The sequence below is a fragment of the Lysinibacillus xylanilyticus genome (assembly GCF_001183605.1).
GTDB classification, from domain to species: Bacteria; Bacillota; Bacilli; order Bacillales_A; family Planococcaceae; genus Lysinibacillus; species Lysinibacillus xylanilyticus.
The window spans coordinates 230,687-288,357 of sequence record NZ_LFXJ01000008.1 but is presented as its reverse complement, the minus strand read 5'-3'; the positions used below and the strand labels follow the sequence as shown (position 1 = coordinate 288,357).

The window sequence follows — 57,671 nt, the reverse complement described above, 5'->3', positions numbered from 1 at the left end:
AAGAAGTTTTCCATCCAATGAAAGAACCGATGATTTTAGCAGCAGCTATTAGTATCGTAGTTGGAGCAGTGGTTATCTTTGCTGGCCTTACGTATTTCAAAAAGTGGGGCTATTTCTATAAAAACTGGCTATCAACTGTTGACCATAAAAAAATCGGTATTATGTATATCGCTGTAGCGCTTTTAATGTTATTCCGCGGTGGTATCGATGCACTATTAATGCGTGCACAAACGGCAGTTCCTGATAATGGACTTCTTGATGCACAACACTATAATGAGATTTTCACAACACATGGTTTAATCATGATTTTATTCATGGCCATGCCATTCGTAATTGGTTTAATGAACGTTGTTATCCCACTACAAATTGGTGCACGCGACGTTGCCTTCCCACGTCTAAATGCAGTCAGCTTCTGGTTATTTGCAGCTGGTTGTGGTTTACTAAACCTATCATTTATCATTGGTGGTTCACCTGACGCTGGCTGGACAGCCTATTTCCCACTGGCTGGGACAGAGTTTAGTCCATCTGTTGGGAACAACTACTATTCTTTAGCTTTACAATTATCAGGGATTGGTACGTTAATGACTGGTGTTAACTTCATCGCAACAATCATTAAAATGCGTGCACCTGGTATGACATTAATGAAAATGCCAATGTTCACTTGGTCAATTTTAATTACAAACATTATTATCGTATTTGCATTCCCAGTGTTAACTGTAGCACTTGCATTAATGATGTTAGACCGCCAATTCGGTACACAATTCTTTGCAATGCAAAATGGTGGTATGGATATGCTTTGGGCCAACCTATTCTGGGTTTGGGGACATCCTGAGGTTTATATCGTTATCCTACCTGCTTTCGGTATTTTCTCTGAAATCATTGCGACATTTGCACGTAAAAACTTATACGGCTATAAATCAATGGTTGCGAGTATGGTCGTTATTTCATTACTATCATTCGTAGTATGGGCCCACCACTTCTATACAATGGGTCACGGTGTAATGGTAAACAGCGTATTCTCTATTACAACAATGGCAATCGCTGTTCCGACAGGGGTTAAAATATTTAACTGGTTGCTCACAATGAGAAACGGTAAAATTCAATTTACAACTCCTATGCTTTACGCTCTTGGCTTTATTCCAATCTTCACAATTGGTGGGGTTACAGGGGTAATGCTTGCAATGGCAAGTGCTGACTATCAATATCATAATACGATGTTCTTAGTTGCCCACTTCCACTATGTATTAATTCCAGGTACAGTATTCGGTGTACTTGCAGGTTACCACTACTGGTGGCCAAAAATGTTCGGTTTCCGATTAAATGAAAAACTAGGGAAAACTGCTTTCTGGTTTATCGCAATCAGCTTCAACGTAGCTTTCTTCCCTCTATTTATTTTAGGTTTAGATGGTTACGCTCGTCGTATGTACACATATTCTGAGTCAACTGGCTATGGTCCATTGAGCATGGTATCGTTCATCGGTGCACTTGGTCTTGCTGTCGGCTTTGCGTTAATCGTATATAACATTTACTACAGCTGGAAACATATGCCACGTAATGAAAAAGCAGATGTTTGGGATGGTCGTTCACTAGAATGGGCTACTCATTCTCCAGTACCAGAATATAACTTTGCAGTAGTTCCAACTGTTACACGTTTAGATGAATTCTGGTTCGCGAAAAAAGAAGGTCGCGATATTACAGCAGGTAAAATTGAAAAAATTCACATGCCTAACAACACTGGCACACCATTCTGGATGAGTGGATTCTTCTTCCTTGCAGCATTCTTCGCTGTATTTAATCTATGGATTCCAGCTATCGTTAGTATGCTTTGTGTATTTGGCTTTATGATTCATCGTTCATTTGAAAAAGATCATGGTCGTTACATTTCAGTTGAAGAAGTTATGGCAACTGAGAAAAGTTTGAGAGGTGATAAATAATATGAAAATCGATTCTTCACTTCCATTAGAATATAGTACAGAGGAAAATCGCCTGAAAATTTTCGGTTTCTGGATTTTCCTTGGCGCCGAAATCGTATTATTCGCCACACTGTTTACAGTGTATTTCACACTTCATACACGTACAGGTAGTGGCCCGAATGGCGCTGAAATTTTTGAACTAACACCAGTATTATGGGAAACATTCTTATTATTAACAAGTAGTTTCACAATTGGCCTTGGTGTTCATGCAATGCGCATTGGCAACAAAAAAGCGATGATGGCATTTTTCATCATCACACTTCTATTAGGTCTTGGCTTCTTAGGTATTGAGATCGACGAGTTTGTAACATATGTTGATGAAGGTGCAACAATTCAAACTAGTGCATTCTTATCTGCATTAATGACTTTACTTGGTACGCACGGTGCCCACGTAACATTCGGTTTCTTCTGGGGCGTTGCAATTTTAATCCAAGTAGCTAGCCGTGGTTTAAATCCACAAACGGCTAACAAAGCATTCATCTTCTCACTGTACTGGCACTTCCTAGACGTTGTTTGGATTTTCATCTTCAGCTTCGTCTACTTGAAAGGACTGATTAGCTGATGAAGGAATTATTCCCAAAACAACACGTGATGGGCTTCGGCTTCTCACTATTACTAACACTTGTAGCTTTAGCTGTTGTTAAATTTGATATGTCTTTTAACATGGCATTTGCTGTATTACTAGTGACTGCTCTTGCACAAGCAACTGTACAATTAGTATTATTCATGCACATCGGTGAATCTGAAGACAAGAAAACGTTATATACAACGATTTTATATTCAGTATTCGTAGGTGTTGTCACAATCATTGGTACATTATTCACAATGATCTGGGGCTATAATTGATAAACAAGGCCGAGAAAATGTTATCATTTTCTCGGCTTTTTCTTTTTGTAAATATATTTTTCCACCCTCGAACTCAAAACAGAACAACTATCCCCCTACTCTTCCTGATGTGCAAACATAGCAATCACTGACCTTATTAATTATTCCTCGGCAAAATTGCGTCCGGAATAGGCTTGCTACTTAGGACAGCATCGATAAAAACGCCACGTCCTGTGATAAAGCCTTCGTACCAAGATCCCGTTGTTGCCGCTGCCGCTTCGCTTTCGCGCAGTTAAAACCCCTTTGCCGCTGCCGCTTCGCTTTCGCGCAGTTAAAACCCCTTTGCCGCTGCCGCTTCGCTTTCGCGCAGTTAAAACCCCTTTGCTATCGCACTAAAAACATTTGTGACCCTAAGCTGCTCATCAAACGCCTCTGAGCCCAGCCGGAGGGAAAATCAACCCCTCGCTTTGGTGATGATCCACACCATTGCAATATTTCACAATAACTAGCAACGGTTTTATTGATTATTAATAAATATTCATGAACCAATTTTCTTGCAACTTATCATGAGTATGAAGACTTATTAATAAAGACATACGTTGGGCATTTACTATTATTTTAATTTTGAATTAGTACTGTTTTTTAAATAACGAAACTTTTACTATTATAGTAATGTATACTAATAGATGATGTTTTTACCAATGAATAGGAGATGAAAGTAATGAACAAATTTTTTAAAGTTTTAAGTGTTGGGGCACTAGCACTAACGCTAGCAGCTTGTAACAGTAGCGCTACCCCTAAGAAAGACACAACTAATACAAGCAAACTCACTTTAGAGCAAGTGTATGAAAAAGCGGTAGATCGCCAATCAGACATTAAAAGTGCAACTGCGAAAATGGAGATGACTCAAGATTCCAAAGTTGGATCAGGCGAACAATCTATGGAGTTTTCCATCGAATCAAAAATGGATATGGATGTAGTTGCCGATCCAATGGCTATGCACTTATCAGGTTCAATGACAATGCCAGATATGGCTAGTGCAGATCAAAAAAGTACGGAAATGCCGATTGATATGTACATGAAGAAAGATCAAGGCTTTTTCATGAAAGATGAAGCAACTAATAGTTGGTATAAATTACCAGACGAACAATTTGATTCAATGATGGAACAAACTGCATCATCTGCAGACGCTAAGGCACAATTAGAGCAGCTTAAAAACTTTATCGAAGATTTCAAATTCGAACAAACAGATAATGCATATATCTTAACTTTAGACGCTAAGGGCGATAAATTTAAAGAACTTATCGATTCTGAAATTAACAAATCAATGAAAGACATGGGTCTTGAAGAAAATCCGCTTGATAACTTAACAATCGATAAAATACACTACATTCTAGAAATCGATAAAAAGACTTTCGATACTAATAAACTGGATATGAATTTCGACTTAAAAATGAAAGTTGAAGATCAAGAACTATCAATGAAAACAAAATCAGTTGTGACATACACTGATTTCAATCACCTAAAAACAATCGATATCCCACAAGAAATTATCGATAATGCAAAATCTATTGCACAATAATCAATATAAAAAGGAATCTGCATACTTTAATGTACGCAGATTCCTTTTACTTTCGTATCACTTCAATGAAATCGACCAGTCCCCTAGGATTTTACTTGCAGATATATCGAAAAAAATCCGCGAGAATATTATAAATGAACAGAAACATTACGATTTAATACATATTTAGCAGCCTCAACATATTCTGTTGCTGCTCTTTGGCTAATTGTTGCTGTTGGGACGAAGCTTTCAAAGGCATGATAACAGCCAGGATACAAATGGAATTCAACATCAACACCAGCCTGACATAGCCTCGTTACATATTGTAATGTTTCATCACGGAAAGGATCTAATTGACCGACACACGTATAAGTAAATGGTAAACCTGATAAGTCTTCCGCTCTTGCAGCTGCAGCATATTGTGATACATCATCACCGCCATTATCCCCATTTAAATACATTTCCCAGCCCTTTTGATTTAAATCATGATTCCAAACCATATGTCCTGTAATCTCCAATGCAGAAGGTGTATTATTACGATCATCTATCATCGGATAGAGCGGCATTTGAAAACTAAGGTTAGGATAATTTCTATCACGAGCCAGTAGTGCTAATGCTGCTGTTAACCCACCTCCCGCACTTGCCCCAGCTACACCAATACGTGTATTATCAATACCTAAATCTTTCGCATTATCAGCTACCCATTTTAATGCTGCGTAACAATCTTCAAGTGGCGTAGGATAAGGATATTCAGGTGCAAGTCGATAGTCAACCGACACTACAATACAATTTGCTTCATTCACAAAACGTTGACATAGTAAATCATCACCCTCTGGAGCACCTAGTACATATCCTCCTCCATGAATCCATAAAAGCGCTGGTAAATCCCCTACTTTTTCCTTTGGCTTATAAATTCTAATACGTAGTGGATCATTATCATCTGGTCCTTGAATCATTTTGTTTTCAACAGAAATATTGTCTGCTATCTGAGGAGGTTGAGCAATAGCAACTAACCCTTCTCTAGTAGCCTCCAAATTGTCTAAATCTAAAGGTGGCATTAGTGATAAAGTCTCTCTTAGTTCTGGATCAATACGATTTTCCATTCATTTCATCCTTTCATCATTAAAATTTTTTTATGATTTTAAGAAGTTAATCCACCATCAATCGTCACAACTGCGCCATTTACATAAGATGCATCCGTTGAAATTAAGAAACCTATCACATTTGCAATCTCTTCTGGCGATGCGAGTCTTCTCATTGGTCCGTTTTCTTCTGGACTCGTCTCTATTCCCTTCGTCATATTCGTTATTACACCACCAGGACATATAGCATTTACTCTTATTCCACTAGAACCATATTCGATGGCTGCTGTTTTTGTTAGTCCAATGACACCATGTTTGCTCGCTGCATAGCCTCCTAAATATGGCTGACCTTGAATTCCTGCTGCAGATGCGGTATTCACAATAACACCTGATTTTTGTTGCTCCATTTCCTTTAAAACATATTTTAAGCCTAGAAAGGCACCCTTAAGGTTAACGGCTATAATCCTATCAAAAGTTTCTTCTTCTATATCCCCTAATAAAGATGGTGGGCTCAATACACCTGCATTATTAATGAAAACATCAATTTTTCCGAATTTCCCCTTGGCTACTTCAACATACTGCTTAACGTCCTGGCTCTTGGATACATCAGCATGTACAAAAATAACATGTTGATTATGTTCCTTAACCGCCTCTAAGGTTTCCTGTCCAGTTGTTTCATCAAAATCTACTAAAACAATCGCCGTATTCTTTTTTGCTAAAAGTTTAGCAGTCTCTCTACCAATACCACTACCTGCCCCCGTAATAATTACTACCTGTTGTTCCATTGTACTTCCCCCTTCTTCGTACCATCAGTTACGATATAGTTTTTAATTTCAACATCGTATAACCTTCATAATTATTTTGTGCAATCTCGTTACAGCGTTTTGTGTAATAATCAAATCCGCCAAGATATATTAAAAAGCTTCGAGGCTTCCCTGCTATATTGGCGCCAGTGTACCAAGAATCGCCCTTTACATATAAAGTTTCATTAGCGATTTCTCGATTATGCTCACTCCATTCTTCTTCCGCTTGTATATTGGTCTCTATTACATCAATGTTATGCTCTCGCATATATTCAATACAATTTGCGACCCATTCTACGTGCTGTTCGATAGCAGTTGGCATATTGACAAGCACAGATGGACTTTCAGGACCTGTAATCATAAATAAGTTCGGGAACCCCGCTGTCGTTATCCCTAAATACGTTCTAACCGACGCCCCGTTCTCCCATTTATCCTTTAATGCAACGCCGTCTTTTCCTTGAATATCGATTTTAAATAAAGGACCTGTCATACCATCATAGCCAGTAGCAAAAATAATAATATCTAAATCATATTGATCATTTGTTGTTTTAATGCCCGCTTCTGTTATCTCCTCTATTGGTGATTCCTTTACATCAACTAATAAAACATTCTCTCTGTTGTACGTTTCAAAATAATCGGTATCTAGTACTTGTCTTTTCGTGCCATACATATACTTTGGACTTAGCTTCTCCGCTACTTTGGGATCTTTGACAACTTCACGAATTTTCGAGCGGATAAACTCTGAAGCCTTTTCATTCGATTGTTCATTTGTTAATAAATCATTATAAGACATTGCAAAAGCAAATCCTCCCTCTGCCCAAGCATCCTCAAACACCTGTTGCCGTTTGCTTTCACTATCCTCCATAACAGATCGATCATTTTGTATGTGAGGTGTACCTGATATAGAATTCCTCATTGCATGTTTTAACGTTTCAAAGTTTTCCTTAGTACTTCGAATAAATTCCTTGTCATAAGTATGGTTTCGTGCAGGAATTGTGTATTGTGGTGTACGCTGAAATACTGTTAAATGCTTTGCCTCTTTTGCTATTACTGGAATTGCTTGAATTCCACTTGAACCTGTCCCAATAATCCCTACTCGTTTTCCAGTGAAATCAATCTTTTCATGTGGCCAATGCCCCGTATGATACCACTTACCTTTAAATTGATTTAATCCTTTTATGTTCGGAACATTAGCAGCCGATAAGCAACCTATTCCTGTAATGAAATACTTTGCGAAAACTTGAGTGCCATCATTTAAATGAATAAGCCATTTACAACGCTCTTCATCAAAATGTGCGGCATTTACTCGTGTCTTAAATTGAATATCCTTTCGCAAATCAAAACGATCTGCTACATAGTATAAATAGCTTAATATTTCCTCTTGCTCCGGGAATCTAGATGTCCAATTCCACTCCTCGTACAATTCTTTTGAAAACGTATAATTATAATAGATACTTTCAACATCACATCTAGCACCAGGATAGCGATTCCAATACCAAACGCCACCTACTCCGTCCCCCGCTTCATAAACAACAGTAGATAACCCCTTACTTCTTAGTTGATATAACATATAAAGACCCGCAAACCCCGCACCAAGTACAATTGCATCTACCTCTTTGATTGAATGATTTTTCACACACTTTTCCTCCCCCACTTCGATAATTTGTAAAACAGTCATATAAACTTCTTTAAATCTAATGACTAAAGAAAAAAAGAGAATATATTAGCATTAATATTACATTTTACAGAAAATATTGAAAATTCCTCATTTCAAGCGTATTATATACTTAAAAAAGGGGATACAATATGTCAAATCTTTATACCATTCAAAAACATTTTGACACTATTGATGACTTTTCGAATCATGAAGAGTTGCTGATACACATTTTGCAGGTATATTTGAATTCATTCCCTATTAAAGATGCCTATTTATTGAGATATTCTCCAATAGGATTTGTTGCTGAAGGCATTATTTATTTAAATGAATCTGGAGGAATCCATATCGGAGAAATTAGAGAGGAGATACGTAGTTTTCCAATTATCTATTCTGCCATTGTCGATAAAAAAGCAAAGTTTTGCACAGGGATGGATTATTTAAAAAACATTAGTATTAAATATGTTGTTGCCTCTAAACACAATAAGCTTTTAATCGTCCCTATATTTATCGGGCCATATGTTTTCGGTTATATTTGTAGCACTCATTTTGAAGAAGATATAGAAATAAGTGAAAAGCTTTTAGATGATTTAACTAGCTTTGGTAATACGGTTGGACATTTATTAATTCAATCCAAAGGGAAAAACAAAGATGTTTCTCTTAGTAAACGAGAGTTAGAGGTTATGATGCAGGTTGCTAACGGAGACAGTACAAAGGAAATTGCAAATATTATGGATTTAAGCGAATTAACGATCAATCAATATGTAAAATCTGCAATAAAAAAGTTAAAGGCTAAAAATCGTTCCCATGCTATTAACCTACTTTATCAGCAAGGTATTATTTTATAATATAAAAGAAGGGGATTTCTCTCATCCCCTTCAGTGTAAAGTTATTAACTTGAATAGATAGCTTCTTTTAAATTATTCATTTATATAATTAATACTCTGTTACTAGGCCCAATAATTCTTCATTAAATCAGTTGCCCAATGTGGCTGTTTTATTTCCCCGTTTGGTAAAAACTCTTTCATTACAGGTTTTATATCAATGATTGGTGTTCCGTCAATAGCATCTAAGCCTTTAACGATTAATGTTCTATCCTTTAATTCTAGTAATTCTACAACCGTTACACCTATTTTATTAGGCCTATTTTTACCTCTCTGTGCAAAAATACCGACTTCCGGATAGTCCGTATTATTTCTTGGATGTCTCGATTCATATTGGATTTTCTCATCTGCAACTTTGTCAAAATAAAAAATTATTTCTAAATGAGAAAAATCATCGATCCCCTTTAAAGATGATTCATGTATATCTTTTGTCAATTCAATAGTAGAAATGACGTCACCCCAATTGTCGTCTTCAATCATTTTTCGACTATTGCTCACTACAGCTATTGGTTTAATGTTATAAAGCATATCAAGACCTCTTCTCTTCGTTGACTTCTCCATGCACATTCCGTTTAATTCCAGTATACTTTAGCTATCTGCAATGTAAATTTACGGTAATGACCCAAAATTTCAAAGGAATCTGCCAATTAATTGAAATTCCTATATAATTGTCTCTCCTATTGCAAGCAACCCAAAGAATCTCTTAATTGCATGTATTCACTGTTCTTTTTTATTTTATTATTCGTAAAAATTAAATACATGAAAATGTGGCGAGGGTTATGATATGGTATATTATCTACAATGAAATTTTAGAAGGTGGAAAACATGCTAGAAGTAAGTGAAAGTAAGTTAGCACAATATATTTTACATTTTATTGACGATACACTCGTGTTAGGTGAGGAGCCATTTTCACAGCCTGAGGTCATGCTGGAGGCAGCTTTTACACAGCTTGCGTTTAGCAAAATCGATTTGGAGCAGCAATTCGAATTTTTTCACGAAACAGATATTGGGTTAAATGAGGTGTACACATATGTAAGGGCAATTTTTGATCAGGAGACTAGTTTCCTTGAACAATCAATCAACATTGCTAAACACTTACATAGTGTTTCTCAACACCCAAATATTAAAAGTGGCGAATTGTTTATTGGATTATTTGACAATTGTTTTCTAGCTACAGAAGTAAAAAAAATAATTGCCATTGTTAAAATTGATGAAAAAGAAATGTTTTTAGATGTAAAGAACGACCACAACAAAATGGTTGTCAATGGCATAGATGGAATTAATGTAAAGAAAATTAATAACATGGCCATTATCATAGATATGGGAACGGATAAGGCACCTGCTGTATTTATGAAAACGAAAAGGAAAGAAGATATTGTCTACTGGCAAGAACGATTTTTAAAGATAAAAGCAGCCGATGAACATTATTACAAAACGAATTTAGCATTAACAGAATGCAAAAAATATATTTTAAAAGAAGAGAGCTTTAGCAATACTGAGAAACTGGGGCTTTTAAATAAAACGCTTGATTACTTTAGAAATGAAGATGAATTTCAAGTAAATAATTATATTGAAACGGTATTTGAAAATGCAGAGCCAACACAAAAAGATATTATTATAAATTCGGTAAAACCTTATGAAACCGTAATTTCTGAGAGTGCGCTTGAAAAGGCTGAAAAAAAATATAAACGTAAAATTAAACTCGATTCCAATATTGAAATCCAGGTGAATGTACAGGATATCGAGCAAGTGGATGAATTAATTGAAGTAGGCTACGATGAATCTACAAATCGAAAGTTCTACAAAATATATTTCCAGGAAGAGCTATAAATCAATTAAGCCTTGGTCCGAATCGTCTTAAAGAAGTTAAATTCTAAGAGACTTCCCTAGTATACAGGGAAAGCTCCTTACCATAGCGTGTGGTTGATTTCCATTCCGACTGGGCGCTTTGTTGCTGACGCTTCGCTTTCGCGCAGAGCAGAGCTTCCTGGGGGCGTCCAGTCTCCACTCCAATCAACTTATATCAATTTCGCCTTAGCGTAATTATAGCTGTCGCTTCGTAGGCAATTATAATAATTACCCATGATTTCGTATTACCTAAAATCCAAGGCTTAAAATAGCTCAATAGCTTGTCCATCACCCTAATATCCCCTATTATTACCTATACATCAAATTTGTTAATATGTTACAATTAAGTTAAGTATTTTTATCGAAATAGGGGGATCTTTTTAATATGTCCTATGTAAACGATTTACAGTATTATATTGATAGTGCTTCAATCGGAATTTTACTCGAACTACTTTTGGTGACAACTTGTATTTCAACTATTATTTATTTAGTAACTAAAAACCAATATATTTCGTACCTTTCGTCTGCACCAATATTTTATTTTCTTTCAATAATTTTGTACCACAATTCACACTTCATTCTGCTTGTCTTAGCAATGACAGTACAAGCCTTAGTTATTTTATTTATCCAGAAGAAGAATCTACTAAAGGTAATAACAATGAAAGACAAAGCTCACGACAGTATTTAACATGATAAAAAAAAGGACTTGTTTTTATGATTTATCAACAAGTCCTTTTACTTTTTTAAACTAAAAAAATATCACCTTAAACTCTCCCATATTTTAATGCTCTGGCCCAATCAGATCTATTTTGACCTTCACTTTGTTTAATAGCCTCCGTAGTATCATAAGGAATGCTTAACTGCTCAATAATCCATTCACCATTCCTTTTTTCTACAACTGTATAATTCGCAAACGGTGTACCTGATTCAATCTTATAATAGAACGGTTCAACTTCTTCATAAGCAGGCAAACCAACACTGCCCGGGTTAATAATAATTTTGTTATTAGGTAAATAAACAATCGTTGGAAAATGGGAGTGACCACAAAATATAATATTTTGAGGGATATCTTTTACTAATTTCATTATTTCCTCTGGTTGTTTTAAAGTAACACCATTTGGCGTAATTTCATTCAACATATAAAGCTCATCATTTTCAGGTGAAGCATGACAAAAGTAAAAATCATCTGTCTGAATCGAAAATGGCAGGTTCATTAACCAACTTTTATGTTCCTCTGAAAGCACGTCTATTACATATTGAACGGTTGGATTTTCCGTTGAAGACTGTAATAATATCCGATCACAATTTCCACTTACACTTTTAATATCTGTACTCTTTATTATTTCATATGTTTCTAATGGGAATAACGGTCCGTAAAGAGTGTCACCTAAATTATATATCTTATCGATACTTCTATATTTTATATCCTCTAACACTGCTTTTAATGCATCTTTATTTCCATGAATATCTGATATAACTGCTATTTTCACAATATCCTCACCTTAATTAGTTTTACATTTCTGGAGCTTCCATACCGAAATTTACCCATTCCTCTTTAGCTGGACCATAAATGCCTGGAACAGTTAATCCAGCCTGTCGCATAAGAACCGTCATTTGTCCTCGATGGTGATTTTGATGTTGAATCAAAAACATTAATAGTGTACCAATTCGCATTTCTTGACCGAAAAAGTTGATGTGCTCTTGAAGGGTTTGATCAGTCCAGTTGGTTTTTACAGCTTGCACAAATGCATTATTGACTTGAGAATAGCTATCTGCAATAAATTGTGCTGAAGTAGGAACAGGATAATCTTTAGTTGGACCTTCAAATGTTAAATTTGAATTTGAAGTTATGATGCGAATTGCAGTCACAGTATGCCAAACAATACGTCCTAGAGTCCAATTTTCAGACGTTATTTCCTGTTTAAGTGATTCATCAGTTAAAGTATTCAATAACCTCTGTGTACCATCGGCTTCGAACTCCCAAGACTTAAAAAAACCATTTAATGTCTGATACATAATGCTCCCTCTTTTCTTGCAAAATTTTTAGTAAAGCAACAGAAAAGTGCTCTCATCGTAAAGGAAATGGATTTCCAGATTAGTAGAGTGTATCAATATATTTATTTAATTCTTTTTGATTAACCTGTCCTTCTATCGAATATTTCAATATACCTTTAGAATCAAATATAAAAGTTGTTGGATAAGCCAATATTCCAAATGATTTTTGAAGTTTACCATCTAAATCAAGAAATATAGGGAAATTCAAATTGTATGTTTCTTGAAATTTCATAGCATTTTCACTACTATCTTTGGAAGTTGCATTGATTGCTAACAGCTCAACATTTTCAGATTTATTGTTATAAAAATCCCTTAATTCAGAAGCCTCTTCTTGACAAGGTCCACACCAAGACGCCCAAAAGTTAACGATTAGGACCTTTCCATTGTATTCTTTAAATGTTGTTGATGATTCATCTAATCGTGTTAATTTTGCATCAAAAGCCAGCTGTTTTGTTCCATCTTCATTTTCTACTATCGGATTAACTGTTGCTTCATTTATAAATACATTTTTCAAAACAATCCCTACAAGTAATACGACTACCAAAGCTGAGAAATATAAACCTAAACGTTTTTTAAGTTGCATAAACAATCACCTAAATTACCCCTTTTTAAAATTACCATTATATATATCAATTACCATTTTAACCAGTTTGATAAATTCAGTCTACTCTCTATAAATCGTAGTCCTCCTATTAATCCAACACAATCTGGCAAGATGACATTTTTCAGCTATAAAAAATCCTTTCTTTAAATCAGTAGTAATTCCCATAATTAGTTTTTCATCTAATCCATACAATTAAAAATATTCAGATTACTGATTGACTTCCAAATTTGTCCAATGTTATATTTACTAATGCAGTAATTTACTAAATTACTAAATTCTGAATTAACAAAGGGGGATGAAATCGATGAAAATACCTACACATTTAAAGCATAAACCAGTTATTGTTGCTGAAAATTATGCCAATATTGATGGGCGCACTGCTTATCATACAGATGCACAGGGGCTCTCACTAGGCTTAGCGCAATGGAATGACAGAGGCAAGGTTGATATTTCTGCTAAAGTGTGGCGTCATACAGGTGGTAAATGGTCACGTCAATCGGAAGAATTACCACTTCATCGCGTGCTTGACCTCGCTATTTTAGTTTGTGAAACTCAGCTTCATTTTAAGGAAGCTTATCGCTACGATCATTTATATGATGAAGAAAACCCTGTTATTAAACGTATTGGCTTACAAGGGGATGCAATGACAGTGGAAGTATGTACGGAAAATGAACAAATTGAAGAGGATATTAAGCTCTTTAATCAAGCTTTAAGTGCGGATGATGAACTAATTGGCGAACGCCTGCGCACGCTATCACAAATTTTAAAGGAAATGGGCTATTAAAACCCAGGAGGGCATAAAAAATGGACCTACAAATTTTACATGATGATAAAAAACTGCAAAAAGCTTTTTTTAACTTTTTAATCCCTGTTATGCTAGCGAATGTGCTGCAGTCACTAGGGCAAGTCTTTGGCATGTTTATAGTAGGGCGTAATTTAGGTGTTGATGCGCTAGCGGCAATTTCAGCATTCTTTCCATTCTTCTTCTTTTTAATGGCGTTTGCTATTGGGATTGGCTCAGGTAGCTCAATTTTAGTAGGGCAAACGTATGGGGCTGGCAATCATGAGAAGATGAAGGAGGTTGTAGGGGTAACTTTAGCCTTCACAACGATTTTATCGATTGTCGTCGCGATTTTTGGTGGCTTTTTCATTGAGTGGATTTTACGCTTTATGCAAACACCTGCAAATATTTTAGATATGAGTATTAGCTATGCTCAAATCCTATTTTTCACACTACCAATCATGTTCTGGTATTTTGTGTACACAACCTTTATGCGTGGTGTAGGTGACTCTAAAACGCCTTTTATATTTTTAGTCATAAGTGTTATTTTAAATATCGCATTCCTACCACCATTAGTTTTTGGCTGGCTTGGTCTGCCTAAGTTTGGCTTAAACGGCGCTGCATATGCTTCTGTTTTATCGAATCTGGTGACGATGATATTGTTACTTGCCTACTTGCATAAAACAAATCATATTTTGCGCTTAGACAAATCGATTTTACAGCATTTTAAATTAAAGAAGGATGTTTTATCTTCATTATTAAAGTTAGCCATTCCTGCAAGCATTAGTATGGTTGCGATCTCTGTAGCAGAAATTGCTGTAATAGGCTTCGTAAATGTTTACGGCTCCGATGCTACTGCCGCTTACGGTGTTGTTAATCAGGTCGCTAGTTATGCACAGGTACCAGCGATGAGTATTGCTATTGCGACATCTGTATTTGTTGCGCAGGCTTTAGGAGCAAACTCTACAGAAATGATAAAAAAAATTCGTCAATTTGGTGTGCTCGTTAACTATATTTTAGGTGGCGCAATTATTTTAATAATGTATTTATTTGCGGAGCCTATTTTATCTTTCTTTATTGATAAACATGATACGGTACTTATCGCCAAGGATTATTTATATATCGCATTTTGGAGTTATTTAATTTTTGGCCATACACAAACCGTTTCAGCTACAATGCGAGCTACAGGTGTTGTCTTATGGCCTACAATTTTCCTAGTCATCGCAATTTGGGTAGTCGAGGTACCATTGGCGTTTATTTTATCGCACTACACGTCATTCGAACTAAATGGCGTTTGGTTAGCTTATCCTACTGCCTTCTGTGTACATTTTGTATTACAATACGCATACTTCAAGCTAGGCTGGCAAAAACGAACATTAAAAGCAATGCTCAGCGATTAATTTTATGATAGTGTCTGTAGACAAAGTTATGTGTAACTTTGTCTACAGCAATTTTATATAGGTATTTGGAGTAAACCGTATTTGTTGATCCACCATTATTTAAGCTTGTCTAGGTGGAATTATTCCCCAAATAAGTAGGAGAAAGAATACTAATCCAATTAAAAAGAATATAAGTGAAGTAATAAATATCGGACCAATTTGATAAGTAAACTGTTCTCTTTTCTGAATTATGCCTGTTTGCCCACTAGCTTGAGATGCAAACAACCTACTCATGGCTCCACCACTACTTGAAAAGTAAAAAGTACCCCCAGCAAAAGCTATACCAGTGAAGAACATTACCTCGATAAATCTTACGGAGAAAAATGAAGCAATAAAATACGTAATTAAAACTTCTACAATAAATGCTACTATCATAATAATTAAATTTTTACTACGCATGCAAACCCCTCCTCTCTACATTTTATGTCCCTTACTCTGTATACGGTCAAATCGAGATAAAGTTCCAATTTTAACTTTTTTAACCATATTGTTTTTACATTTAATAAGAAAGAGATTATTGTAGAAAATGTCAGAGAAATTAAATGAATGTTTGGTGATGTTTTTTGATGAGTTGAAACGCTAGATATAACATTCACAATTCCAGCTAAATAATCCTTTAAGTCGCTCAACATTGAAAAGAGGGGCTTTTTTAGTTTATCAAAGGTTGTTTTCTCAAGGTTGTTGCTTCTGGTTTATCTATCTAATTCAAGTAAAGCACCCCTTAGCCATCCATGTAGCGCAAAACCAGTGCTACACCACAGAATATGAAAGATGATTTAGTTCTTTCATGGGAGTTGAATAAAGAAAAAGGCTATGTTAAAAGAAAAGGTTGATTTATAACGTTAAGAAATCCGCTGTATATGCAAGTTTTTATTCAAAATATGATTCAGTGCAATTTCTTTTGAACAGCATTGAAAGCTTTGTTGTATCTAAGTTCAAACGATAGTGCATAAAAAGGTGTATATGAATGAAATACAGAAAAACACTTAATACATTGGTATGACAACGTTTTAAGTGTTTTATTTCGTCCCAAAACTTGCGTTTGGGAACGTTTTTAAGTATATATGTGTATATTTTATTCGACAATTTTTGTTTGGTTTTTTAATTTATATGAGTGAATATAATTTACTGCGTACTTTACTAAAAATATTCCTAAGACTCCACCCAAAACATTAAATAACAAATAGATAATATCCGTATTACCAAAGTTGCTTATAGTAAAACCAGACCACCCAAGTAAAAGACGGGCGACAACTATCACTAAACAACTTAAAATAACAATAGAAATTGCTTTTTTGTTACTTTTTAAATCGAAAAGGAGTAATAAGAAAATCCCTAACGGTACAAATAAAATAACATTATAAAATAAAGCTGAATAACTCCAAATAGAAATATTAAAGTGCATCGTATCAAATATTCCAAACCAGTCATTCGTTGAAATAAATGTTCTATTATTGTCTGCTGGATTTTGATGGAGCGTGAATCCACCCAATTTAATTTGAACTAAGCTTATTACGTAAAAAATAGAGCTATATAACATAACTCGTTTCTTAGCACTTTTTTCTACTTTTCTAAAATAATCAAGTAATACATCAATAAAAATATATACTAACAAAATTAAGAATGCTAAGGGAACAATATTGTAAAGAACATATGTTGAATGCATAATTAACATCTCCCGTTATTTTATAGTCACTATTCATTTTACTATAGCAACTTAATGAAGGGTTAACAAATTTTCCCTATCCATAATATTGATTTCGATGTTCTTAATGTTCTTATTTCACTAAACTGTTCCGTTAGTTCAACAGAGAAAAAAGGGCTGCATACGCAACCCAATGATATTTAACTAATCATTAATATATATTTACCCCTTGAATATATGTTAATTAATTCATAGATTTGTTATTTATAGTTTTCAAGATAATTTCCTTTTTCAAAAATTTCTTTTGCACTTAGGGCAGTCCATTCCTCTGGTGTTTTATCGGGATTCAAGTCAAGATAGGAATTAATCATTTTGTAGCCTTCGCTGTAACCGTAACCTTTCGGCAACCCTTTTCCACCATATAAAATTTCTGAGGTACGATTATTGTCGTACTTATTTAAATCAGGTTCAACTTTAGACCATAATGCCTTGTTGTAAGTCATATCTATTGGTGTATAGCCGTAGTCGGGATAAACGGACTTTTCAAACATGACCGCTTTTCCTTCAAAGACTATATTATCCAAAACAGAAGCCCAGTCATTATTACTGAAATGCTTTTCCGCCCAAACGCTGTGATGGTATTCGTGCGCAACGGTTACCTTTATACTATCATCCAAAACATTTAGATTAAGCGGGAGGATAATTTTACCCGCCCCAACTGTGAATGGTGTCCTATTATTGGTGGAGGAAGGGAATACGCAAACTGCAACATCACTCTGTGAAGGTAAGAGGTCTGCGGATTTCAAAAGAGATTCATTAATTAGTTGATTGATTTCTGCTTTACGAGTCTCCATCTTTTTACTTACCACTTCTATTTCTGTTAACCCTTTAGGAACCGTATTAAGAAGGGTTTCTGCCATAAGAGGGTATTCTCCATTTTCAAAACAATCCTGGTATATGGGTTGAATGATTTCTTTATTATATAGTTCCAAAGTTTCCGAGGATGAAAGATTCGGATTATCTTTGACCTTTTCAATATACGAATAAAACAGTTGATTGACATGAATAATTTTGTATTTTTGTTTGGTTTGAGGGTGTTCAAATGAGAACACAATCTCTTTGTAATCTATTATTTGCTCTTTCTCGTGAAGTTGGTTCTCACCTTTTTCTGTTTGTGTACAGGATGTAAGTGTTAGCAATGCACTTATTAGAACAAGTACGACAATTATTTTTTGATAATTTTTCAAATAAATTCCTCCTGCGCGAAAAATTAGACTATTCAACAAATTATTTTACCATATTTTGGTGCGATTTCACTTATTATTTTGAAATCTCTTATTGAACAAACCTTCTCCGTTAGCCATCCATGTAGCGCAAAAACCAGCGCCACACCACAGAAAATGAAAGATGATTAAGTTCTTTCATGGGAGTTCAATAAAGAAAAAAAGAGCTGCATATGCAACTCAATGTTCTTCAAGTAAAGCACCCTTTCGTATTATAAGGTCAGCCAGAGTAATCTGGTTGACTATTTTTTATTCAATTTATAGATTGATAGTAGCCGGGGTCGAACGGAAGCACCCGTGGGACTAGATCCCGACAACTAAACTGTTCGCCCTCTACTTGTTAACACATGATTAGGCTGGTTGGGACATTACGATCTCGTATAACAAGCGAAGATATGAATAACAAGCTAGATAGAGGTTACCGGTCAATACACTACCTTAGGAGGAGATAAACATGAATCCAGTAGTTGGTCTGGATGTCGCAAAAGGAGAAAGTCAGGTTCAAATGTTCTTGGTTAAAAAAATGCCCTATAAAAGCAGCGTGAAAGTTGATCATACGGTGGATGGATTGGAAGAGTTACACTCTTATTTATTAGATTTAGAGCGTCAAACAGGGATGAAGCCACCTGTTGTTTTGGAATCAACGGGTCACTATCATGCCCCAGTTGTACAGTTTTTAGAAGCAAGAGAATACATTGTCATTATCGTAAATCCACTGGTATCTTACCGAGCAAAAAGTTCTAGCTTGCGAAAAACCAAAACAGATGCCATTGATGCTTATCACTTAGGCGAACTGTATTACAAAGAGGATTTAGCGCCTCAGAAAAAGCGTGGTGTACAGTTATTAAACCTTCGGCATCTAACAAGGCAACATGAAAATATGACGGGAATTATGATTCAAACAAAGCTTCAATTTCAAGCCGTATTAGATCAAATATTCCCTGAGTACAAAGGAGTTTTTGGTGATTTATACGCTGAGATTTCCATAAAAACTTTACAAGCTTACCCTACTTCTGAATCAGTTAAAGAAGCAGGTGTAGAAGAGATCGCACAATTCATTGATACACATTGCAAAGCACGTTCGTTTAATTGGGCGCTTGAAAGATCGGAAAAATTAATCGGAGCTGCAGAACGCAATCCATTTCAATCAACTCTTTATCAAAGTCTTTTAGTCAGTTTGAATATATATATTGATTTACTTCAAGTGTACCACCAACAACTTTCTACGTTGGAGCGTGAGATTGATGAGTTAGCGGCACAACTTGAAGAATATGAATTACTCCAATCAATTCCCGGTATTGGTGAAAAAATCGCTGCAACGATTATTTCAGAAATCGGAGAAATTGATCGGTTTAATCATCCGAAAAAGTTAGTAGCCTTTGCAGGACTAGATCCCAGTGTGTTTGAATCAGGTCGCTTTAAAGGCACGAAAAATCACATTACTAAACGCGGCTCGGCTAGGCTTCGCCACATGCTTTATACAGCTGTTCGTTGTTCTATTCGAGATAGTCGGAAAAAGAAAACAACACCTGAAACTATCGCACGAAATAAGCGATTACGAGCCTTTTACGATTTAAAACGTGAGGAAGGAAAGCCATATAAAGTAGCCATTATTGCTTGTGCAAATAAGCTTTTACATTGGATTTATGCGATTTTAAAAACGAAAACACCATTCCAAGAAACCATGTGATTACAGCATTTTCAAATACAAAAAAAACCTTCCAAATTGAATTCGGAGGGTTATTTGGGTTGCGCTTTTTAGTATATCATGAAGTGTTTTTTAATTTAAAAGATTTTTATTGACAATCTATTAGCTGGTTTTGTTGAATAACAGTCGCCCAACCTTCACTCCAATCAACTAATATACATGGCATATAATTTTAAAAAAGGCATCCACAACTTTTATTAATTAACCAAAATTATATTAATAAGCCAAATTTAAGCAAAATTTAAGCAAAATTTAAACTTACTTGCTTATTATTGGTCTTAATACATAGAGAAGGACTGATTGAGAGTGTCAAAAGGTAAGAAACGTAAGATTTTATTTTCATTAAGTATTGCTCTAACAAGCTTTGTTACGTTTAACGGAGTATCAAATGCATCTGCAGCAGTTCCAACAGTAGAAGAACGTGTAGCTTTAGATAACAAATTAGAAGTCAAACAAGCTCGCACATCCAATGAAACACTTCAAGATTGGAAAAAGTGGACAAACGACCATTCTTACAGCTTAACATCCATTCAACCTGAAACAGTTGGCAAACAAAAAATACCAGCTAATAAATTTGAAGATTTAGAGATGCTTAAGCCTTTATTGCATGATAAGCGCATCGTTTTTTTAGGGGAAAGTTCTCATGGTGTGGCTGAATTTAATCTAGCAAAAACGCGTATTATTCAATTTTTACACCAAGAAATGGGCTACAACGTTCTTGCCTTTGAAAGTGGTTTGGGGAATGCCATGAATGCCCAAGGTCAAATTGATAAACAAACAGCGCAACAAACGATGAAGGATGCTATTTTTCCCGTATGGTGGGCAAAAGAAACACTGCCGTTATTTGAATATAGTAAAAAAACACAGAATACAGATAAACCATTAATATTAGGAGGCTTTGATATTCAACTGCAAGGTTCATTTACGAACGGAGACTGGCTACAAAATAGTCAGCTTGTTAAACAGTTCGGTGAAGCAGAGAAGCAACTTACAGAGTGGAGCTACAGTAATGATTTAAAGGGCTATCAAAAGGTAAAACCAAGCATTATCGCAGTATATAAACAAGTAAAATCACAAGTATCGCTTAAAGAAAAAGAGTTAAAAGAGGCTTATCCGAGCGAGCCTCATATTGTAAAGCTTATGGAACGTACTTTTGCTGACCGTATCCGTTTTGCGGAGGAATATGTAGAATTAACAATTAAAACAATTATTGAACTTGAACAAGATAAATATGATTCTTATTTAAAGACAATAGAATGGCGTGATCAAGCGATGATGGAAAACCTACTTTGGTTAGCGGAAGAGGTTTATCCAACTGAAAAGTTTATAGTCTGGGCGCATAATGACCATATTCGTAAAGCACAATCCGAAGTAAAGGGTTCCCCTGATTCTGTAAAATTAATGGGTGAACGTCTACCAGATATCTACAAAAAATATAGCTATGTACTTGGTCTTTATATGGCTGGTGGTGAAACTGCAAACAATCTACGCGAACCAATGGCTGTCTTACCACCAATAAAAGGATCAATCGAGGATATTCTTTCATCGACAAATGAACCTTACACATTTATCGACTTACGCAACCGTCAAAATGAACGAGGGAACTCATGGATGTTTGAGCCACGCTTATCATATAGCTGGGGAATTATGGAGGAAAGTCTAGTTCCACGCGATCAATATGATGGCATTCTACTAATTGATAAAGTAAGTAAGCCAAATTATATAAAGTGAAACTTTAATCAGTGGGGACTTTCTTCATCTCCACTGATTATTAGTTGAACGAATTGGGCTTTTAATAAAAATATAGAAATAGCGAACTATCGAAGCAGCTCATTCCGGGATGGGTTTGCCTCATCCTCTTTCTATTCAAATGTGATTAAGATGCCATTGATGCCTATCGTCTATGGGAACTGTATTATAAAGAAGAGTTAGAACCGTACTATTTACTGTGGAGTGTATCTGGCAAACAGGATGCTGGTGCGGTTTAACTAATGACTAGGTCCCTTCAATAGTGGAACCTAGCCATTTTTCTTACTTATCTTCTCATAGTTTCTTTATCAACTTAAGCACACTTTAGATGAAGAAAATAAGAGACGCTTATTCAACAATCGCGCCCGATTATTTAACACGAGTTAAACAACACTTTTAAACTAACCTGCATCGTTAGTTGAATAACAACAATCTTTTCGAAAACGGCCTTATTAAAAGACAAATCTAAGATAATCAAGCGTTGGTACTATATTTTTAGAATCATACATATTTGCAAGCTCAAATTTGGTTACCCATGTAATATCGCTCACTTCATCTTCTTGTAGCACTGTCTCCGTAATTTCAAAACTTTGGTCAAAAAGCCATACATCGTAAAAATCATTGTACGCATCTCTACGTTCACTCTTTATCATTTTTCCATTAAACTTAAATAAATTAATTCCGATCTCTTCTTTTACTTCTCTTATAGCACCACCAAGACTACTTTCCCCTGCTAAAATAGAGCCACCCGGACATTCCCACAAATTAGGATAAGTTTTATCCGGATGTCTTTTCGTTAAGAGAATCTCACCCTTATTATTCTTTATCCATACATGTACAACTACATGATAATCACCATGCTAACTTTTCTCCACGCACATGACGCTTATTTGTTTTGTTTTTATTCTTATCGTAAACATCCCAAATTTCCATAACGCCCTCCTACATTCAAATCATGAAAAACATACTAACTCGAAGCTTATAAGAAGTTAAATAATTGTCTCCTTCATTATTCCAGTTTACAACTAAAATCACTAATAAAAACTGCAGCTCCAATTGTTAATGTCTAAAATTGGAGCTGCAGTTCAGTTATGTAAAACAAAATTATGCATAATAATGTTCGCATACATATATCTTTATTAAATTTGTTGCGTCAATCCATTTCTCCATTACAACGCTTCCTTTTTCGCATAAAAAAGAGGCATCCTAATGAAAGGATGCCTCTTTGATGGTTACATCATTAAAATTAAAGTTTTACGATGTTTGTAGCTTGTGGTCCGCGTTGTCCTTCTTCTACTGAGAATTCAACTTTTTGACCTTCTTCAAGTGTTTTGAAACCATCACCTTGGATAGCTGAGAAGTGAGCGAAAACATCATTTCCGCCTTCTACTTCGATGAATCCAAAACCTTTTTCTGAGTTAAACCATTTTACTGTACCTTGTGCCATTTTGCATGACCTCCATTAATTGTATTTAAATAAAATCATTTTCTTCAAAAGAAAAAAATTCACATATTACAAAAAGCATCAAACAAAACACGATTACTCTTTGTAATATGTGAATTTATTGTTCTCTTGAAAACGATTTTATTATCCTCATTATATAAGTAAAAATCATATTTGTCTAGTGAAAAAGCAAATTTCCTAAAATTTTTTCTCTCACTTACCCACTTTGTTACTAAAATAAGTTTTATGCAGTTGAAAAACTATTATTCAATGTAGATGTTTGGACAATCGCTGAACACCTATAGGGTTGAAGACTTCTGTACCTGTCGCTACAAAAAATAATTGCTGAAAGAAGTTATAGGGTTTCATATATAATTTTTCCCATTTGAGTGACGTCATAATCTCCTAGTGCGACTACTTCTGATTGGAAATCTGGTGAATTTAAAATCTCTTTTACCGATTCAACCAGCAGTTGGTTTTCAGGTGTTTTTAATAGGACAATATCATAACGTTCTGTAATAAGTGGTATAAAGTCGACCTCTACGAGTTTTGATATTTTCTCAATGCCTATTCCAACGTCTGCATTCCCATTTGCGACAGCTGAAGCTACATCTATATGGCTCATTTCTTCTTCGTTGTACCCTTCAATTGAGGACGGAGAGATATGATGAATGCGTAATTGTTCATCTAGGAAAGTACGAGCACCTGAACCTTTTTCACGGTTCATCAATTTTAGTGATTTAGTCTTAAATTCTTCAATTGATTGAATTTGCAATGGATTTCCTTTCTGAACATAAAAGCCTGCTCGGCGTGAAATTAGATTGAGAAGAATATAAGAGTGACTTACAAATATCTTTTTCAAATAAGGAGTATTATATTCCCCTGTATCACCATCGTACAAATGTAAACTAGCAATATCACATTCCCCATTATATAGTGCCATGACACCATTAAAGCTACCTTCATGTGAACGCAATACTTTATTTGATTGTTTTTTCTCTATATATTTTCCTAATAAGTCTAAGGCTAAATCTTGTCCGCTAATAATAATTTTTTTATTTTTTGTCGAAGGAGTAGTCAAGGCAGTAGATGCAGCAGGAGTTGCTCCTGTCTTGCTTTTTTGTATATATAACTGTAAATCATTTCTATCCACACGCATTTGTCGACCTACACGAAAAATAGGTAAATCTCCCTTTTTCACTAAATCGTAGATCGTTAATTTTGAAACCTTTAATAATTGAGCCACCTCTTCAATCGTATAGGAATGTTCCTGTGACATGTAATAAATCTCCCCTTCTGCTTCTATTGATTCTATAGTAACTTAATTATAATATTTTTGGACCATCACCAAAACGTGTGGTTGATTTCCGTTCCGACTGGGCGCTTTGTTGCTGACGCTTCGCTTTCGCACAGATAAAACATTTGTTGCTGACGCTTCGCTTTCGCACAGATAAATCATTTGTTGCTGTCGCTTCGCTTTCGCACAGATAAATCATTTGCCGCTGACGCTTCGCTTTCGCGCAGAGCAGAGCTTCCTGGGGCGTCCGATGAGCCGCTTGGGGCAACAGGTGTTTTTTGCGCGAAAGCGAAGTGCTAACGTAGCGGCAGCAATAGGGGTTCATTCTGTGCGAAAGCGTAGTGCAACGAAGCGACAGCAACAGCAGGATGTTGGTCACGAAGGCGTTATCACAGGATGTGATGGTTTTAGCCTTCGTTCCTCTTTTCGCTAATCCCTAAGGAGTCGCCCAGCCTCCACTCCAATCAACTTATTTACATAGTATACGTTTAACAAAACTCCTCTACAACTTTTGGTAATGACCCATATTTTTAACATCTTGAAAGTTTCTAGCGATTTGGTATTTCTTTTTTAGACATAACTAATTATAATTAGTTATGTCTTGTTATAACGAGTTATAAAAGGAGTATAATCAAAGTGAAAAAGTATTTTAGTTTAATAGCTTCATTGTTACTACTGGTCGGCATATTAGCAGGTTGTGGTAACCAAGAGAGCAACAACAAAACAAACGAGCCTGTTGAATTAACGATTTCCGCAGCAGCTAGTTTACAAGATTCATTAGAGGAACTTCAAAAAAACTATGAAAATGAACACGATAATATTAAAATCACATTTAACTTTGGTGGCTCTGGTGCTTTACAGCAACAAATTTTAGAAGGTGCTCCTGTTGATCTTTTCTTTTCAGCAGCAGAGGATAAGTTTGATGAGCTAGTTCAAAAAGATTTAATCGACAAAAAACAAGGAACGGATCTTTTAGCTAACGAATTAGTGTTAATCGTTCCTAAGAAAAATGAAAAACATATTCAATCATTTGAAGACTTAACGAAAGTTGATAAGATTGCCGTTGGTACACCTGAAACGGTTCCTGCTGGCAAGTACGGTATAGAAACATTGAAAAACATGAGCCTTTGGGAAAATGTAGAATCAAAAGTAGTGTATACAAAAGACGTACGACAAGTTCTTACTTATACAGAATCTGAAAATGTTGATGCAGGTTTGGTTTATAAAACAGATGCCCTTGTGTCAGAAAAAGTCAATGTCGTTGCTACAGCCAAAGAAGATACACATACGCCTATTATTTATCCTGTAGGTGTTATCAAAGATAGTAAGCATGCGAAAGAAGCGGAAGATTTTTATCACTATTTACAAAGTGATCAAGCGATGAAAGTATTTAAAAAATACGGCTTTCAAGGAACTCATTAATAGATGAGTACTGATTTCTGGTCACCTCTTAAGCTTTCTATTGAGATAGCGCTTGTGTCAGGAATAATTGTGATAGTAGCAGGTATTCTATTTGGTAAATGGATGGCAAAACGCGATTTCAAAGGAAAATTAATTCTAGAAACAGTGTTACTTTTACCATTAGTATTACCTCCTACTGTAGTAGGATTTCTTCTAATTATTATTTTTGGCAAAAACAGTGTGCTAGGTAACTTGATTACATGGCTTTTTAATCAACCCGTTATGTTCACATGGTGGGCGGCAGTCATTGCCTCTACTGTTGTTGCATTTCCTTTAATGTATCAATCAGCAAAAACTGGCTTTGAATCTGTTGATGTGGACATCGAGAACGCTGCACGTGTTGATGGTGCTAACAAATGGCAAGTCTTTTTCTTTATTTCTATCCCTCTTGCATTAAAATCAATTGTCTCAGGTGGAATTTTAAGTTTTACACGAGCTTTAGGTGAATTTGGTGCAACCTTAATGTTTGCTGGAAACCTTCCAGGCAAAACGCAAACTACGCCACTTGCTATTTATATGGCGATTGGTTCAGGTAACATGTCACTCGCTTGGTCATGGGTGATTTGTATGATAGGTATTTCCTTCCTTATGCTTCTGAGCGTTCATCTCTTGAGGGCATAAATGAACCAGTGGGAGTTTCTTATCCTACTGATTATTAGTCATCACCAATAGGGCTTTTACAGAATAAATAAAGTAAAAGATGTAGTCGGTTCAAACTAAACTGTACCAACTACATCTTTTCTTTTTACCCTCCACTAATAGGTGGAATAAAGGCGATTGTATCCCCTTCTTTTACAACCGTTGCATCTGTTGCAAATTCCTCATTTACAGCAGTCATGACATGTTGTAAATTAACTTGTGAATATTGCGTTTCCATCCATTCTTTAATTTGTCCTACTGTAAGATTTGACAGGTCTATACATAATTTTGACTCACCGATTAATTCTTGTAAGTGAGCAAATAGTAATATGTTAATCACAAGATTCCTCCTCACTGGTTGATGGATTTCCTTTTGGATAAGGGACATTTTCTAATTGATCACCAATCCATTCAGTCCCGTCTTCCCAATACTCTTTTTTCCAAATAGGTACAATTTGTTTAATACGATCAATAGCAAATTCATTGGCTTCATAGGCTATTTTACGATGCGGTGATGAAACCGCAATTACTACGGCAATATCCGAAATTTCTAAATGACCAACACGATGTGAAATGGCTACTTTCGCTTCTGGCCATCGCTCTTGTATTTCTTTAGATATTTGTTCAAACATTTTAATGGCCATAGATGGATAAGCTTGATATTCCAAATGTAGTGTTTTCTTGCCTTTCGTCATTTCACGTACTGTTCCGATGAAAACAGTGATTGCGCCAGCATTTCGATCTGTTACTTTTTGTCTAACCTCTTCAACATCAATTGGTTTATCAATGATTTCAAACAACGATGTAGTCATGATTTATTCCTCATTTCCTGCATTAGAAATTCTATATATTGTGCTTTTTCTTGAATTGAAAAAGCGGGATAATCTAACGGTTTATTTAGTGGATATGTTGGCCAATAAAGAACACAGACGATATTGGTTACTTTTTGTAGCAAAGATTGATCTTCCGCCCGTCGCAAAAGAACAACCTTTGGATAGTCTTCATTTTTATAACCTTCAATGAAAATGATATCCATATTAAATGTTTCATAAATAGCCAGTATATCAACAAGCTGCCAGTTACTTTGGTGAATGCTCATGCGCAAAGTACCTTCTCCCTCAACTGCTGTCACACTTGCGCCAGCTTTCTCATGACGAACACTATCTTTTGAACTTTCAATCATAGGGATACCACCATGTCCATGATGCTTGATTGATCCTACACGAAAACCTTCTGTAGTGGCTTGTGTAATAAGTTGTTCCATTAACGTTGTCTTTCCACTATTTTGATAGCCTACGATTTGTAAGATTTTTCGATGATGCCCCATGGCCACTCACTTCCTTGCAAATCTTCTAACAATAGGACAACTACTTGCATTCCTTTTTCGTATCCACGTGATCCACCTGGTAATACAATAAAAGAATTGGCTTCTGCTAAGGAAGAAACGGCACTTGATTTATCGAACCCAGAAGGAACTGCAACTAATTGACCGTTTTCGTAAGAAGCATTCGCACGCACAAAACGGGTAAACGGATTCGGTTTTTTAAAGTCCGCATTTAAAACAGCCTGCTCTCTACGTAGATGTGGTTGCTTATTACCAAATGCCGTTCGAATAATAGGTCGTGTAAATAATTCAAAACCAACATAGCAAGCTGATGGATTACCTGAAAGTCCAAATAATAATTGACCATTTCGAGCCGCAACAGTTGTTACACTACCCGGTCGCATTGCTACTTTATTAAATAGTACTTGTGCGTCAATGGCTTCATAAATGGCAGGTAAGTAATCGTAATCACCTACTGATACTCCTCCTGTTGTAATCAAGATGTCTACTTCCTGAAGTGCTTTTTCAACAGCTTGAATACATAAATTTAGATCATCGCTAAATTTACCAAAATATTTGACGGTTGCCCCAGCACGTTCAATTTGAGCCATTATCATATATGCATTGCTATTACGAATTTTTCCTGGTTGTAAAGAATCACTCGGTTCTAGTAATTCACTTCCTGTTGCTATAACGCCAACGATTGGTTTACGAAAAACAGGTACTTGATCATAACCAAAAGTAGCAAGTAATGCAACAACACCTGGATTGATGTATTGTCCTTTTTCAATAAGAATTGCGCCTTTTTGAACGTCCTCTCCCTTATAGGAAATATTTGTTCCTGCTTCAAAAGAACGTTTCATCGACATATACCGTTGATTGTCTTCTTCAAATGTATGCGTTAATTCTAGCATAACGACAGCATCACATCCGTTTGGGATAGGAGCTCCTGTCATAATGCGCACCGCTTCTCGATCACCGATTTCTCCCTCAAATACATAGCCCGCGCCAATTTCCCCCACTACTTTAAAGGTTACTGGATTTTCTGAACACGCCTCTTGACTATCGACCGAGCGAATAGCATAACCATCATAAGGTGAACGATCAAAAGCCGGTACATCTTGGTCTGCAGCAACATCTTCTGCTAAAAAACGTCCATGTGCTTGCTGTAGTGAAACGACCTCTTTTTTTTCTTGGAATGCAAACTCCATTACACGTTGAACAGCTTCCCCAACAGCAATTGGTTTTCTTTTTTCTAACATTTTAGAACACTCCTTTATCCGAATAAACGATAATAAATGGTTTTAGCTTTTTGTATATCTTGTACACCGTGAATTACAACTCGTCCATCTTGGAAAATCACTAGTCGATAATCTTCTGCTTGGCAAGATAGTAAATAAGGATTTTGTTGAATATCACCATAGGGGCTAAGTTGAGCAGCGAGTTGATCAAAATTATAGTAAATCGGTTTTGCTGGACGTATTTGAATAGCATCTCGACCACATAATACATTTAACTTTGTTTGATTTTCATATGATAAATACGGATAGGTAGGATTTTTGCCACATGATGGGCAATTATCATTGCGAATTTTTTCTACGTTTATTTCATAGTGTTGATTTTGCCAAACATCAAAAGTTAGATAACTTTTTCTTAATGCTTTTTCATCGCCTACTAAAAACTTTAATACCTCAGCTACTTGATAAGCTGCTACGATTTGAACAGTCGGACTTATAATTCCTACTGTATCGCATGTCATCCCTGTATTAGGCATCGCTGCTAGCAAACAATGTAAACAAGGTGTTTTACCTGGCACAATCGTATAAGTAGCGCCATAACTGCCAACACAAGAACCATAAACCCAAGGAATTTGATATTTTTGTGCAAGATCGTTCATCATAAAGCGAATATCAAAGTTATCCGTTGCATCCACCATAATATCTACATCTGCAAGCAGTGGGATTATTTGCTCTGAACACGCATCAAGAATATATTCGTTAATTTCTACCTCTGAGTTAATGCTTTGTAGTCGTTTTTTTGCAGCGATTACTTTAGGGACTTTTTCTTGCGCATCTTGTTCGGTATATAGTTGTTGTCTTTGTAAATTACTCCACTCTACATAATCACGATCAATAATCGTCAATTTACCGACGCCTGCCCTTACAAGAGCCTCTGCACTAGCACTGCCTAAAGCACCAACTCCTATCATCAGGACATGCTTTTGTTTTAGTAGTAGCTGCCCGTTTTCTCCGATTGGGCTGAATAATTGTTGTCTAGAATATCTATTATGCATAAACGCTTTTGCCTTTCTTTCTATGAATTTTAGTTTGACCTTTTAATTTATAGCTTTATAATAAAAGCAATGTTTTTCAGCAAAAACAAAAATCAACTCTATAAAAGGAGGTCTTTTACCTTGCATCCTACACATAGTCAACTTCCTATACGAGCTGCCATTTTAACTGTGAGCGATACACGCACGAAGGTGGATGATCGTGGTGGTCAGCGTATTCAATCATTACTTCAAGAAGCGTCATTTGAATTAGCAGACTATCAAATGTCAAAAGATGAACCGCTTGAAATCTCTAACCACGTACAAAAATGGTGCGATGATCCTGCTATTAATACCATTATCGTAACAGGAGGAACAGGATTTACACCGAGAGATCAAACTTACGACACGATTCTCCCTCTTTTCGAAAAAGAAATGATGGGCTTTGGTGAATTATTTCGAACATTAAGCTATGAAGAAATCGGCCCAAGAGCCATGTTTAGTCGTGCAACAGCGGGTAGTCGCAATAAAACGGCTATCTATGTGCTACCAGGTTCCACTAATGCCGTGACACTCGCCATGACAAAACTGATTCTTCCTACTGTGCAACATTTTGTCGGTGAGTTGAATCGCATATGAAAATGGCTGGTGTTGTCTTAGCTGGCGGTCAATCTTCTAGGTATGGTCAACCGAAAATGTTTGAATTATTTGCTGGTCTACCTTTATATAAGCACAGTCTCCTAGCCTTACAAAAAAATCAACTACAGCCTTTAATTATTGCTACAAATGCTAGCTTGCAATCAAAGTTTGTAGAAGAAAATGTCCAATGGATCATTGAAAAACAGCCTCATCAAGGACCTCTGTTTGCCTTGCATAACATAATGACAAATTTCCCGGAAGTAGAGTGGTTTTTCGTAATAGCAAGTGACATGCCTTTTATTAATGCAGAATTTGTCCAAACTATGCTAACATTTATCGATGATCGTTATGATGCGATTGTTCCTAAACAAGTTTCAAGATTACAACCGCTTGCTGCTTTATATCGACGCAGCGCTTTACCTAAAGCACAGCAATTAGTCCAACAAAACAAGCGAAGTATGAAAGTCTTGTTAGAGCAACTTCAAGTATGTTATGTACCATTTGAAGAAGACAGCTCCACATTTATCAATATCAATTCCCAACAAGATTGGCTACAAACATCTGAAAGGAAGTCTAATAATGAGTAATTTTACACACTGGAATGAAGAAGGTCGTCCCAAAATGGTCGACATTTCAGATAAAACAATCACAAACCGTACAGCGATTGCTCGTAGTACAATCACGTTATCCGATGAAGTCTATCAAGCTATCCAACAGGGAGGCATTAAAAAAGGCGATCCTACGCAAGTGGCACAAATTGCTGGGATTATAGGTGCTAAAAAAACTGCTGATATTATCCCAATGTGCCATCCTATTATGTTACAAGGAACAGATCTTCAGTTTGAATATACAAAGGCAGAAGTTGGTTACGAACTACACATTCAAGCTACAGTAAAATGTAGTGGCAAAACAGGTGTCGAAATGGAAGCACTAACTGCTGTATCCATTGCCGCACTAACTTTTTATGATATGTGTAAAGCCGTCGACAAATCTATGGTGATTAAAGAAACATACCTCGTTCAAAAAACGGGCGGAAAAAGTGGCGACTTTGTGCATAAATAAACATCAAATCAATTTCGCCGTGGCGTAATTTCGTCCGGATTTTGAATTGTGCTAGCACAATTCAAAATCCGTGACATCCGCCAGAGGCTTTATCTTCATTCAGCAGGTGTCTTTTGTACCGAAAGCGTAGCGACAGGTACAGGTACTTAGACACCCACTGAAAAAGAAATCTCATACGCATCCATATCACCCATATCACCACCTTCTAGGGCAGTAGCTTTCTGCTGAATGAAGATAAAAACGGCATTATTTTGCCGTTTTTTTTCTGTTCCTAACATAGTCACTAATACTAACAAGCAAGCACCAACTGATACACTCTAATTTCGTCTACCCACCGATATGTGACATTTCGATTTTTGAGTTTTTCCTTTTTTCCATCGTTTGTTCATTTCGTTCATCGGAATAGCGATCTGTTCTATTTTCCCAAACATTCGAAATGTGTTGGGTGATAGTTTCATCATCTTCCCCAGACCTTAACAAATCTCGTAGATTCGTTCCCTCTGTTGCAAATAAACACGTATATAATGTTCCTTCTGCCGAAATACGGGCACGCGAACAAGTGGAGCAGAAAGAATCTGTTACAGATGATATCACGCCAATTTCGCCTCGAGCATCCTCATATTGATAACGTGTAGCCACTTCCCCTTTATAATTAGGATCAACAGGATGCAAAGGGGAAAATTGGTGGACCTGGTCAATAATTTCTTTCTTCGGCACAACTTCATCCAGCTGCCAACCATTCGAATTACCGACATCCATATATTCAATAAAGCGAAGAATATGCTGTTTCTCTTTAAAATATTCTGCCATCGAAACGATATCTTGCTCATTTTTCCCTTTTTGGACGACCATATTGATTTTCACTTGTAAACCCGCTTCTGCCGCTTTTTCTATACCTTCTAATACCGTTTTCACTTTTCCTCGATGGCCATTCATCTCGAAAAATCGTTCCTCATTTAGAGAATCTAGACTAACAGCTACTCGTGATAAACCTGCTCTCGCCAATTCATTGGCATATTTTTTCAACAAAGTGCCATTAGTCGTTAAAGCAATATCTTCTACCCCATCTATGCGATGTATACGTTCAATTAATGTCGGTAGATCACGACGTAATAAAGGCTCACCACCAGTAATGCGTACTTTTTTCACCCCTAATGAAACGAAAATCTTTACTAATCGTTCGATTTCTTCAAAGCTCAATATTTTATCGGACGGTAAAAAAGCATAATCTGGACCAAATACTTCTGCAGGCATGCAATATTGACAACGAAAATTACAACGGTCTGTTACTGATATCCTTAAATCTCTTAATGGTCTGTGTAGTTGGTCTTGTAGATTAGTAATTTTAATCTCTTCCTTTCATTTTATTGGTAGGCAAGTGAATACGTTCTTTGTGTGTATAAATATTAAGTGTATTTTGGCGAATAAAACCTACCGTCGTAATACCGAGTTGCTCTGCCAATTGCAATGCTAATTCTGTTGGCGCTGATTTAGACAGAACAATTTCACAGCCAATTTTCGATACTTTAAGTAAAATTTCAGATGAAATCCTTCCGCTAAATACGATAATTTTGTCCTGAATGCTAATTTTGTTTTTTAGGCAATAGCCATAAATTTTATCTAACGCATTATGGCGCCCAATATCCATTCTACTTAATAAAACACCATTCGCATCACATAGCGCTGCGTTATGAACACCACCGGTCTGTTTGAATGTTTCAGCCAAATCTTGCATATCGCGCATTAAACGAAAACAATCATCTGTTGTAATACGCACATGAATGCCTTCCATTTTTTTAGCTACTAGTGCATCATTAGCAAAAACAAAACCTTGGCGGCTCATGCCACAACAAGAAGTAATGTAACGTTTATTTTGAATCTGTTGAAAGTAAGGATTCACACGCTTTGTTTTAACATGCACAAAACCTTCTTTTTCTTGGTGCCAAATTTTTTCAATATCTTCGTAATTGCGTATAATTCGTTCAGAAGCCAAATATCCAATAACCATATCTTCTACATACTCTGGTGTGCAAACCATTGTCACAAATTCTTCCTCATTAATCTTCACTGTGACAGCGTATTCTGTGACAACAGTATCTTCTATTTCCTTGATTTGATTACCTTCAACACGTATTATCTCTCTTACTACTGCGCGTTCCATATGGCATCCCCTTTATTCACTAATATTATCTTCAAAAACAAAGACAGAAATAGCAAAATCTTCTTCAATTTTGATATCTGAAAATAAATGGAGTAACTTAGTGCCCATCAGTTCTTCCATGCCTTCCGGTGGTGATTTAGTATACAAATCTTGAATCATTCTTGTACGTGCAGCATGAACCATTTTTAACCCTTCAGGCGTACTCGCAATAAATTTTTCTGTCGGTGTGATATTACCATATAAAGTTGAGACAGCCATGTTCTCTACGAAAACAGTATGAATACGCTCTGGTCCTTTTCCAAATATATCTTTGCGTAGTTTTCGAATAATGTCGTTGAACTCATGCACTTTTTTTGACATTTTAACGATTCTCCCAACGTAATTAATCTTTTTATCCTATGTTCATGGGGGTCACCCTTACAGTTTGTTAATAATATAGCAACTTAAATAAAAATTAAAGAGAAAATATCCGATGATAATTATTCTCAATCAATAATTTTTATTATTATTATTGTCCATTTTAGCTGAAAAGGCTATAATAATTGGTATTACATATGGAATAAAAGTATTTTGATTCCTATGTCATGGTTTCATACAAATAAGTTTGAACTATAGGCATGGTGGTTTTAATATTTAAATTCTATAGTTATATTGAATAAAAAATAAAAGTTGATTGAATTTTTAGCAAGTCCTGTTAAGAATTTTATCCACCATGAATAAATAGCATGTTTTAACGTGCCTTTTCATGGTGGATTTTTTTATTTTTGAGCAATATCAACATCGACAACTCGTAATAAATTTTTCTTCATCTAAGTTGGTGTAGAAGTTGGACAAATTGGGAAATGACATTATAACAAGACAATTTTTTTATAATAACAAGACAATTAAAATAAAAAAACTCGTAATTCTATTCCCGATTTATCCTAAGTATTAACTTGTTGTCATATAAGTCTCAAAGAGCAAAAGGAGGAAAATACCTTGACTACAATTAAAATTAATGGCCAACCGTATGATGTAGCAGAGGGAGCTACAATACTTGATACCATTAATCAAAATGGCATCGCCCATCCACAAATTTGTCATGTACCATCTGTTGATCCTATCGAAACTTGTGATACATGTATCGTCGAAGTGAATGGACAATTAGTTCGCTCTTGTTCAACAAAAGCAGTAAACGGCATGGATATCCAACTTACTTCTGATAAAGCGAAAGCTGCACAAACAGAAGCGATGGATCGTTTACTAGAAAATCATTTGCTGTACTGTACAGTTTGTGATAATAACAACGGAAATTGTACATTACACAACACAGCAGAATTAATGGAAATTGAACATCAAAAATATCCTTATCAACCAAAAGTTGAACCACACGAAGTAGACATGTCTCACCCGTTTTATCGATATGATCCAAACCAATGTATCGCATGTGGACAATGTGTAGAGGTTTGTCAAAACCTTCAAGTTAATGAAACATTATCTCTTGACTGGGAAGCTGAAAGACCAAAAGTAATTTGGGATGAAGGCGTTGCCATTAACGATTCTTCATGTGTAGGCTGTGGACAATGTGTAACTGTTTGTCCATGTAATGCCTTAATGGAAAAATCAATGCTTGGTGAAGCTGGTTTTATGACTGGGCTTAAACAAGAAACATTAGATCCGATGATTAACTTAATTAAGGAAGTCGAACCTGGGTATAGCGGTATCTTTGCTGTTTCCGAAGTCGAAGCTGCTATGCGTAGTAAACGTACTAAAAAAACAAAAACAGTTTGTACTTTCTGTGGTGTAGGTTGTTCGTTTGAAGTTTGGACAAAAGGTCGCAAAATTTTAAAAGTGCAACCTTCTGACGGTCCTGTAAATGCTATTTCTACTTGTGTAAAAGGAAAATTCGGCTGGGACTTCATCAACTCTGAAGAACGAATTACAAAACCATTAATTCGTAAAAATGATGCATTTGTTGAATCTTCATGGGATGAAGCTCTTGACTTAATTGCTACTAAACTAGGTGGTATTCAAAAAGAATATGGCTCTGGTTCTGTCGGCTTTATTTCTTCTTCAAAAATTACTAACGAAGAAAACTACTTAATTCAAAAAATGGCGCGTCAATTATTCGAAACAAACGATGTCGATAACTGTTCACGCTATTGTCAATCTCCAGCTACAGATGGCCTACTACGCACAGTTGGTATAGGTGGCGACGCTGGAACGATCAAAGATATCGCAAAAGCTGGCCTTGTCATTATTGTTGGGGCAAACCCTGCAGAAGGTCATCCGGTTTTAGCAACTCGCGTAAAACGTGCCCATAAATTACACGGTCAAAAATTAATTGTTGCCGACGTTCGTAAACATGAAATGGCTGAGCGTTCTGATATCTTCATGCGTCCAAAGCAAGGTACAGACCAAGTATGGTTAATGGCTGTTACAAAATACATGATCGATCAAGGTTGGCATGATGAAGCCTTCATTAAAGAGAACGTGCACTTCTTTGATGATTTTAAAGATGTACTTGAAACATACACACTAGAATATGCAGAAAAAGAAACGGGCATTTCAAAAGAAACGTTGATAAATGTTGCTGAAATGATTCGTGATGCTGACGGTACATGTGTACTTTGGGGTATGGGTGTTACACAAAATACAGGTGGCTCATATACATCAGCTGCAATTTCTAACCTACTTCTAGCTACTGGTAACTATCGTCGTCCAGGTGCAGGTGCCTACCCTCTTCGTGGTCACAACAATGTTCAAGGTGCTTGTGATATGGGGACACTACCAAATCTATTACCAGGTAATCAAAAAGTAGTAGACGACGAGGCACGTAAGAAATTTGAAGAAGCATATGGTGTGAAAATCAAACCTGAACCAGGTCGTACGAATATGGCAATGTTAGATGCTATCATGGAAGGTAAAATGAAAGCAATGTATTTAGTTGGGGAAGATATGGCACTTGTAGATTGCGATGCTAACCATGTAGATAAAGTACTTTCACAATTAGACTTCTTTGTTGTACAAGATTGCTTCCTTTCACGTACAGCACAATATGCGGATGTTATTTTACCAGCAGCACCTTCTCTTGAAAAAGAAGGTACTTTCACGAATACAGAGCGTCGTGTGCAACGACTATATCAAGTATTACCAACACTTGGTGAATCAAAAGCCGATTGGGAAATCCTTCAATTAGTAGCACGTCGCCTAGGTGCTGACTGGAATTACAGTCACCCAAGTGAAATCTTTGCTGAAATGGCTAGTCTTGCTCCATTCTTCTCGCAAGCGAACTATGATGTATTAGAAAATTGGGGTAGCTTCTGTTGGGGTAGCCATGATGGTAAAGACACACCTTTACTATATGAGGATGGCTTTAACTTCCCTGACAAAAAAGCTCGTTTTGCTTTAAATGATTGGATCAGACCGGTTGAATACGAAGCGCAATATGATTGCCATATTAACAACGGTCGTATGCTTGAACACTTCCATGAAGGTAATATGACAAACAAATCAAAAGGTATTCAATCGAAAGTACCTGAAATTTTTGTTGAAGTATCACCAGAACTAGCAAAAGAACGCGGCATTGAAGATGGAGCTCTTCTTCGTTTAGTGTCTCCTCAAGGAGCATTAAAATTAAACGCCTTAGTAACAGATCGCGTACAAGGAAATGAACTTTTCTTACCTATGAACTCTGTTAGCAAAGATTCAGCGATTAATTTCTTAACGGGCCCTGCTGGAGATATCAATACATCGACACCGGCGTACAAACAAACAAAAGTACGCGTAGAAGTATTGAAACAAAAAGGAAAATCACCACTTCCTAGAACAAACCCGCGTTATAAAAAACGTCATCCACAAAATGGTGTTGAGGTACAACGTAAATGGAATCGTCCTGGCTACGTTCACTTAACAACTAACGAAAGGGAGTGAGTTCATGGCTGCACCAATTACGACAATTCATAAAGCGCAAGTAACAGAAGAACAACTAAAAGAAGAAAAGCTAGAGAATTTAAAGCAGCTTCTTTCTGAGAATGAAGAAATGGTTAACCAGGTCTTTACGATCATGGCAGAATTAAATGATATTGGAGCGCTAGAAGCAGCTACGAAACTACTTGAAGCAAAAGAGGATGTTGCACATATTGCTCTTGGTCAATTAACTCGTAAGCCTGTTACGAATATCATCAACAACTTAATGGGTGTTGCGGGAGCATTAACCGAACTGAACCCAGAAACAACAACAAAGCTGATTGAAGGCTTAAATTCAGGCTTAGATGAAGCGAACAAAGCTGTTGAATCTGATGAAAAAGTTAGTGCTTTTAAGCTGTTCAAAATGCTAAACGATCCCGATGTTAATCGTGCTGTAAATTTTGGCGCTCACTTCTTAAAAGGGCTTGGCAAAGGCCTAAAATAGGAAGGTGGATTCTGATATGCTAACGAACGAACACATTTTAAAAACTTTACAGAAAATCGATGACCCAGAACTTCATAAAAGCATCGTTGACTTGAATATGGTACGAAATATTCAAGTCAACGGTACGGATATCTCACTTGATATTATCTTGACTATTCAAGGATGTCCTTTGAAAGCCAAAATCCAACAAGATATTGAAGAAGCGTTGAAAGCGATCGGTGCATCAAAAGTCTTCATTAAATTTGGTTCTATGACGGACGAAGAACGCCGTAGTTTAACAGCCTCTTTAAAATCAGAAAAAGTTACGGATAAAGGAATGCCTAAAATGCTTCTACCCGATTCTGGTGTCAAATTTATAGCAGTTACCAGTGGTAAAGGTGGCGTGGGTAAATCTACCGTGACGATTAACTTAGCAGTAGCTCTTGCCCGTCTTGGTAAACGTGTAGGTATTTTAGACGCCGACATATACGGATTCAGTATTCCTGCCATGATGAAGGTTCAACAAAAGCCAACAATGATTGACCAAACTGCTATTCCGGTAATAAGTCATGGTGTAAAAATCATGTCGATGGGTTTTTTCACAAACGAAAACCAACCTGTCATGTGGCGTGGCCCAATGCTCAACAAATGGATTCGTAATTTCCTTGTTAATACACATTGGGGTGAATTAGATTATCTCCTTATTGACTTACCACCTGGTACAGGAGATGTAGCCATTGATATGGCAGCAATGATCCCACAAGCGCAGGAAATTATTGTAACAACACCACACCTTGCAGCTTCTCATGTTGCTTCACGTGCAGGTTTGATGGCTCAACATACGAACCACACGATTCTTGGTGTTGTTGAAAACATGGCTTACTTTGAAAATTCAAATGGCGAAAAGAACTATTTATTCGGTCAAGGTGGCGCAGAAAAATTAGCAGATGAGCTTCAGTCAAGTATCATCGCTCAAATTCCATTTGCCCAACCTGAGGAAAATACAGGTTCTTCCGTTTATGACGAAGACTCCATTATCGGTGAGGTATTTACCCACCTTGCAGAAGATATGATATATCAATAAAATGTACCTTTCATCAGTAGGCGGTTTTCTTCATCCCCTACTGATGATTAGAGGCTTTTACGGGCAGTTAATCTCTCAAAGAGCACAAAAATCCTTGTCTCGTTTTTACACGAGACAAGGATTTTTTAATGATATATTTATTCAATAGCCAGCCTTTTTCAAAACCTGCATAAAATAAAAACGGTATGTATTTTTAACAAAAGAATCTAAAGGCAGTCCAACATTCAATTGATACTTTGTAAAAATAAAATAAAAACGCTTATCCCATTTTAACCGTAATAATTCCCCAGCATCTTCACCGTATTTCTCCGTAAATTCCTCAATTAAAGGTTCAATCATATAGTAGCAATAGTCTTTTAAGTTTGCGAGTGCTTCTATATCTTTCTCCTTTTGAAAACGTGTAATCCAATCTACTAATTGTTCGTTCATATTAAAATCCATCTCTCTATATTGAGTTTCTTCCTATTATATTATAACTCTTTTTATAGGTTTTCGCTTCTCTCGTTTCTGAGACATTTGGATGGGTACGTATTTAGATTTTAAATTCAACTGGTATCATTGACTCTGCTAATTTACGAGCCTTTATTATATTCAATCCACTTTTCCATTTCTCTCTCTACAGCTCGATTTTGCCATTCAAACCAAATACCTGAACATTCACTACAGTGACTATCTACCCCACTTTTACTATGCATATCTTTACGTGTAAATATAGTTTTTTTACGACAGCTGTAGCAGAAAACTTCTCTCTCTTTATCAAATTCCATAACTATCAACTCCATCATTTTTACACATATTTCTTTCCGTTTTTTATATAAATTATTCTAATTTACAAAAGAATCTTTACGGAAGGAGAATGGCATTAAAAATGGTTAAGTGAGAAAGTCCACTAAATCCAATAGAGGTTAAGTGCAATAAATTACATTTTCTCAAAAAAGAAAAGCGCCTCAAACCTTGATAATAAAGGTTTTGAAGCTCTTTTCAGTTTGTTTAAACTTGTTCTTTCTGAACCCCGATTTGTCTTCAGAAGTACATAACTTTACAGCGGTATAAATCTCAAAATTTTTATGGATTATTAAAGCTAATCATTACATTAATCCTGCTCAGTCACGACCTGCCTCGTAAAACTTCTGTGCCACCATAGCCGGCCTTGTACGCGTGTCCGTAAAGTGGTCACCATCACCTACAATTAGGCGAAACTGCCCGAGCCGACTAGACATATTCGGATGCCAGCCGTAATTCTCTCCTCGTGGCAATGCGTTGTCTTGGTAGAAATAGACATAGCTTTTGGGCGTAGGTAGCGAGTAGAACGTTTTAAGATCCAGTTTCTCGAAAAGCGGCTTAGCCGGTTCCGGAGTTACGCTTTCATACATCCGTTTAGCTTCCTCCAAAGAGGCCGTATTGACGAACGAATCCCTAAACAGGGAAAACGGCATAAAAATCGTATCGTCCTTCGAGCTGGCTCTGAGCTGCTCAAAACCTTGTATCATTTGGGGCGAGAATTCGTCAGCAACTGATTCTCCGTCTTTCAGTACGAACGCGTCCCAGAAGACCAGTCGCTTAATGCGATCCGGAACCTGTTCTGCAACCTTTTGGATGACTGATCCTCCAAAACTATGCCCGACAAGAACAAAGTTACGTAGATTCCACTTTGTTATAAAATCAACGACAGACTTCGTAATCATCGCATGCGTGACATTTTTATTCGGATCTTCTCCGTGACCTGCGTATTCAGGTGTATAAACGTCATGCCCTCGACTGCGTAACTCTGCGGCTACTCCATCCCAGAAGTGAGCATCAGCCCAAGAACCATGCACAAGCACGAAAGTAAGCCGTTGCTGTGAGGGCAAACGGTGTCTTTCATCTAATTCAGGGGCACCATTGCTCCAGGGCGACCAATAAGGGGCGTAATAATAACTGTTGGACATAGATCTATAATCGCGATAGGGAAATTGAGGATAAGGAAACATGAACTAGACACCCTTTCAATTCGGCATATATTATCAGCTTATGCCCACTGCATTTGAGAAGTTCCCACACTCAAATCACCTAAATGTTGTACAGCTACGTTCATGGCAATAATCGTGATTGCTGTAAGTCTTACTCTGAATTCGTGTATTCACCTAAAATGTTCAATCGAATCTAATCGAAAACCACAAAACAAAAAAACGCTTAAAAACCTTGTATATCAAGCTTTTAAGCGTTTTTCTTTCTTCATAAAATCCAGTATTTTAATATACTGTATTTCATAAAAAAAGCGGTAACAAGCATAACCCCGTTCTAAAATTAGTACGGGGTTTTAAATAGTTGTTTATTTTTTTTCTGTAAGATACTTCACTTTACTTAATAAAATAACAATAAAGTAGTTTATCTAAGTGTTATTCAATAATTGTACCCAATTCTTGATTAAATAAGAAACTCTTTTTTGACTATTGCTGTTATATAAAGGCATACAGCAGGACGCCTAATAAATTTTTAAATTTTCCTCATTAGATGCCGATATTCCGTGGGGCTGGATTTCATATATTTTTTAAACAATCTGCTAAAATAATTGGAATCATGGATACCCACTTGATTAGCAATTTCATGTACGGGAAATTCAGTTTTTTCTAAATAATATAAGGATTTATCAATTCTAAGTTTATTAAAAAAATCAATAACACTGATTCCAACTTCTTTTTTAAAAAGATGGCTAAAATGATATCTGCTTAAATGACAATAATGAGCGATATCGTCTAAAGAAACTTCTTTTTGATGATTCTCTTTCATATAACGTATCGCATGTTTAATAGTGGGTGAAACATCACCAATATATATTTTTTCTACCTGTTCGGTTAACCATTCTGCATAATGACAAACTTTCATAGCAAACTTGTCATATCGGATCATATGATAGAGATCTTGAATCACATTTGCCGTATTGGTCAAAATCGAGACAGGACTTACTCCGACTTCTAACACAATTCTAGACATCATCATAAGAAGATCAATAACCTTTGATTTAAATATATCTTCATTATAGTTATAAATCTCTGCAACTCTATTCATGATTCCTTTCATTTGGGTCACGACTCCTTCTGTGTGCCCGATTCTAACGATCGAAAATAGTTCCGACTTCTCTTTCGTTAAAGGAATCATTAATGATTCAACCATATTTTTTCTCATACCGGTATGAAAAATTAATTTATTCCCTTGAAAAAACCTTCCGGACATTGATTTTTTCGCCTCTTCAAAAGAACAAATGAGGGATATAGGATCATCGTAAAAATTACCAATACCAATCGAAACATGTATGCCATTTTGATCTGAGGTTTTTTGAATCATTTCGGCCAGTAAAAGAACATACCTCTTTCTATCTTGTGGATTTACCTCATGAAAATCCAGTAAAAGGGCAAGAACGCCCTCTTCGATCCATATTCTTAAAAATGGAATAGGTAAGATGGTGTCTAATTCTTCTACAAGCTTTCGTCCAATCTTCATTTTCCATTCAAGCGGTTTTTCCTCAGCTAAATCTGGATAGCGATCCATCGAAACTAAAACAACTACATTAGGCTGAATATTCACGCCGTACATTTCCTGTAAAACTTCAAAAGGTGCCACGTGTACAAAGGTTCCTGAAAGCAATAGTTGTGAAAAAGATATTTGTGTCAGTTCTTCGATCATATTCTAAGCCCCCAAATAGAAAGGAAACTTTTCTACTCGAATGAAGATGAGTAAAAAAGCTTCCATTATTCTTGATGTTCCTACCAATCTAGTTTTCCAATTATCAATTCGACAGTTTTTAGGATTTCACCTTCATGAATAATATTGGTAATAAATTGAATATCCGGATAAAAATATCGATCTTCTTCTACAGTTGGAACTGCACTTCTGATGAGGTCATAAACCTTTTGGCTGACAGGTGAAGGTTGTAAAGGTTGATGAAAATCCAATGCTTGAACAGCCGCCATCAATTCAAGTGCTAAAATATACTCCAGCTTTTTAGAAATTTGATAGGCCTTTTTTGCCGCAAAATAAGCAAAACTGACCACATCCTCTTGATTTGCACTGGTTGGTGTATTATCAACAGTTGCGGGATGAACAAGAACCCTTATTTCATTAAGCAGCCCAGCCGCTGTATACTGTGGAATCATGTAACCGTTATTTAAGCCTGGCTTTGCTACGAGAAAGCTCGGAAGCTCACTTACATGATAGTTGACGAGTCGGTCTAGCCTTCTCTCTGAAACCTTCGCAAGATTAGCCATCGCTATGGCCATCGTATCCGCATAGATACCAACGAATGATCCATCAAAATTTCCAACCATTAGGGCATCCCCCTGATCCTCGGTGATAATGATTGGATTGTCACTTGTTGAGTTCATTTCATTGCTGATGGTTAATTCTGCATCTTTTAAAACCTTTTTTACAGCTCCATGAGCTTGAGGAATACATCTCATGCTATGGGCATCCTGTACTCTGTAATCCTGATATTTTTCAGCAATCTCACTGTGTTCCAGTATTTTTACTATATTTCGTGCTGTGATAGCTTGCTCTTCATGCCTTTTAACTGAATGGATTCTTGGATCAAAGGCTTTAATGGTTCCCTTTAATGCTTCTAGTGACATGGCACCTGCAATATCCGCTGTTTTTACTGCCTGAATACTATTATAAAGAGCTAATGAAGCCAAAGCTGTGACCGAAGTCGATCCACTTGTTAAGGATAATCCTTCCTTGCAGCCCAATGAAACAGGCTGTAAACCAGCTTTTTCTAAAGCTTCATTCCCTGGAATAAGTTCACCATTGTACCATGCTTTTCCTTCCCCCATTAACACTAAGGCCATATGGGCTTCAATAGCTAAATACCCCACCGAGCCTTCTCCAGGGGCAAAAGGAATAATTTGATGATTTAGTAGCGACCTTAAAAGTTCTAAAGTCGCTAACTTTACACCAGAGAAACCATTCCCTAAATTCACCAGAATCATGAATTGGATGGATCTTATCACTTCTTTTTCCAACGGGTCACCGACTGATACTGCATGAGAACGAATAATATTTTTTTGAAGAATCTCGGCATCTTCTGTGGAGATAGTTTCAGTTACGTTACTGCCAAATCCTGTTGTGACCCCGTAAATGACCCGTTCTTCATCTAAAAACTTTTCAATGACCGACCGTGAAAGATTTACCCGTTCAAGGTAATTTTGTGAAAATAAAACCTCGGCATCATATCTAGCAACAGCTATGATTTCATTTATGGAAATAACTTCAGCACCAAGTGTAACTTTTTGTATTTCTTTTGGGTGGATTTTTGATATAGTTGTATTCATTTCCCTTCTCTACTCCCTTCAGTTCCAATGACCAAGAAATAAATGTTAACTACCTACTTCAACACTATTTTCCTCTCTATTTAGGCTAGTGGCAACGTCCAGATTCGGATTACTTGCTTCATTCAAGCCAAGTGATTTCGTTTCTGGTGCCCATGCAATCGAGACAACCGTTCCGATTAATAAGATAACTGACAAGGTTATCATAGATGCAGTCATTCCAAAAGAGCTTACACTAACCGGTAAAAGGAATGTTCCAATTGCTGCACCGATACGGCTTATCGCTGTGACTAACCCAACTCCTGTTCCACGGACTTCGGTTGGGAATAATTCTGCTGGATAAACGAGTGTAAGATTGCCAGCTGCTGCCATTACAAAAGTGAAGATGGCAAACACCATGATAACAAAACCATTTGAACCTGCTGGCATAAGGCTTAAAATAAATAAGGAGATAGTTAGGATAATAAATGAATAAATGGTAAAACCTCTGCGTGAGAGCTTTTCGGTACACCATACACCAGCGATTGCCCCCAAAAGAAGGAATAGATTTAACAGCATATCAACCGTAAAGGTCTCTTCAAAGCCCATTGCTTCTAAAATTGTCGGCAGGAAAGTGAAAATAGCAAAATAAGGAATTACCTGACATGTATAGAATAGACCGCCAAAAGCAGTTCGTTTCCAAAGATGTTTGTTGAAAAGATCCTTTATACCATAATTAGCGGCAGTATTTTGCGAGATATTTTCATCCATTACAGCATTAGGGCCAATATATTTTCTAACAATTTCTTTTGCCTCTTCATTTCTTCCCATTTTCACAAGCCATCTTGGAGATTCAGGAGTTCCAATACGCATAACTAACACAATTACAGCAGGGATCACTGCACTAACAAGCATCCAGCGCCACGAGTCCGGTCCCATCTTTCCAAGATAATATCCTACAACACTGGCAGAGACATAGCCTAATGTCCATATAGCATTTAAGGATGATAATAAAATTCCTCTGTACTTTCTTGGTGAAAATTCTGCGAGTAAAGTAGAACCTACTGCATAATCCCCTCCAAGGGCAACGCCGATTAAGATCCGCAGTATGAAAAGTGTGACTGGATCAGTTACAAAAAATTGCAAAGCTGATGCTACTGTGATAATGACAAAATTAGATAAGTAGATTTTCTGCCTGCCAATTTTATCAGAAAGTCCCCCAAGAAAAAGGCTACCAATGAATAATCCGATTAAGGCTGAGCTTCCAATTAATCCAGTCCAAAATGAACCAAAGTGCATTTGCGGACCAAGGAGGCTAAGAGCCATCCCGATGATTCCAAGTGCATATCCATCAGAAAAATTAGAACCAAATGTAAGTGCTGTGATCCTTATATGAAACTTATTTAGCGGAGCGTCATCCATCCTATATGTTTGTCCATTCATCAGAATTCCCCTCTCTTTTTCTGATTTTTCAGATATTTATATCTAAAAAAAAAACTAAATGACTCAAAAACCTCCCTTTAGTCCTCTATTAAAGCGCTTTCAATCACTCAATTAATAATTTAGTAATTTATTAATCGATTAGTGTGATACAGCGATTATATCTATTTTTAATACATTTGACTCTAGAGGATGTTTCGAAATATTAGCACAATATTGCTATTCGACATGTGTATGTTGAAACAGTAGGTTTCACTTGTATTGAGAGCACATAAATTATGAGAACAATCTCATGCTGAATCTTTCGAATATCCTTTTCACACTTGATTTTGAACACCTTTTGACACAGTAAATCGTCACGTAATGGATATGTTGCGCATTCTTTTGGGCGTGTAAATATTACTGTTGTAAACTGATTTGGCATATCAAAGGTAGCCAAAGATTTTAAATGATTACATGTCTTGGTCGAGAAATATCAAGCCTCATGTGCAAAATGGCCATCTATCCGAAAAAATTCCAGATAGATGGCCATTCGTCGTGCGTATCAATAAGATGCGCTATTTTTTATATTTCTAGCTTACAATTAAATATTTTGATACAACCAATGTTAAACGCTTTTGTTGTTTCCTACGTTCATAAATTATTTGAAATAATATTGATTCAGACCACGTTTTCAGCTATAGGTATTCTCGCTTCTTTTCCTTTTGATGCAAGAGTGGGAATAAAATCGGAATTAGTATGCTTTTCCCTTTTTTTATTTATTACTGTTTCCCGAATTATTTATATTAAATAAAGTACTACCATCTTCACGTCTAAAAAAAACAGGGGAGTTCGATTCAGAACAGACAAGTAGCGTCTTCTCGCTACATTTCCTATCTTTTTCTCGTATTATCAAAAAAAGAAAAAACGCTTCAAACCCCTGATATTAAAGGATTTAAAGCGCTTTTCAGTTGGTTCAAACTTATTCTATCTGAACCCTTAGACGTCCCAGGAGGGATTCGAACCCCCGACCGACGGCTTAGAAGGCCGTTGCTCTATCCTGCTGAGCTACTGAGACATGATGTTATATTTTTTATGTAGTCCACATCAAGGACAATATTTATTATATGTTCTTTACACCATAATGTCAACATTAATTTTACTATGCAGGCAAGGTCTGCCTCAATATTAATATTATATGATTTCCTGTACCTCATTATGCCCTCTACAACCCTACTTTTGCTAAAATAATGAAAAGTAAATAAACTGGAGGAAGCAATATGTTTAAAGATTTAGTAGTCGTTGTAACTGGCGGTGCGCAAGGGATTGGCAAAGGTATTGTGCTTGAGTATGCACGAAATGGTGCCAATGTAGTTATTGCCGATGTAAATAAAGAATTAGGACAGCAATTAGAAAAAGATTTACTTGTGCAAGGTCATTCTGTTCTTTTTGCTCAAACAGAAGTTACAAAAGAACAGGACATCGTTTCTTTAATGCAAAAAGTAGTTGATCATTTTGGTACTATCCATATTTTAATTAATAATGCGGGTAAATTTCAACATAAATCTTTTTATGATGTAACATTGGATGAATGGAATGATATGCTTCAAACAAATTTAACGAGTGTCTTTTTATGTTCAAGGGAGGCTGCAAAAGTTATGCAAGCAAATACCAATGGCGGCTCAATCGTTTCTATAGCCTCTACACGCGCAGAGATGTCCGAGCCCCATACTGAAGCCTATGCAGCAACAAAAGGCGGTATCGTCGCATTAACACATGCTTTAGCGCGTTCCTTAGGTCCAGATAATATTACGGTTAATTGTATTTCGCCTGGTTGGATTGAAACAGGTGATTATGAACAGCTCAGTAAGAATGATCACGAGCAGCATTTATCGGGGCGTGTAGGCGTTCCCGCAGACATTGCACAGGCTTGCTTGTATTTAACTAGCCCAACAAATAATTTCGTCACAGGCATTAATCTAACAGTTGATGGTGGGATGACTAAAAAAATGATGTATGAAGAATAGGTCAAACTACTACTCAATCAACAAACAAAAGCAAAACCAGATCCACTAAGTATTTTTGAATCCGGTTTCTACTTTTGGCGAATAAATTCTTGCCTGTTTACTCTTCGAATAATGAGCAATCGGTTGAATGCCTTGTATAGATTCCTTCACAAATGGAGCTAATGAATTGCTTTCAATATTAATATGAACTCGTTGTAGCTGCCATGGCATATGATCTATATCTATGCGGAATAGTGAACTCTTCCACTTTGACCATGAATGATAACGTTCCACTAACCATTTTTCAAAGGTAGAACTAGTTATTTCACTATCAGTCGGTTGATATGAAATTTTCAACCTTTCATCCTGCGCACCGTGATATAAACTTGTAAAAGAAAAATTGTTCTCTTTTTGTTTTAAAGCTATTTTTGAATGACGATATGATAAACTGCCCATTGTAGCTATTTGTACAATAAAACGATTCGTAACATCTGAATTAAAGAAATAGACTCCTTTCATGCCGTTATATGTAACATATGTCCGAATATTAAGCTGCAAATGGGAACCTACTCCTGGGAATGGAGGTAGAAATCTTAATCGTTGTCCTTTTACTTTAAAAAGGACAGCACTAAGCCAAGCGTTATTTTCATAGAGATCCAGTTGCAACTCTTGCGGAATGTAGTGCTCTAAATCCTTCGGTGATACTGGCCAATGTAGAAACAACACATCTTGCCATATTTGCGTCATAATCCACGATTTACTCCACATAAAATAACTCCTTTCTGTAGTTAAGTTCTTTCCTACAAAGGAGTTATTCAAACTAAAATGTCTATTTTTGTTCTGAATCTAACGTTTCATTTTCAACATATCGATAATATAAATTGCGCAGTTCGGATTCTTTATAATTGCCTAAATGACTTTTATATTGTGGATGTACCAAAATACCATGATCTCGAAGTTGCTTCACAAACCAACCTTTTGAATACTTATGCACTGTACACATTCTCCTTCACTAATACTCATACATAGCGTATGCTCAGGAAATTATGTAGTGACATTTTTTCAAAATAAAAAAACGAAGAATTTATCCTTCGTTTTCGTACTGTTGAAAACTATTACATTAATGAAATTAAAGTGTCATATTCAGGTATGGCTCTTCTGCCAAACGAGGGGTTGATTTCCGTTCCGACTGGACGCTTTGTTGCTGTCGCTTCGCTTTCGCACAGAGCAAAGCTTCCTGGGGGCGTCCGATGAGCCGCTTGGGCCAACAGGAAGTTGGTCACGAAGGCGTTATCACAGGATGTGATGCTCTTAGCCTTCGTTCCCCTATGTGCTCGCTCCAGGGTCTCGGGTCAACACGATGTTGGTCACGAAGGCGTTATCACAGGTCGTGATGGTTTTAGCCTTCGTTCCTCTATTCGCTGATCCCCAAGGAGTCGCCCAGTCTTCACTCCAATCAACCGCTTCACTAAGCATGTACTCAAATTTACCGTAATAAAACGACGCTTCAGTAAGATGCATTTTTGTGCGAAAGCAAACCGTTCAGCGGCATTGTTTATCCATGCCCGGAAATCACCTTCGATAAAAGTGCTTCAACACTCACAAAGATTTCCTTCACAATTGTACTTTTAACTCATGTGCCACAAAACGTTCGATATGGTTGATTAGATGGTGTTGGTAATGTTGTATACTCCTGCTGCTCCTTACAATGCGCAAAAGGTTGAGCAAGAGCATCCAGTAATCGCTCCATTACGCTATAGTCTCCTTGTTCAACAGCAGCCTCTAATGCTTCTTCTACACGGTGATTTCGCGGAATAACTGCTGGATTATGATCACGCATTAATTGTTGAGACATGTCTTTTGTTTCCTGCTGTCTTTCTAGTCTTGCAAGCCAATTCTTATGCCATTCTTTAAATTCATTTGTACTAAATAACATTGATTCATCAAATTTATCAAAGGTTAATGCGATAAATGTGTTCGTATAGTCTGCTTGATGTTGCTGCATTAACTTTAGAAGCTCTTCAATGAGTGACCCATCCTGATCTTCTTCGTTAAATATCCCAAGCTTTGCTCGCATACCTGTTAGCCAGTTTGCATAATACAGCTCAGGATATTGCTTTAGAGTCTCTTGAGCTAAGTGTATAGCTTCTTCCTGATCTTCATGGATTAACGGTATTAATGATTCAGCAAATCGTGTTAAATTCCATCCTCCGATATTAGGTTGGTTGCCATACGCATAACGGCCTTGACGATCAATAGAGCTAAATACTGTCGCCGGATCATACGTATCCATGAAAGCGCAAGGACCATAATCGATCGTCTCACCACTAATGGTCATATTATCTGTATTCATGACTCCATGAATAAAACCAACTAACTGCCACTTTGCAATGAGAGATGCTTGTTTCTTGATAACTTCCTGTAGTAGGGTTAAATAACGATTTTGGGCTTCATCAGCATTAGGAAAGTGACGTTCCAAAGCGTAATCCGCCAAAGCTTTTAGCTCATCCTCATTGCCAAAGTTCGCTGCATATTGGAAAGTTCCCACTCGCAAATGACTACTTGCAATACGCGTTAAGACTGCCCCTGGAAGCTCTGTTTCACGAAGGATCATTTCACCTGTCGTCACGATAGCTAAACTTCGAGTAGTTGGAATGCCAAGTGCATACATGGCTTCACTAATAATATATTCACGTAGCATTGGACCAAGTGCTGCTCTGCCATCTCCCCCACGGGAATAAGGTGTTCTTCCTGAGCCTTTAAGCGCTATATCAAAGCGTTCATGAGCTGGTGTTAGTTGTTCACCTAATAACAGCGCTCTTCCGTCTCCGAGCATATTAAAGTGACCAAATTGATGGCCTGCGTAAGCTTGTGCAATGGGTGTGCCACCTGTCGGATTGTTGTTACCTGCAAAAACCGCTACTGCTTCTTCGCTTTGCAAAGCTTTAACGTCTAATCCAAGTGAATTGGCAACTGATTCATTTAACATTATTAACTTTGGTGAACGAACTGGATTTAAATTAATTAATGAATAAAAAATGCTTGGTAGGCGGGCATAGCTATTATCAAAATTCCATCCTAATGTATTTTCCATGTTATCTCCTTTGTTACGTTTATCTTTATTTTTTCTACTTCATCATAAACAATTCATAGCCATTTTTACCATTTAATCTTCACCAATCGGTCCTGGATAAAACAAAAAACGCTTATAGTTTCTAAAACTTAAGCGCTTTTGTTACATCATTTTTTTCGCATAAACTTGTGGCTGGAAATACAGCTATTATCATCCGTAAAGAACTTTACTTCAAAATACGTGTCCTCAGCCTCAACAAGGGCAAAGCTTTTTTCTTTACGACCACGAGGTTTTAATAAGCTCCCCGGATTTAAAAATAACACATCATCAATCATTTCCGCCCCAAGAATATGAGAGTGACCAAAGCACGCAATTTGTGCGTTTACCTCTTTGGCACGATATGATAATGACAAGATTGAAGTTTTAACATTGAATAAATGGCCATGTGTTACAAAGACTGTGACGTCCTCTAAATCGAATACTACCTCGTCATGGAAGGCTTTATCAATGTCACAATTTCCGCGTACTTTATTCATGCCATCCAATGCTTCATGCGAGAAAGGAAGCTCACTATCTCCACAATGAATGAAAGCATCAACCTTTGGGTAAAAGCCACGAACTTTTTCAATCACATTACTATCGCCATGTGTATCACTCATGACCAGTATTTGCATGGATATCACCTCTTATTTTATAAGATTAGGTAATTGTTCCTTCAACTTACGAATAGCATTCCCGCGGTGGGAAATTGCTCCTTTTTCATCGGCTGTTAGCTCTGCCATCATACGGTTTAAGCTTGGTACAAAGAAGATTGGATCATAACCAAAACCATTTGTACCACGTTTTTCGTGTGCAATAACACCTTCACAAGTACCAAAAACTGTTGTCGTTTCAAAACCAGGCCCTGCAATAGCAATGCAACAGCAGAAACGTGCTGTACGTTTTTCATCTTCGACATTTTTTAGGTTTTCTAATAGTTTAACCATGTTTGCTTCATCATCATGATCACCAGCATAACGTGCGGAATAAACACCTGGTTCACCATTTAATGCATCAACAGCTAAGCCACTATCATCAGCAATAACAATTTTGTTTAGCTCTTTTGCCAATGCTTCTGCCTTTAAGATTGCATTTTCCTCAAAGGTAGTGCCTGTTTCTTCTATTTCCATCTCTGGGGCTACATCAAACATAGTTACTACTTCATAGCCAAGTGGACCAAATAACGCTTCGAAATCTTTTGCTTTTCCTTCATTTTTAGTTGCAATGACTACTTGTTTCATGTTATTCATTTCCTCCCACTTTGTTAGCCAATTCACCTAGTGTCTCTTTTTGAAGTGCAATCAATTGTTGAATGCCCGCTTCACCTAACGCCAGTAGTTCATTTAACTCTTCACGAGAGAAGGTTGCTTCTTCACCAGTCCCTTGTAGCTCAACAAATCGTCCTGCTCCTGTCATGACGATATTCATATCTACAGCAGCAGCAACATCTTCAACGTAGTTTAAGTCTAAAATTGCTCCGTGATCCTCTACAATACCAACACTTGTTGCAGCTAAATAGTCTGTCACCGGGAATTTAGCTAATTGTTTTTCTTCTGCAAGCTTAGCAATTGCTTGCGTCATCGCTACAAATGCTCCTGTTATTGAGGCTGTACGTGTCCCTCCGTCTGCTTGAATCACGTCACAGTCAATCCACACAGTGCGCTCACCAAGTGCTTCTAAATCAACGACAGCACGTAATGCACGACCGATTAATCGTTGGATTTCCATTGTGCGGCCATTTACTTTGCCGCGAGATGATTCACGTGCTGTACGCTGTGCTGTTGCACGAGGTAGCATTGAGTATTCTGCAGTGATCCACCCTTTGCCTTGTCCACGTAAAAATCCAGGAACTTTATCCTCAATAGTTGCTGTGCAAATTACTTTTGTATTGCCTACTTGAATTAACACTGAGCCTTCTGGGTGCAATAAATACTCACTATCTATTTTCACAGGACGCAGTGCATTTACATTTCTTCCATCAAATCTTGTCATAATTTTCGTTCCTCCTAAAAACTTTCGCGCACTCATCTTAACATAATTTTCACCTTCAAAAAAGTGCCCTGTCCCTTATGTATAATACTAAAAACGGCAAAAATCAGCCTAGCACCTAGCTAAGCTGATCTTTTATTTTAATGTCATACGTTTTATATGGAGAGTACCTTGCTCAAGCCAACTTTCAGCAATTGAACGGAAAATCGGTACTGAACCAGTTGCATAAAATTTATGGGCAGGCACAGCGTCTGGATCAGCCAAAGTGCCATTATATTCAAGCATTTCTTGAACATCCTTCGCTGTTTCCTCTGCAGAAGAAAGCACAAAAACTTCTTCTCCTACAACAGCTTCAATTTGTTTTTGCAAAATTGGATAGTGCGTACATCCTAATATGACCGTATCAAATTGTTCATTTTTCAACGGTTTTAAGCCTTCCGCTATTAATTTATTTGCAAATCCACCTTTATATTCGCCACTTTCTACAAGTGGTACGAATGTTGGGCAAGCCAGCGGAATTATATGAGTTGACGTATTCAATGATAGTAAGGCTTCTTCATACGCCCCACTTTTAATTGTTCCTTCTGTTGCAAGCACAACGACTTCATGTCGCTTCGTTTTCTTTACAGCTGCACGTGCGCCAGCATTAATAACGCCTAGTACCGGAAAAGGCATATTTCTTTGTAAACTTTCGAGTGCTACTGCAGTCGCTGTATTACAAGCAATGACGAGCATTTTGATATTCATTTTCTCTAGTGCTTTTGCCATTTGCCAAGTGAAATTTCGTACTTCCTGACGACTTCTTGGACCATACGGACATCTTGCTGTATCACCAATATAATAGATCGTTTCATTTGGTAATAGTTTCATTATTTCTTTTGCTACGGTTAAACCGCCTACTCCTGAGTCAATAACGCCTATCGGGGCATTCATACTTTCCGCCTCAATCCTGTTTCATGTGTACATGTAGTTTTTCTAAATAGCTTGATAATTGAGCGACTTCTTGTTCGTTAAAACCAACAAGCTTCTCCTGCAAATATTGCTGTCTTTTTTCAATAACCTCTTGAATAATACGTTCGCCCTTCTCGAGAAGATGAACAACAACGACACGACGATCATTTTCGTCACGTACTCGCTTGACTAATTCATTTTTCTCCATTCGGTCCACTAGATCTGTTGTTGTACTAAAAGCTAAGTATATTCGATTTGACAGGTCGCCAATTGTTATATCTCCAAGCTCTTCTAACCACTGTAATGCAACAAATTGTGGCGGCGTAATCGCATATTGTGAAACAATCTCTCTTCCTTTTTGCTTCACAATCGCCGCTATATAGCGTAATTCCTTTTCAACCGTTGCAACGGTTTCAGGTGAGTGTTTTGTTACTTCATCCGACATATAACTATTTCACTCCTAAAAATACGTTGAATAGTTCTATTTTGTCGTTTTTTTTCTGAAATAGCAAGTGTCCAATTAGTCTAATTTGAATTCTTCTAAGCGTAACAGCTCAATTAACGCCTGAGATCGATTTGTTACACCTAACTTTTGAATTGTATTGGAAATGTGATTTCGCACTGTTTTTTCACTAATACCAAGTTGCTCTGCAATATCCCTCGTTGTTTTTTCAGCTAATAAAAGCGCAAATATTTCACGTTCTCGGTTCGTTAAAAGAGAACGATGATGAGAGCCATTCATTTTCAGTTACACCCTCCTCCCCCGCACGTATTGTAACTTATGTTAATGAATGAGGAGCGGTGACGGCTATTTTCATGAATATCCCGTGTTTCCTAAAAAAAATCGGAAATTAATTCCACCCATTAATGAATTTTATGTAAAAGTGGATCATCACCATAACGAGTGGTTGATTTCAGTTCCGACTGGGCGCTTTGTTGCTGTCGCTTCAGAAAACATTTGTAGCTGTCGCTTTGCTTTCGCTTCAGAAAACATTTGCCGCTGACGCTTCGCTTTCGCACAGATAAAACATTTGTAGCTGTCGCTTTGCTTTCGCTACAGAAAACATTTGTTGCTGTCGCTTTGCTTTCGCTACAGAAAACATTTGCCGCTGACGCTTCGCTTTCGCGCAGAGCAGAGCTTCCTAGGGGCTTCCGATGAGCCGCATGGGCCAACAGATGTTTTTTGTGCGAAAGCGAAGTAAAACGTAGCGACAGCAACAACACGATGTTGGTCACGAAGGCGTTATCATAGGATGTGATGCTCTTAGCCTTCGTTCCCCTACTTGCTCGTTTCAGGGTCTCGGGCCAACAAAACGTTATCACGAAGGCGTTATCACAGGACGTGATGGTTTTAGCCTTCGTTCCTCTATTGCTGATCCCCTAGGAGTCACCCATTCTTCACTCCAATCAACTTATATTTTGCATACGTTTTAACAAATGTCATCCACAACTTTTTGTGATGAATTGAGCCGTAAAAGTGCAATTTCAACCGTTGAGATCATTGTTTAAACTTCATTCCTCGAATAGGACTTTTTCGCAATCCTTTTCCAATACTATATGAAAACCAAGCTTGCTAATTGAGTTTTTACTTCTTCAGATAGTGGCACACTCTTGCCAGTTCGAGGATTCATTTGCACTACCGTACCACGACCCGTAAAGCAAACTTCATCATGCTGGTTTTTCGCTAAGTAATGAATATCCAATGATGAGTTCCCTACTGTCGCTACCTTCGTATAAATTCTTAGCACATCATCAAAGAAAACTTGCTTCACGTAATCACACTGTAAATCTGCTACAATCGGAATCCCCTCTACATGTTCATCAATTGCAGAAGGCATTAGAATACCTAGATGATGAAAATAATCTATTCGTGCCTGTTCAAAATATGTAAAGCTAACTGTATTGTTCATATGACCGTACATATCCGTTTCTGAAAAACGTACACGGACCTCAATAAAAAATGCAAAATCCTTTGCCCATTCCTGAAAATCTCCGATATAATTTGCTTTCATCTTAACCATCCCCCTAATTTTCATTCGCTTCTTCCAGAACAACAAATAGAATTAGCAAGTCATAAATGAATATACATTCATTATAAAGGAAAACACTATATTATCATAGAAAATTCACATTTTCACTCGTTAAAACTCATTTTTCATTGATCCCTATTCTATTTTTGCGTAATTCGATCTTTTTATGCTGTATTGAAGACATCATATTTAGTTTATTACTCTTTCTTGAAAATGCCCCTATCTGGACTCCCTATAGTACAAAACTTTAATGGTGAGTAGGATCAATCAAGCATTTACGAGTAGTTATTCTACAAAATTATTTAATATTTTTCATAGAAAAAACTCCCTTACACATTCAGTGTAAGGGAGTTTGGGAGTAAAGCTTGTACTATTAGTCAACGTAGTGGTCAGAACCGAAGAAGTTACGGAACATTTGCACTGAAGTTGCACGGTTTAATGATGCGATAGATGTTGTTAAAGGAATACCTTTTGGACAAGCAGCCACACAGTTTTGTGAGTTACCGCAGTTTGCAAGGCCTCCATCACCCATGATTGCATTTAAACGTTCGTCTTTAATCATTGCACCAGTTGGGTGAGTGTTGAATAGACGCACTTGTGATAATGGTGCTGGTCCGATGAATGAAGCTTTTTCAGACACGTTTGGACATGCTTCCATACATACACCACAAGTCATACATTTAGATAATTCATAAGCCCATTGACGTTTACCTTCTGGCATACGTGGACCTTCACCTAAATCATAAGTACCATCGATTGGAACCCATGCTTTAACTTTTTTTAGTGCATTGAACATACGTTCACGGTCAACTTGTAAGTCACGAATAACTGGGAAAGTTTTCATAGGCTCAAGTTTAATTGGCTCAGTCAATTGGTCAACAAGTGTTGAACAAGATTGACGTGGACGGCCATTAATAACCATTGAACATGCACCACAAACTTCTTCAAGACAGTTCATATCCCAAGTTACTGGAGTAGTATTTTCGCCATTTTCAGTAACAGGATTTCTTTGGATTTCCATTAAAATAGAAATTACGTTCATACCGTGACGGTAAGGCACTTGGAATTTTTGCCAGTAGCCATTGCCGCCTTTTGCATCTTGACGTAAAATTTCCACTTTGACCATTCTTCCAGTATTAGCTGCGATATTCATAATTCTTAGTCTCCTTTCGCAGAGTAATCACGTTTACGTGGTGGAATTAATGAAACGTCAACTTCTTGGTACGTGATAATTGGATT

At 36.8% G+C, this 57,671-nt stretch carries 63 protein-coding genes and 1 tRNA gene (2 of these 64 running past the window's edge); 21 read left to right on the top strand and 43 right to left on the bottom strand.

From position 1 onward, the window contains the following. From qoxB to ACZ11_RS16500, 4 genes are all read left to right on the top strand, one after another. Nucleotides 1–1,934, top strand: the 3' portion of a protein-coding gene (gene qoxB, locus ACZ11_RS16515) for a cytochrome aa3 quinol oxidase subunit I (protein WP_049667625.1). Its footprint begins 10 nt before the window's first position; 1,934 of the gene's 1,944 nt are visible here — the last part of the coding sequence; its start codon lies beyond the left edge, outside the window; its stop codon occupies nucleotides 1,932–1,934. A 1-nt stretch (nucleotide 1,935) separates the two neighbouring features. Beyond that, nucleotides 1,936–2,535, top strand: coding sequence for a cytochrome aa3 quinol oxidase subunit III (gene qoxC, locus ACZ11_RS16510; protein WP_049667624.1), 600 nt, complete (start codon nucleotides 1,936–1,938; stop codon nucleotides 2,533–2,535). Beyond that, nucleotides 2,535–2,819, top strand: a complete 285-nt coding sequence (gene qoxD, locus ACZ11_RS16505; protein ID WP_049667623.1) for a cytochrome aa3 quinol oxidase subunit IV — start codon at nucleotides 2,535–2,537, stop codon at nucleotides 2,817–2,819. The genes qoxC and qoxD overlap by 1 nt, the downstream gene beginning before the upstream one ends. Before the next feature lie 700 nt (nucleotides 2,820–3,519). Then, nucleotides 3,520–4,380 (top strand): DUF6612 family protein, encoded by an 861-nt coding sequence (locus tag ACZ11_RS16500; protein ID WP_049667622.1) that lies wholly within the window; start codon nucleotides 3,520–3,522, stop codon nucleotides 4,378–4,380. 128 nt (nucleotides 4,381–4,508) lie between these two features. On the opposite strand, the gene ACZ11_RS16495 is transcribed toward ACZ11_RS16500, so the two are convergent. From ACZ11_RS16495 to ACZ11_RS16485, 3 genes are read right to left on the bottom strand one after another with little or no spacing between them, the layout of a single operon-like run. Then, nucleotides 4,509–5,462: an alpha/beta hydrolase gene (locus ACZ11_RS16495; RefSeq protein ID WP_049667621.1), complete on the bottom strand. Its 954-nt coding sequence runs from the start codon at nucleotides 5,460–5,462 to the stop codon at nucleotides 4,509–4,511. Between the two features lie 38 nt (nucleotides 5,463–5,500). After that, complete coding sequence (locus ACZ11_RS16490) at nucleotides 5,501–6,226, bottom strand: SDR family NAD(P)-dependent oxidoreductase (protein ID WP_049667620.1); 726 nt, start codon at nucleotides 6,224–6,226, stop codon at nucleotides 5,501–5,503. 28 nt (nucleotides 6,227–6,254) lie between these two features. Continuing rightward, on the bottom strand, nucleotides 6,255–7,880 hold the full coding sequence (locus ACZ11_RS16485) for a flavin-containing monooxygenase (RefSeq protein ID WP_201778542.1): 1,626 nt from the start codon (nucleotides 7,878–7,880) through the stop codon (nucleotides 6,255–6,257). 170 nt (nucleotides 7,881–8,050) lie between these two features. Here ACZ11_RS16485 and ACZ11_RS16480 point away from each other — a divergent pair, with 170 nt between their 5' ends. After that, entirely contained in the window at nucleotides 8,051–8,746 is a 696-nt protein-coding gene (locus ACZ11_RS16480) for a response regulator transcription factor (protein ID WP_049667619.1), read from the top strand. Nucleotides 8,747–8,848: 102 nt separating this feature from the next. On the opposite strand, the gene tsaA is transcribed toward ACZ11_RS16480, so the two are convergent. Continuing rightward, nucleotides 8,849–9,310, bottom strand: coding sequence for a tRNA (N6-threonylcarbamoyladenosine(37)-N6)-methyltransferase TrmO (tsaA, locus tag ACZ11_RS16475; protein ID WP_049667618.1), 462 nt, complete (start codon nucleotides 9,308–9,310; stop codon nucleotides 8,849–8,851). A gap of 297 nt (nucleotides 9,311–9,607) precedes the next feature. Between tsaA and ACZ11_RS16470 the strand changes: the two genes are divergently transcribed. Together ACZ11_RS16470 and ACZ11_RS16465 are read left to right on the top strand one after the other, a co-directional pair. Beyond that, nucleotides 9,608–10,612, top strand: coding sequence for a nucleoid-associated protein (locus ACZ11_RS16470; protein WP_049667617.1), 1,005 nt, complete (start codon nucleotides 9,608–9,610; stop codon nucleotides 10,610–10,612). Between the two features lie 403 nt (nucleotides 10,613–11,015). Beyond that, the gene (locus ACZ11_RS16465; protein ID WP_049667616.1) at nucleotides 11,016–11,318 is read left to right on the top strand and encodes a hypothetical protein; all 303 of its coding nucleotides are present in this window, start codon (nucleotides 11,016–11,018) and stop codon (nucleotides 11,316–11,318) included. Between the two features lie 76 nt (nucleotides 11,319–11,394). On the opposite strand, the gene ACZ11_RS16460 is transcribed toward ACZ11_RS16465, so the two are convergent. From ACZ11_RS16460 to ACZ11_RS16450, 3 genes are all read right to left on the bottom strand, one after another. Then, complete coding sequence (locus ACZ11_RS16460) at nucleotides 11,395–12,120, bottom strand: metallophosphoesterase family protein (protein WP_049667615.1); 726 nt, start codon at nucleotides 12,118–12,120, stop codon at nucleotides 11,395–11,397. Between the two features lie 22 nt (nucleotides 12,121–12,142). Beyond that, nucleotides 12,143–12,646 carry a DinB family protein gene (locus ACZ11_RS16455; RefSeq protein WP_049667614.1) on the bottom strand — a complete coding sequence of 168 codons (504 nt, stop codon included), beginning with the start codon at nucleotides 12,644–12,646 and terminating at the stop codon, nucleotides 12,143–12,145. Between the two features lie 79 nt (nucleotides 12,647–12,725). Next, nucleotides 12,726–13,268: a TlpA family protein disulfide reductase gene (locus ACZ11_RS16450; RefSeq protein ID WP_049667613.1), complete on the bottom strand. Its 543-nt coding sequence runs from the start codon at nucleotides 13,266–13,268 to the stop codon at nucleotides 12,726–12,728. A gap of 325 nt (nucleotides 13,269–13,593) precedes the next feature. On the opposite strand from ACZ11_RS16450, the gene ACZ11_RS16445 reads away from it, so the two are divergent. Next, complete coding sequence (locus ACZ11_RS16445) at nucleotides 13,594–14,073, top strand: DUF6530 family protein (protein ID WP_049667612.1); 480 nt, start codon at nucleotides 13,594–13,596, stop codon at nucleotides 14,071–14,073. Nucleotides 14,074–14,093: 20 nt separating this feature from the next. After that, a complete protein-coding gene (locus ACZ11_RS16440; RefSeq protein ID WP_049667611.1) occupies nucleotides 14,094–15,470 on the top strand; it encodes an MATE family efflux transporter in 1,377 nt (458 codons plus the stop codon). Nucleotides 15,471–15,569: 99 nt separating this feature from the next. Here the strand turns inward: ACZ11_RS16440 and ACZ11_RS16435 are convergent, their stop codons facing one another. From ACZ11_RS16435 to ACZ11_RS16425, 3 genes are all read right to left on the bottom strand, one after another. Further along, on the bottom strand, nucleotides 15,570–15,908 hold the full coding sequence (locus ACZ11_RS16435; RefSeq protein ID WP_049667610.1) for a hypothetical protein: 339 nt from the start codon (nucleotides 15,906–15,908) through the stop codon (nucleotides 15,570–15,572). A 676-nt stretch (nucleotides 15,909–16,584) separates the two neighbouring features. After that, nucleotides 16,585–17,175, bottom strand: a complete 591-nt coding sequence (locus ACZ11_RS16430) for a VanZ family protein (protein ID WP_049667609.1) — start codon at nucleotides 17,173–17,175, stop codon at nucleotides 16,585–16,587. Nucleotides 17,176–17,414: 239 nt separating this feature from the next. Beyond that, nucleotides 17,415–18,401 (bottom strand): DUF2268 domain-containing putative Zn-dependent protease, encoded by a 987-nt coding sequence (locus ACZ11_RS16425; protein ID WP_049667608.1) that lies wholly within the window; start codon nucleotides 18,399–18,401, stop codon nucleotides 17,415–17,417. 490 nt (nucleotides 18,402–18,891) lie between these two features. On the opposite strand from ACZ11_RS16425, the gene ACZ11_RS16420 reads away from it, so the two are divergent. Continuing rightward, nucleotides 18,892–20,127: an IS110 family RNA-guided transposase gene (locus ACZ11_RS16420; RefSeq protein WP_049667607.1), complete on the top strand. Its 1,236-nt coding sequence runs from the start codon at nucleotides 18,892–18,894 to the stop codon at nucleotides 20,125–20,127. A 324-nt stretch (nucleotides 20,128–20,451) separates the two neighbouring features. After that, nucleotides 20,452–21,876, top strand: coding sequence for an erythromycin esterase family protein (locus ACZ11_RS16415; protein WP_049667606.1), 1,425 nt, complete (start codon nucleotides 20,452–20,454; stop codon nucleotides 21,874–21,876). A gap of 470 nt (nucleotides 21,877–22,346) precedes the next feature. Here ACZ11_RS16415 and ACZ11_RS16410 read toward each other — a convergent pair whose 3' ends face one another. From ACZ11_RS16410 to ACZ11_RS25915, 4 genes are all read right to left on the bottom strand, one after another. Next, nucleotides 22,347–22,700 (bottom strand): NUDIX domain-containing protein, encoded by a 354-nt coding sequence (locus tag ACZ11_RS16410; protein ID WP_236690900.1) that lies wholly within the window; start codon nucleotides 22,698–22,700, stop codon nucleotides 22,347–22,349. Nucleotides 22,701–23,140: 440 nt separating this feature from the next. Beyond that, entirely contained in the window at nucleotides 23,141–23,341 is a 201-nt protein-coding gene (locus ACZ11_RS16405; protein WP_049667605.1) for a cold-shock protein, read from the bottom strand. Between the two features lie 352 nt (nucleotides 23,342–23,693). Continuing rightward, nucleotides 23,694–24,617: a helix-turn-helix transcriptional regulator gene (locus tag ACZ11_RS16400; RefSeq protein WP_049667604.1), complete on the bottom strand. Its 924-nt coding sequence runs from the start codon at nucleotides 24,615–24,617 to the stop codon at nucleotides 23,694–23,696. 46 nt (nucleotides 24,618–24,663) lie between these two features. Next, on the bottom strand, nucleotides 24,664–24,834 hold the full coding sequence (locus ACZ11_RS25915; protein WP_161804475.1) for a hypothetical protein: 171 nt from the start codon (nucleotides 24,832–24,834) through the stop codon (nucleotides 24,664–24,666). Nucleotides 24,835–24,885: 51 nt separating this feature from the next. On the opposite strand from ACZ11_RS25915, the gene ACZ11_RS16395 reads away from it, so the two are divergent. From ACZ11_RS16395 to modB, 3 genes are all read left to right on the top strand, one after another. Further along, on the top strand, nucleotides 24,886–25,068 hold the full coding sequence (locus ACZ11_RS16395) for a hypothetical protein (protein WP_049667603.1): 183 nt from the start codon (nucleotides 24,886–24,888) through the stop codon (nucleotides 25,066–25,068). Between the two features lie 203 nt (nucleotides 25,069–25,271). Further along, nucleotides 25,272–26,057: a molybdate ABC transporter substrate-binding protein gene (modA, locus tag ACZ11_RS16390; protein WP_049667602.1), complete on the top strand. Its 786-nt coding sequence runs from the start codon at nucleotides 25,272–25,274 to the stop codon at nucleotides 26,055–26,057. Nucleotides 26,058–26,060: 3 nt separating this feature from the next. After that, entirely contained in the window at nucleotides 26,061–26,717 is a 657-nt protein-coding gene (gene modB, locus ACZ11_RS16385) for a molybdate ABC transporter permease subunit (RefSeq protein WP_049667601.1), read from the top strand. Between the two features lie 124 nt (nucleotides 26,718–26,841). On the opposite strand, the gene moaD is transcribed toward modB, so the two are convergent. Genes moaD through ACZ11_RS16360 form a run of 5 tightly spaced genes read right to left on the bottom strand, consistent with a single transcriptional unit; the run spans nucleotide 26,842 to nucleotide 30,352 of the window. Next, nucleotides 26,842–27,075: a molybdopterin converting factor subunit 1 gene (gene moaD / locus ACZ11_RS16380; RefSeq protein ID WP_049667600.1), complete on the bottom strand. Its 234-nt coding sequence runs from the start codon at nucleotides 27,073–27,075 to the stop codon at nucleotides 26,842–26,844. Then, nucleotides 27,068–27,547 carry a molybdenum cofactor biosynthesis protein MoaE gene (locus ACZ11_RS16375; RefSeq protein WP_049667599.1) on the bottom strand — a complete coding sequence of 160 codons (480 nt, stop codon included), beginning with the start codon at nucleotides 27,545–27,547 and terminating at the stop codon, nucleotides 27,068–27,070. Before ACZ11_RS16375 ends, moaD begins: the two co-directional genes overlap by 8 nt. Then, a complete protein-coding gene (gene mobB / locus ACZ11_RS16370) occupies nucleotides 27,544–28,068 on the bottom strand; it encodes a molybdopterin-guanine dinucleotide biosynthesis protein B (protein WP_169776088.1) in 525 nt (174 codons plus the stop codon). Before mobB ends, ACZ11_RS16375 begins: the two co-directional genes overlap by 4 nt. Then, a complete protein-coding gene (locus ACZ11_RS16365; RefSeq protein ID WP_049667597.1) occupies nucleotides 28,029–29,321 on the bottom strand; it encodes a molybdopterin molybdotransferase MoeA in 1,293 nt (430 codons plus the stop codon). The genes mobB and ACZ11_RS16365 overlap by 40 nt, the downstream gene beginning before the upstream one ends. A 14-nt stretch (nucleotides 29,322–29,335) precedes the next feature. After that, a complete protein-coding gene (locus ACZ11_RS16360; RefSeq protein ID WP_049667596.1) occupies nucleotides 29,336–30,352 on the bottom strand; it encodes a thiazole biosynthesis adenylyltransferase ThiF in 1,017 nt (338 codons plus the stop codon). Nucleotides 30,353–30,472: 120 nt separating this feature from the next. Here ACZ11_RS16360 and ACZ11_RS16355 point away from each other — a divergent pair, with 120 nt between their 5' ends. The 3 genes from ACZ11_RS16355 to moaC are packed head-to-tail and all read left to right on the top strand — an operon-like array spanning nucleotide 30,473 to nucleotide 32,029. Then, nucleotides 30,473–30,967 (top strand): MogA/MoaB family molybdenum cofactor biosynthesis protein, encoded by a 495-nt coding sequence (locus tag ACZ11_RS16355; RefSeq protein ID WP_049667595.1) that lies wholly within the window; start codon nucleotides 30,473–30,475, stop codon nucleotides 30,965–30,967. Next, nucleotides 30,964–31,554: a molybdenum cofactor guanylyltransferase gene (gene mobA, locus ACZ11_RS16350; protein WP_049667594.1), complete on the top strand. Its 591-nt coding sequence runs from the start codon at nucleotides 30,964–30,966 to the stop codon at nucleotides 31,552–31,554. The genes ACZ11_RS16355 and mobA overlap by 4 nt, the downstream gene beginning before the upstream one ends. Next, nucleotides 31,547–32,029 carry a cyclic pyranopterin monophosphate synthase MoaC gene (gene moaC / locus ACZ11_RS16345; RefSeq protein ID WP_049667593.1) on the top strand — a complete coding sequence of 161 codons (483 nt, stop codon included), beginning with the start codon at nucleotides 31,547–31,549 and terminating at the stop codon, nucleotides 32,027–32,029. Before mobA ends, moaC begins: the two co-directional genes overlap by 8 nt. Before the next feature lie 146 nt (nucleotides 32,030–32,175). Here the strand turns inward: moaC and ACZ11_RS26385 are convergent, their stop codons facing one another. From ACZ11_RS26385 to ACZ11_RS16330, 4 genes are read right to left on the bottom strand one after another with little or no spacing between them, the layout of a single operon-like run. Further along, a complete protein-coding gene (locus tag ACZ11_RS26385) occupies nucleotides 32,176–32,325 on the bottom strand; it encodes a hypothetical protein (RefSeq protein ID WP_161804474.1) in 150 nt (49 codons plus the stop codon). A gap of 31 nt (nucleotides 32,326–32,356) precedes the next feature. Continuing rightward, the gene (moaA, locus tag ACZ11_RS16340) at nucleotides 32,357–33,373 is read right to left on the bottom strand and encodes a GTP 3',8-cyclase MoaA (protein ID WP_082172828.1); all 1,017 of its coding nucleotides are present in this window, start codon (nucleotides 33,371–33,373) and stop codon (nucleotides 32,357–32,359) included. 1 nt (nucleotide 33,374) lies between these two features. After that, nucleotides 33,375–34,190 (bottom strand): formate dehydrogenase accessory sulfurtransferase FdhD, encoded by an 816-nt coding sequence (fdhD, locus tag ACZ11_RS16335; RefSeq protein WP_049667591.1) that lies wholly within the window; start codon nucleotides 34,188–34,190, stop codon nucleotides 33,375–33,377. Nucleotides 34,191–34,202: 12 nt separating this feature from the next. Then, on the bottom strand, nucleotides 34,203–34,550 hold the full coding sequence (locus ACZ11_RS16330; protein WP_049667590.1) for a DUF2294 domain-containing protein: 348 nt from the start codon (nucleotides 34,548–34,550) through the stop codon (nucleotides 34,203–34,205). A gap of 618 nt (nucleotides 34,551–35,168) precedes the next feature. Between ACZ11_RS16330 and fdhF the strand changes: the two genes are divergently transcribed. The 3 genes from fdhF to ACZ11_RS16315 are packed head-to-tail and all read left to right on the top strand — an operon-like array spanning nucleotide 35,169 to nucleotide 39,646. Further along, nucleotides 35,169–38,102: a formate dehydrogenase subunit alpha gene (gene fdhF, locus ACZ11_RS16325; RefSeq protein WP_049667589.1), complete on the top strand. Its 2,934-nt coding sequence runs from the start codon at nucleotides 35,169–35,171 to the stop codon at nucleotides 38,100–38,102. A 4-nt stretch (nucleotides 38,103–38,106) separates the two neighbouring features. Further along, nucleotides 38,107–38,583 carry a DUF1641 domain-containing protein gene (locus tag ACZ11_RS16320; protein WP_049667588.1) on the top strand — a complete coding sequence of 159 codons (477 nt, stop codon included), beginning with the start codon at nucleotides 38,107–38,109 and terminating at the stop codon, nucleotides 38,581–38,583. Nucleotides 38,584–38,599: 16 nt separating this feature from the next. Further along, nucleotides 38,600–39,646: an Mrp/NBP35 family ATP-binding protein gene (locus tag ACZ11_RS16315; protein ID WP_049667587.1), complete on the top strand. Its 1,047-nt coding sequence runs from the start codon at nucleotides 38,600–38,602 to the stop codon at nucleotides 39,644–39,646. Between the two features lie 141 nt (nucleotides 39,647–39,787). Here ACZ11_RS16315 and ACZ11_RS16310 read toward each other — a convergent pair whose 3' ends face one another. The 7 genes from ACZ11_RS16310 to ACZ11_RS16280 form a co-directional block, all read right to left on the bottom strand. Further along, nucleotides 39,788–40,075: a hypothetical protein gene (locus ACZ11_RS16310; protein ID WP_049667586.1), complete on the bottom strand. Its 288-nt coding sequence runs from the start codon at nucleotides 40,073–40,075 to the stop codon at nucleotides 39,788–39,790. Between the two features lie 143 nt (nucleotides 40,076–40,218). Continuing rightward, nucleotides 40,219–40,413, bottom strand: a complete 195-nt coding sequence (locus ACZ11_RS16305) for a hypothetical protein (RefSeq protein ID WP_049667585.1) — start codon at nucleotides 40,411–40,413, stop codon at nucleotides 40,219–40,221. 336 nt (nucleotides 40,414–40,749) lie between these two features. Then, complete coding sequence (locus tag ACZ11_RS16300; RefSeq protein ID WP_082172827.1) at nucleotides 40,750–41,616, bottom strand: alpha/beta hydrolase; 867 nt, start codon at nucleotides 41,614–41,616, stop codon at nucleotides 40,750–40,752. A 505-nt stretch (nucleotides 41,617–42,121) separates the two neighbouring features. After that, the gene (locus ACZ11_RS16295; RefSeq protein ID WP_049667584.1) at nucleotides 42,122–43,309 is read right to left on the bottom strand and encodes a helix-turn-helix transcriptional regulator; all 1,188 of its coding nucleotides are present in this window, start codon (nucleotides 43,307–43,309) and stop codon (nucleotides 42,122–42,124) included. A gap of 80 nt (nucleotides 43,310–43,389) precedes the next feature. Continuing rightward, a complete protein-coding gene (locus ACZ11_RS16290; RefSeq protein ID WP_049667583.1) occupies nucleotides 43,390–44,949 on the bottom strand; it encodes an HAL/PAL/TAL family ammonia-lyase in 1,560 nt (519 codons plus the stop codon). A 45-nt stretch (nucleotides 44,950–44,994) separates the two neighbouring features. Then, entirely contained in the window at nucleotides 44,995–46,368 is a 1,374-nt protein-coding gene (locus tag ACZ11_RS16285) for an MFS transporter (protein WP_049667582.1), read from the bottom strand. Nucleotides 46,369–47,348: 980 nt separating this feature from the next. After that, nucleotides 47,349–47,422 (bottom strand) — tRNA-Arg (locus ACZ11_RS16280). A gap of 202 nt (nucleotides 47,423–47,624) precedes the next feature. On the opposite strand from ACZ11_RS16280, the gene ACZ11_RS16275 reads away from it, so the two are divergent. After that, nucleotides 47,625–48,371 (top strand): glucose 1-dehydrogenase, encoded by a 747-nt coding sequence (locus ACZ11_RS16275; protein ID WP_049667581.1) that lies wholly within the window; start codon nucleotides 47,625–47,627, stop codon nucleotides 48,369–48,371. A gap of 45 nt (nucleotides 48,372–48,416) precedes the next feature. On the opposite strand, the gene ACZ11_RS16270 is transcribed toward ACZ11_RS16275, so the two are convergent. From ACZ11_RS16270 to sdhA, 13 genes are all read right to left on the bottom strand, one after another. Then, nucleotides 48,417–49,118: a YqjF family protein gene (locus tag ACZ11_RS16270; protein WP_049667580.1), complete on the bottom strand. Its 702-nt coding sequence runs from the start codon at nucleotides 49,116–49,118 to the stop codon at nucleotides 48,417–48,419. A gap of 61 nt (nucleotides 49,119–49,179) precedes the next feature. Then, a complete protein-coding gene (locus ACZ11_RS25310) occupies nucleotides 49,180–49,353 on the bottom strand; it encodes a DUF2639 domain-containing protein (protein ID WP_201778540.1) in 174 nt (57 codons plus the stop codon). 112 nt (nucleotides 49,354–49,465) lie between these two features. After that, nucleotides 49,466–49,633, bottom strand: coding sequence for a hypothetical protein (locus ACZ11_RS26380; protein ID WP_161804473.1), 168 nt, complete (start codon nucleotides 49,631–49,633; stop codon nucleotides 49,466–49,468). A 350-nt stretch (nucleotides 49,634–49,983) separates the two neighbouring features. Beyond that, nucleotides 49,984–51,444 carry a protein adenylyltransferase SelO gene (locus ACZ11_RS16265; protein ID WP_049667579.1) on the bottom strand — a complete coding sequence of 487 codons (1,461 nt, stop codon included), beginning with the start codon at nucleotides 51,442–51,444 and terminating at the stop codon, nucleotides 49,984–49,986. A gap of 146 nt (nucleotides 51,445–51,590) precedes the next feature. Further along, complete coding sequence (locus ACZ11_RS16260; protein ID WP_049667578.1) at nucleotides 51,591–52,097, bottom strand: metallophosphoesterase; 507 nt, start codon at nucleotides 52,095–52,097, stop codon at nucleotides 51,591–51,593. A gap of 12 nt (nucleotides 52,098–52,109) precedes the next feature. Beyond that, a complete protein-coding gene (locus tag ACZ11_RS16255; protein WP_049667577.1) occupies nucleotides 52,110–52,703 on the bottom strand; it encodes an XTP/dITP diphosphatase in 594 nt (197 codons plus the stop codon). Nucleotide 52,704: 1 nt separating this feature from the next. Then, entirely contained in the window at nucleotides 52,705–53,454 is a 750-nt protein-coding gene (rph, locus tag ACZ11_RS16250) for a ribonuclease PH (RefSeq protein WP_049667576.1), read from the bottom strand. 132 nt (nucleotides 53,455–53,586) lie between these two features. Continuing rightward, a complete protein-coding gene (gene racE / locus ACZ11_RS16245) occupies nucleotides 53,587–54,384 on the bottom strand; it encodes a glutamate racemase (RefSeq protein ID WP_049667575.1) in 798 nt (265 codons plus the stop codon). Between the two features lie 10 nt (nucleotides 54,385–54,394). Beyond that, the gene (locus ACZ11_RS16240; protein WP_049667574.1) at nucleotides 54,395–54,847 is read right to left on the bottom strand and encodes a MarR family winged helix-turn-helix transcriptional regulator; all 453 of its coding nucleotides are present in this window, start codon (nucleotides 54,845–54,847) and stop codon (nucleotides 54,395–54,397) included. Nucleotides 54,848–54,922: 75 nt separating this feature from the next. Beyond that, a complete protein-coding gene (locus tag ACZ11_RS16235; RefSeq protein ID WP_004226437.1) occupies nucleotides 54,923–55,144 on the bottom strand; it encodes a helix-turn-helix domain-containing protein in 222 nt (73 codons plus the stop codon). A gap of 811 nt (nucleotides 55,145–55,955) precedes the next feature. Beyond that, nucleotides 55,956–56,414 (bottom strand): acyl-CoA thioesterase, encoded by a 459-nt coding sequence (locus ACZ11_RS16230; RefSeq protein ID WP_049667573.1) that lies wholly within the window; start codon nucleotides 56,412–56,414, stop codon nucleotides 55,956–55,958. 391 nt (nucleotides 56,415–56,805) lie between these two features. Then, the gene (gene sdhB, locus ACZ11_RS16225) at nucleotides 56,806–57,585 is read right to left on the bottom strand and encodes a succinate dehydrogenase iron-sulfur subunit (protein WP_049667572.1); all 780 of its coding nucleotides are present in this window, start codon (nucleotides 57,583–57,585) and stop codon (nucleotides 56,806–56,808) included. 5 nt (nucleotides 57,586–57,590) lie between these two features. Then, nucleotides 57,591–57,671, bottom strand: the end of a protein-coding gene (gene sdhA / locus ACZ11_RS16220; protein ID WP_049667571.1) for a succinate dehydrogenase flavoprotein subunit. The gene runs 1,674 nt beyond the window's last position; only the last 81 of its 1,755 coding nucleotides appear in the window; the start codon falls outside the window, past its right edge; the stop codon is at nucleotides 57,591–57,593.

Bases quoted from the DNA above. Each gene is read 5' to 3' on its own strand.
- ACZ11_RS16320 (WP_049667588.1), top strand. From the start codon at position 38,107: ATGGCTGCACCAATTACGACAATTCATAAAGCGCAAGTAACAGAAGAA.
- racE (WP_049667575.1), bottom strand. From the start codon at position 54,384: ATGAATGCCCCGATAGGCGTTATTGACTCAGGAGTAGGCGGTTTAACC.
- ACZ11_RS16455 (WP_049667614.1), bottom strand. From the start codon at position 12,646: ATGTATCAGACATTAAATGGTTTTTTTAAGTCTTGGGAGTTCGAAGCC.
- ACZ11_RS16470 (WP_049667617.1), top strand. From the start codon at position 9,608: ATGCTAGAAGTAAGTGAAAGTAAGTTAGCACAATATATTTTACATTTT.
- ACZ11_RS16490 (WP_049667620.1), bottom strand. From the start codon at position 6,226: ATGGAACAACAGGTAGTAATTATTACGGGGGCAGGTAGTGGTATTGGT.
- ACZ11_RS16235 (WP_004226437.1), bottom strand. From the start codon at position 55,144: ATGAATGGCTCTCATCATCGTTCTCTTTTAACGAACCGAGAACGTGAA.
- ACZ11_RS16240 (WP_049667574.1), bottom strand. From the start codon at position 54,847: ATGTCGGATGAAGTAACAAAACACTCACCTGAAACCGTTGCAACGGTT.
- moaC (WP_049667593.1), top strand. From the start codon at position 31,547: ATGAGTAATTTTACACACTGGAATGAAGAAGGTCGTCCCAAAATGGTC.
- ACZ11_RS16445 (WP_049667612.1), top strand. From the start codon at position 13,594: ATGAAAATACCTACACATTTAAAGCATAAACCAGTTATTGTTGCTGAA.
- ACZ11_RS16305 (WP_049667585.1), bottom strand. From the start codon at position 40,413: ATGGAATTTGATAAAGAGAGAGAAGTTTTCTGCTACAGCTGTCGTAAA.
- ACZ11_RS16330 (WP_049667590.1), bottom strand. From the start codon at position 34,550: ATGTCAAAAAAAGTGCATGAGTTCAACGACATTATTCGAAAACTACGC.
- ACZ11_RS16375 (WP_049667599.1), bottom strand. From the start codon at position 27,547: ATGACTACATCGTTGTTTGAAATCATTGATAAACCAATTGATGTTGAA.
- ACZ11_RS16310 (WP_049667586.1), bottom strand. From the start codon at position 40,075: ATGAACGAACAATTAGTAGATTGGATTACACGTTTTCAAAAGGAGAAA.
- ACZ11_RS16420 (WP_049667607.1), top strand. From the start codon at position 18,892: ATGAATCCAGTAGTTGGTCTGGATGTCGCAAAAGGAGAAAGTCAGGTT.
- ACZ11_RS16270 (WP_049667580.1), bottom strand. From the start codon at position 49,118: ATGTGGAGTAAATCGTGGATTATGACGCAAATATGGCAAGATGTGTTG.
- ACZ11_RS16500 (WP_049667622.1), top strand. From the start codon at position 3,520: ATGAACAAATTTTTTAAAGTTTTAAGTGTTGGGGCACTAGCACTAACG.
- ACZ11_RS16260 (WP_049667578.1), bottom strand. From the start codon at position 52,097: ATGCAAATACTGGTCATGAGTGATACACATGGCGATAGTAATGTGATT.
- ACZ11_RS16365 (WP_049667597.1), bottom strand. From the start codon at position 29,321: ATGTTAGAAAAAAGAAAACCAATTGCTGTTGGGGAAGCTGTTCAACGT.
- qoxC (WP_049667624.1), top strand. From the start codon at position 1,936: ATGAAAATCGATTCTTCACTTCCATTAGAATATAGTACAGAGGAAAAT.
- rph (WP_049667576.1), bottom strand. From the start codon at position 53,454: ATGACAAGATTTGATGGAAGAAATGTAAATGCACTGCGTCCTGTGAAA.
- ACZ11_RS16480 (WP_049667619.1), top strand. From the start codon at position 8,051: ATGTCAAATCTTTATACCATTCAAAAACATTTTGACACTATTGATGAC.
- ACZ11_RS25310 (WP_201778540.1), bottom strand. From the start codon at position 49,353: ATGTGTACAGTGCATAAGTATTCAAAAGGTTGGTTTGTGAAGCAACTT.
- ACZ11_RS16430 (WP_049667609.1), bottom strand. From the start codon at position 17,175: ATGCATTCAACATATGTTCTTTACAATATTGTTCCCTTAGCATTCTTA.
- ACZ11_RS16230 (WP_049667573.1), bottom strand. From the start codon at position 56,414: ATGAAAGCAAATTATATCGGAGATTTTCAGGAATGGGCAAAGGATTTT.
- ACZ11_RS16300 (WP_082172827.1), bottom strand. From the start codon at position 41,616: ATGTTTCCTTATCCTCAATTTCCCTATCGCGATTATAGATCTATGTCC.
- ACZ11_RS16265 (WP_049667579.1), bottom strand. From the start codon at position 51,444: ATGGAAAATACATTAGGATGGAATTTTGATAATAGCTATGCCCGCCTA.
- ACZ11_RS16465 (WP_049667616.1), top strand. From the start codon at position 11,016: ATGTCCTATGTAAACGATTTACAGTATTATATTGATAGTGCTTCAATC.
- ACZ11_RS16395 (WP_049667603.1), top strand. From the start codon at position 24,886: ATGAGCCGCTTGGGGCAACAGGTGTTTTTTGCGCGAAAGCGAAGTGCT.
- ACZ11_RS16315 (WP_049667587.1), top strand. From the start codon at position 38,600: ATGCTAACGAACGAACACATTTTAAAAACTTTACAGAAAATCGATGAC.
- ACZ11_RS16360 (WP_049667596.1), bottom strand. From the start codon at position 30,352: ATGCATAATAGATATTCTAGACAACAATTATTCAGCCCAATCGGAGAA.
- ACZ11_RS16440 (WP_049667611.1), top strand. From the start codon at position 14,094: ATGGACCTACAAATTTTACATGATGATAAAAAACTGCAAAAAGCTTTT.
- mobA (WP_049667594.1), top strand. From the start codon at position 30,964: ATGAAAATGGCTGGTGTTGTCTTAGCTGGCGGTCAATCTTCTAGGTAT.
- modB (WP_049667601.1), top strand. From the start codon at position 26,061: ATGAGTACTGATTTCTGGTCACCTCTTAAGCTTTCTATTGAGATAGCG.
- ACZ11_RS16295 (WP_049667584.1), bottom strand. From the start codon at position 43,309: ATGATCGAAGAACTGACACAAATATCTTTTTCACAACTATTGCTTTCA.
- ACZ11_RS16405 (WP_049667605.1), bottom strand. From the start codon at position 23,341: ATGGCACAAGGTACAGTAAAATGGTTTAACTCAGAAAAAGGTTTTGGA.
- fdhD (WP_049667591.1), bottom strand. From the start codon at position 34,190: ATGGAACGCGCAGTAGTAAGAGAGATAATACGTGTTGAAGGTAATCAA.
- qoxD (WP_049667623.1), top strand. From the start codon at position 2,535: ATGAAGGAATTATTCCCAAAACAACACGTGATGGGCTTCGGCTTCTCA.
- ACZ11_RS25915 (WP_161804475.1), bottom strand. From the start codon at position 24,834: ATGATTTATCTGTGCGAAAGCGAAGCGACAGCAACAAATGATTTATCT.
- ACZ11_RS16450 (WP_049667613.1), bottom strand. From the start codon at position 13,268: ATGCAACTTAAAAAACGTTTAGGTTTATATTTCTCAGCTTTGGTAGTC.
- ACZ11_RS16255 (WP_049667577.1), bottom strand. From the start codon at position 52,703: ATGAAACAAGTAGTCATTGCAACTAAAAATGAAGGAAAAGCAAAAGAT.
- ACZ11_RS16495 (WP_049667621.1), bottom strand. From the start codon at position 5,462: ATGGAAAATCGTATTGATCCAGAACTAAGAGAGACTTTATCACTAATG.
- ACZ11_RS16275 (WP_049667581.1), top strand. From the start codon at position 47,625: ATGTTTAAAGATTTAGTAGTCGTTGTAACTGGCGGTGCGCAAGGGATT.
- tsaA (WP_049667618.1), bottom strand. From the start codon at position 9,310: ATGCTTTATAACATTAAACCAATAGCTGTAGTGAGCAATAGTCGAAAA.
- ACZ11_RS16290 (WP_049667583.1), bottom strand. From the start codon at position 44,949: ATGAATACAACTATATCAAAAATCCACCCAAAAGAAATACAAAAAGTT.
- sdhB (WP_049667572.1), bottom strand. From the start codon at position 57,585: ATGAATATCGCAGCTAATACTGGAAGAATGGTCAAAGTGGAAATTTTA.
- ACZ11_RS16435 (WP_049667610.1), bottom strand. From the start codon at position 15,908: ATGCGTAGTAAAAATTTAATTATTATGATAGTAGCATTTATTGTAGAA.
- ACZ11_RS16400 (WP_049667604.1), bottom strand. From the start codon at position 24,617: ATGTCACAGGAACATTCCTATACGATTGAAGAGGTGGCTCAATTATTA.
- ACZ11_RS16285 (WP_049667582.1), bottom strand. From the start codon at position 46,368: ATGAATGGACAAACATATAGGATGGATGACGCTCCGCTAAATAAGTTT.